At 70.5% G+C, this 56,480-nt stretch carries 52 protein-coding genes (2 of these 52 cut by a window edge); 27 read left to right on the top strand and 25 right to left on the bottom strand.

The features are described 5' to 3' along the window. Both QQ657_RS30145 and QQ657_RS30140 read left to right on the top strand, forming a co-directional pair. On the top strand, positions 1-430 hold the 3' portion of the coding sequence (locus tag QQ657_RS30145; protein WP_284745642.1) for a DinB family protein. 77 nt of this gene lie to the left of the window's left edge; 430 of the gene's 507 nt are visible here — the last part of the coding sequence; the start codon falls outside the window, past its left edge; its stop codon occupies positions 428-430. Beyond that, on the top strand, positions 430-1,356 hold the full coding sequence (locus QQ657_RS30140) for a squalene cyclase (protein ID WP_284745641.1): 927 nt from the start codon (positions 430-432) through the stop codon (positions 1,354-1,356). The genes QQ657_RS30145 and QQ657_RS30140 overlap by 1 nt, the downstream gene beginning before the upstream one ends. Here QQ657_RS30140 and QQ657_RS30135 read toward each other — a convergent pair. After that, entirely contained in the window at positions 1,353-2,513 is a 1,161-nt protein-coding gene (locus QQ657_RS30135; protein ID WP_284745640.1) for a DUF1015 family protein, read from the bottom strand. The two genes, QQ657_RS30140 and QQ657_RS30135, sit on opposite strands and share 4 nt — an antisense overlap. Positions 2,514-2,638: 125 nt before the next feature. Here QQ657_RS30135 and QQ657_RS30130 point away from each other — a divergent pair, with 125 nt between their 5' ends. The 4 genes from QQ657_RS30130 to QQ657_RS30115 all read left to right on the top strand — a co-directional run bounded on the left by QQ657_RS30130 (position 2,639) and on the right by QQ657_RS30115 (position 6,832). Next, positions 2,639-4,153 carry an MDR family MFS transporter gene (locus QQ657_RS30130; RefSeq protein WP_284745639.1) on the top strand — a complete coding sequence of 505 codons (1,515 nt, stop codon included), beginning with the start codon at positions 2,639-2,641 and terminating at the stop codon, positions 4,151-4,153. Positions 4,154-4,302: 149 nt separating this feature from the next. Next, positions 4,303-4,515 (top strand): DUF397 domain-containing protein, encoded by a 213-nt coding sequence (locus QQ657_RS30125; RefSeq protein WP_284745638.1) that lies wholly within the window; start codon positions 4,303-4,305, stop codon positions 4,513-4,515. Between the two features lie 116 nt (positions 4,516-4,631). After that, positions 4,632-5,495: a helix-turn-helix domain-containing protein gene (locus tag QQ657_RS30120; protein WP_284745637.1), complete on the top strand. Its 864-nt coding sequence runs from the start codon at positions 4,632-4,634 to the stop codon at positions 5,493-5,495. Positions 5,496-5,593: 98 nt separating this feature from the next. Continuing rightward, positions 5,594-6,832: a hypothetical protein gene (locus QQ657_RS30115; protein ID WP_284745636.1), complete on the top strand. Its 1,239-nt coding sequence runs from the start codon at positions 5,594-5,596 to the stop codon at positions 6,830-6,832. An 84-nt stretch (positions 6,833-6,916) separates the two neighbouring features. On the opposite strand, the gene QQ657_RS30110 is transcribed toward QQ657_RS30115, so the two are convergent. Then, positions 6,917-7,798 (bottom strand): TIGR03854 family LLM class F420-dependent oxidoreductase, encoded by an 882-nt coding sequence (locus tag QQ657_RS30110; protein WP_284745635.1) that lies wholly within the window; start codon positions 7,796-7,798, stop codon positions 6,917-6,919. A gap of 59 nt (positions 7,799-7,857) precedes the next feature. Beyond that, complete coding sequence (locus tag QQ657_RS30105; RefSeq protein ID WP_284745634.1) at positions 7,858-8,295, bottom strand: MarR family winged helix-turn-helix transcriptional regulator; 438 nt, start codon at positions 8,293-8,295, stop codon at positions 7,858-7,860. Between the two features lie 64 nt (positions 8,296-8,359). Between QQ657_RS30105 and QQ657_RS30100 the strand changes: the two genes are divergently transcribed. After that, positions 8,360-8,752 carry a DUF5313 domain-containing protein gene (locus QQ657_RS30100; RefSeq protein ID WP_284745633.1) on the top strand — a complete coding sequence of 131 codons (393 nt, stop codon included), beginning with the start codon at positions 8,360-8,362 and terminating at the stop codon, positions 8,750-8,752. A 16-nt stretch (positions 8,753-8,768) separates the two neighbouring features. Beyond that, entirely contained in the window at positions 8,769-9,704 is a 936-nt protein-coding gene (locus tag QQ657_RS30095; RefSeq protein WP_284745632.1) for an RluA family pseudouridine synthase, read from the top strand. A 23-nt stretch (positions 9,705-9,727) separates the two neighbouring features. Here the strand turns inward: QQ657_RS30095 and QQ657_RS30090 are convergent, their stop codons facing one another. Then, positions 9,728-10,306, bottom strand: coding sequence for a hypothetical protein (locus QQ657_RS30090; RefSeq protein ID WP_284745706.1), 579 nt, complete (start codon positions 10,304-10,306; stop codon positions 9,728-9,730). A 241-nt stretch (positions 10,307-10,547) separates the two neighbouring features. On the opposite strand from QQ657_RS30090, the gene QQ657_RS30085 reads away from it, so the two are divergent. Together QQ657_RS30085 and QQ657_RS30080 are read left to right on the top strand one after the other, a co-directional pair. Beyond that, positions 10,548-11,123 carry a dihydrofolate reductase family protein gene (locus QQ657_RS30085; protein ID WP_284745631.1) on the top strand — a complete coding sequence of 192 codons (576 nt, stop codon included), beginning with the start codon at positions 10,548-10,550 and terminating at the stop codon, positions 11,121-11,123. A 34-nt stretch (positions 11,124-11,157) separates the two neighbouring features. Then, positions 11,158-11,784, top strand: coding sequence for an alpha-ketoglutarate-dependent dioxygenase AlkB (locus QQ657_RS30080; RefSeq protein WP_284745630.1), 627 nt, complete (start codon positions 11,158-11,160; stop codon positions 11,782-11,784). Between the two features lie 339 nt (positions 11,785-12,123). On the opposite strand, the gene QQ657_RS30075 is transcribed toward QQ657_RS30080, so the two are convergent. Together QQ657_RS30075 and QQ657_RS30070 are read right to left on the bottom strand one after the other, a co-directional pair. Further along, positions 12,124-13,401, bottom strand: coding sequence for a cytochrome P450 (locus tag QQ657_RS30075; protein ID WP_284745629.1), 1,278 nt, complete (start codon positions 13,399-13,401; stop codon positions 12,124-12,126). A gap of 53 nt (positions 13,402-13,454) precedes the next feature. After that, positions 13,455-15,116, bottom strand: coding sequence for a peptide-N4-asparagine amidase (locus QQ657_RS30070; protein WP_284745628.1), 1,662 nt, complete (start codon positions 15,114-15,116; stop codon positions 13,455-13,457). Between the two features lie 111 nt (positions 15,117-15,227). Here QQ657_RS30070 and QQ657_RS30065 point away from each other — a divergent pair, with 111 nt between their 5' ends. Further along, on the top strand, positions 15,228-18,296 hold the full coding sequence (locus tag QQ657_RS30065; protein ID WP_284745627.1) for an AAA family ATPase: 3,069 nt from the start codon (positions 15,228-15,230) through the stop codon (positions 18,294-18,296). Between the two features lie 38 nt (positions 18,297-18,334). Beyond that, on the top strand, positions 18,335-19,042 hold the full coding sequence (locus QQ657_RS30060; protein WP_284745626.1) for an 8-oxoguanine DNA glycosylase OGG fold protein: 708 nt from the start codon (positions 18,335-18,337) through the stop codon (positions 19,040-19,042). Here QQ657_RS30060 and QQ657_RS30055 read toward each other — a convergent pair. Genes QQ657_RS30055 through QQ657_RS30045 form a run of 3 tightly spaced genes read right to left on the bottom strand, consistent with a single transcriptional unit; the run spans position 18,969 to position 21,339 of the window. Further along, positions 18,969-19,814: an ABC transporter permease gene (locus QQ657_RS30055; protein WP_284745625.1), complete on the bottom strand. Its 846-nt coding sequence runs from the start codon at positions 19,812-19,814 to the stop codon at positions 18,969-18,971. The genes QQ657_RS30060 and QQ657_RS30055 overlap by 74 nt on opposite strands. Next, a complete protein-coding gene (locus tag QQ657_RS30050; protein WP_284745624.1) occupies positions 19,811-20,788 on the bottom strand; it encodes an ATP-binding cassette domain-containing protein in 978 nt (325 codons plus the stop codon). Before QQ657_RS30050 ends, QQ657_RS30055 begins: the two co-directional genes overlap by 4 nt. An 11-nt stretch (positions 20,789-20,799) precedes the next feature. After that, entirely contained in the window at positions 20,800-21,339 is a 540-nt protein-coding gene (locus QQ657_RS30045) for an NADPH-dependent FMN reductase (RefSeq protein ID WP_284745623.1), read from the bottom strand. Between the two features lie 113 nt (positions 21,340-21,452). Between QQ657_RS30045 and QQ657_RS30040 the strand changes: the two genes are divergently transcribed. The 3 genes from QQ657_RS30040 (at position 21,453) to QQ657_RS30030 (ending at position 24,096) form a co-directional block, all read left to right on the top strand. Next, on the top strand, positions 21,453-22,448 hold the full coding sequence (locus QQ657_RS30040) for a LacI family DNA-binding transcriptional regulator (protein WP_284745622.1): 996 nt from the start codon (positions 21,453-21,455) through the stop codon (positions 22,446-22,448). A 77-nt stretch (positions 22,449-22,525) separates the two neighbouring features. Then, positions 22,526-23,731 carry an MFS transporter gene (locus QQ657_RS30035; RefSeq protein ID WP_284745621.1) on the top strand — a complete coding sequence of 402 codons (1,206 nt, stop codon included), beginning with the start codon at positions 22,526-22,528 and terminating at the stop codon, positions 23,729-23,731. Positions 23,732-23,733: 2 nt separating this feature from the next. After that, the gene (locus tag QQ657_RS30030; RefSeq protein WP_284745620.1) at positions 23,734-24,096 is read left to right on the top strand and encodes a DUF4279 domain-containing protein; all 363 of its coding nucleotides are present in this window, start codon (positions 23,734-23,736) and stop codon (positions 24,094-24,096) included. A 47-nt stretch (positions 24,097-24,143) separates the two neighbouring features. Here the strand turns inward: QQ657_RS30030 and QQ657_RS30025 are convergent, their stop codons facing one another. From QQ657_RS30025 to QQ657_RS30015, 3 genes are read right to left on the bottom strand one after another with little or no spacing between them, the layout of a single operon-like run. Further along, positions 24,144-25,034, bottom strand: coding sequence for an ROK family protein (locus QQ657_RS30025; protein ID WP_284745619.1), 891 nt, complete (start codon positions 25,032-25,034; stop codon positions 24,144-24,146). After that, positions 25,031-27,895, bottom strand: a complete 2,865-nt coding sequence (locus QQ657_RS30020) for a glycosyl hydrolase 2 galactose-binding domain-containing protein (protein WP_284745618.1) — start codon at positions 27,893-27,895, stop codon at positions 25,031-25,033. Before QQ657_RS30020 ends, QQ657_RS30025 begins: the two co-directional genes overlap by 4 nt. Beyond that, the gene (locus tag QQ657_RS30015; protein ID WP_284745705.1) at positions 27,892-29,262 is read right to left on the bottom strand and encodes an APC family permease; all 1,371 of its coding nucleotides are present in this window, start codon (positions 29,260-29,262) and stop codon (positions 27,892-27,894) included. The genes QQ657_RS30020 and QQ657_RS30015 overlap by 4 nt, the downstream gene beginning before the upstream one ends. Positions 29,263-29,469: 207 nt before the next feature. On the opposite strand from QQ657_RS30015, the gene QQ657_RS30010 reads away from it, so the two are divergent. Next, positions 29,470-30,639 carry an ROK family transcriptional regulator gene (locus QQ657_RS30010; protein WP_284745704.1) on the top strand — a complete coding sequence of 390 codons (1,170 nt, stop codon included), beginning with the start codon at positions 29,470-29,472 and terminating at the stop codon, positions 30,637-30,639. Between the two features lie 533 nt (positions 30,640-31,172). On the opposite strand, the gene QQ657_RS30005 is transcribed toward QQ657_RS30010, so the two are convergent. Next, positions 31,173-31,403, bottom strand: a complete 231-nt coding sequence (locus tag QQ657_RS30005) for a hypothetical protein (protein ID WP_284745617.1) — start codon at positions 31,401-31,403, stop codon at positions 31,173-31,175. A gap of 229 nt (positions 31,404-31,632) precedes the next feature. On the opposite strand from QQ657_RS30005, the gene QQ657_RS30000 reads away from it, so the two are divergent. The 3 genes from QQ657_RS30000 (at position 31,633) to QQ657_RS29990 (ending at position 34,023) form a co-directional block, all read left to right on the top strand. Beyond that, complete coding sequence (locus QQ657_RS30000; protein ID WP_284745616.1) at positions 31,633-31,902, top strand: hypothetical protein; 270 nt, start codon at positions 31,633-31,635, stop codon at positions 31,900-31,902. A gap of 73 nt (positions 31,903-31,975) precedes the next feature. Beyond that, on the top strand, positions 31,976-33,463 hold the full coding sequence (locus QQ657_RS29995) for an MFS transporter (protein ID WP_284745615.1): 1,488 nt from the start codon (positions 31,976-31,978) through the stop codon (positions 33,461-33,463). Positions 33,464-33,465: 2 nt separating this feature from the next. Further along, complete coding sequence (locus tag QQ657_RS29990; protein ID WP_284745614.1) at positions 33,466-34,023, top strand: TetR/AcrR family transcriptional regulator; 558 nt, start codon at positions 33,466-33,468, stop codon at positions 34,021-34,023. A gap of 2 nt (positions 34,024-34,025) precedes the next feature. Here the strand turns inward: QQ657_RS29990 and QQ657_RS29985 are convergent, their stop codons facing one another. After that, complete coding sequence (locus tag QQ657_RS29985) at positions 34,026-34,547, bottom strand: TetR/AcrR family transcriptional regulator (RefSeq protein ID WP_284745613.1); 522 nt, start codon at positions 34,545-34,547, stop codon at positions 34,026-34,028. A 95-nt stretch (positions 34,548-34,642) separates the two neighbouring features. Between QQ657_RS29985 and QQ657_RS29980 the strand changes: the two genes are divergently transcribed. The 3 genes from QQ657_RS29980 to QQ657_RS29970 all read left to right on the top strand — a co-directional run bounded on the left by QQ657_RS29980 (position 34,643) and on the right by QQ657_RS29970 (position 36,110). Then, positions 34,643-35,023: a PPOX class F420-dependent oxidoreductase gene (locus QQ657_RS29980; protein WP_284745612.1), complete on the top strand. Its 381-nt coding sequence runs from the start codon at positions 34,643-34,645 to the stop codon at positions 35,021-35,023. Positions 35,024-35,036: 13 nt separating this feature from the next. Beyond that, positions 35,037-35,435: a hypothetical protein gene (locus QQ657_RS29975; RefSeq protein WP_284745611.1), complete on the top strand. Its 399-nt coding sequence runs from the start codon at positions 35,037-35,039 to the stop codon at positions 35,433-35,435. Positions 35,436-35,549: 114 nt separating this feature from the next. Next, complete coding sequence (locus tag QQ657_RS29970) at positions 35,550-36,110, top strand: snapalysin family zinc-dependent metalloprotease (protein WP_284745610.1); 561 nt, start codon at positions 35,550-35,552, stop codon at positions 36,108-36,110. A gap of 562 nt (positions 36,111-36,672) precedes the next feature. On the opposite strand, the gene QQ657_RS29965 is transcribed toward QQ657_RS29970, so the two are convergent. Together QQ657_RS29965 and QQ657_RS29960 are read right to left on the bottom strand one after the other, a co-directional pair. Next, positions 36,673-38,547 (bottom strand): SIR2 family protein, encoded by a 1,875-nt coding sequence (locus tag QQ657_RS29965; RefSeq protein ID WP_284745609.1) that lies wholly within the window; start codon positions 38,545-38,547, stop codon positions 36,673-36,675. Continuing rightward, positions 38,544-39,920, bottom strand: coding sequence for an APC family permease (locus QQ657_RS29960; RefSeq protein ID WP_284745608.1), 1,377 nt, complete (start codon positions 39,918-39,920; stop codon positions 38,544-38,546). Before QQ657_RS29960 ends, QQ657_RS29965 begins: the two co-directional genes overlap by 4 nt. 120 nt (positions 39,921-40,040) lie before the next feature. On the opposite strand from QQ657_RS29960, the gene QQ657_RS29955 reads away from it, so the two are divergent. From QQ657_RS29955 to QQ657_RS29945, 3 genes are all read left to right on the top strand, one after another. Next, positions 40,041-40,643, top strand: a complete 603-nt coding sequence (locus QQ657_RS29955; RefSeq protein ID WP_284745607.1) for a TetR/AcrR family transcriptional regulator — start codon at positions 40,041-40,043, stop codon at positions 40,641-40,643. Continuing rightward, positions 40,640-41,701, top strand: a complete 1,062-nt coding sequence (locus QQ657_RS29950) for a DmpA family aminopeptidase (protein ID WP_284745606.1) — start codon at positions 40,640-40,642, stop codon at positions 41,699-41,701. Before QQ657_RS29955 ends, QQ657_RS29950 begins: the two co-directional genes overlap by 4 nt. Positions 41,702-41,768: 67 nt before the next feature. Next, positions 41,769-42,863, top strand: a complete 1,095-nt coding sequence (locus QQ657_RS29945) for an alpha/beta hydrolase family protein (protein ID WP_284745605.1) — start codon at positions 41,769-41,771, stop codon at positions 42,861-42,863. Here the strand turns inward: QQ657_RS29945 and QQ657_RS29940 are convergent. The 5 genes from QQ657_RS29940 to QQ657_RS29920 are packed head-to-tail and all read right to left on the bottom strand — an operon-like array spanning position 42,856 to position 49,481. Next, positions 42,856-44,535 carry a carbohydrate-binding protein gene (locus QQ657_RS29940; RefSeq protein WP_284745604.1) on the bottom strand — a complete coding sequence of 560 codons (1,680 nt, stop codon included), beginning with the start codon at positions 44,533-44,535 and terminating at the stop codon, positions 42,856-42,858. The two genes, QQ657_RS29945 and QQ657_RS29940, sit on opposite strands and share 8 nt — an antisense overlap. Positions 44,536-44,563: 28 nt before the next feature. Next, positions 44,564-46,447 carry a glycoside hydrolase family 127 protein gene (locus QQ657_RS29935; RefSeq protein WP_284745603.1) on the bottom strand — a complete coding sequence of 628 codons (1,884 nt, stop codon included), beginning with the start codon at positions 46,445-46,447 and terminating at the stop codon, positions 44,564-44,566. Positions 46,448-46,462: 15 nt separating this feature from the next. Then, complete coding sequence (locus QQ657_RS29930; RefSeq protein ID WP_284745602.1) at positions 46,463-47,260, bottom strand: carbohydrate ABC transporter permease; 798 nt, start codon at positions 47,258-47,260, stop codon at positions 46,463-46,465. Then, positions 47,257-48,180: a carbohydrate ABC transporter permease gene (locus QQ657_RS29925; RefSeq protein WP_284745601.1), complete on the bottom strand. Its 924-nt coding sequence runs from the start codon at positions 48,178-48,180 to the stop codon at positions 47,257-47,259. Before QQ657_RS29925 ends, QQ657_RS29930 begins: the two co-directional genes overlap by 4 nt. Positions 48,181-48,182: 2 nt before the next feature. After that, positions 48,183-49,481, bottom strand: a complete 1,299-nt coding sequence (locus QQ657_RS29920; RefSeq protein ID WP_284745600.1) for an ABC transporter substrate-binding protein — start codon at positions 49,479-49,481, stop codon at positions 48,183-48,185. A gap of 168 nt (positions 49,482-49,649) precedes the next feature. Here QQ657_RS29920 and QQ657_RS29915 point away from each other — a divergent pair, with 168 nt between their 5' ends. Beyond that, positions 49,650-50,681: a LacI family DNA-binding transcriptional regulator gene (locus QQ657_RS29915; protein ID WP_284745599.1), complete on the top strand. Its 1,032-nt coding sequence runs from the start codon at positions 49,650-49,652 to the stop codon at positions 50,679-50,681. A 1-nt stretch (position 50,682) separates the two neighbouring features. Here QQ657_RS29915 and QQ657_RS29910 read toward each other — a convergent pair whose 3' ends face one another. Then, complete coding sequence (locus tag QQ657_RS29910; protein WP_284745598.1) at positions 50,683-52,557, bottom strand: RICIN domain-containing protein; 1,875 nt, start codon at positions 52,555-52,557, stop codon at positions 50,683-50,685. 276 nt (positions 52,558-52,833) lie between these two features. Between QQ657_RS29910 and QQ657_RS29905 the strand changes: the two genes are divergently transcribed. Beyond that, positions 52,834-54,345: an HNH endonuclease signature motif containing protein gene (locus QQ657_RS29905; RefSeq protein WP_284745597.1), complete on the top strand. Its 1,512-nt coding sequence runs from the start codon at positions 52,834-52,836 to the stop codon at positions 54,343-54,345. Positions 54,346-54,817: 472 nt separating this feature from the next. On the opposite strand, the gene QQ657_RS29900 is transcribed toward QQ657_RS29905, so the two are convergent. The 3 genes in view from QQ657_RS29900 to QQ657_RS29890 are tightly spaced (at most 10 nt apart) and all read right to left on the bottom strand, a layout consistent with a single transcriptional unit that may run on beyond the window. Next, positions 54,818-55,276 carry a dihydrofolate reductase gene (locus QQ657_RS29900; protein WP_284745596.1) on the bottom strand — a complete coding sequence of 153 codons (459 nt, stop codon included), beginning with the start codon at positions 55,274-55,276 and terminating at the stop codon, positions 54,818-54,820. Further along, positions 55,273-56,070 carry a thymidylate synthase gene (locus tag QQ657_RS29895; RefSeq protein WP_284745595.1) on the bottom strand — a complete coding sequence of 266 codons (798 nt, stop codon included), beginning with the start codon at positions 56,068-56,070 and terminating at the stop codon, positions 55,273-55,275. Before QQ657_RS29895 ends, QQ657_RS29900 begins: the two co-directional genes overlap by 4 nt. A gap of 10 nt (positions 56,071-56,080) precedes the next feature. Beyond that, positions 56,081-56,480: the 3' portion of a TetR family transcriptional regulator gene (locus QQ657_RS29890; protein ID WP_284745594.1), read on the bottom strand. The gene runs 197 nt beyond the window's last position; 400 of the gene's 597 nt are visible here — the last part of the coding sequence; the start codon falls outside the window, past its right edge; the stop codon is at positions 56,081-56,083.

Genomic DNA, 56,480 nt, shown 5'->3' with positions numbered 1-56,480 from the left:
CGCCACTCTCGCCATGAAGTGCGACGGACTGTCCGACGAGGACCTCCGCCGCGCGTCGAGCCCGCCGTCCACGCTTTCGCTGCTCGGCCTGGTCCGGCACATGGCCGAGGTCGAGCGCACCTGGTTCCGGCGGGTGATCGATGCCGAGGACATCCCGCTGCGGTGGTCGGCCGAGGGCGACTTCCAGGCGGCCTACGACGCGAGCACGTCGACGCGCGCGGAGGCGTTCGAGGCGTGGCAGACCGAGGTCGAGCACTCGCGCAAGATCGAGGAGGCGGCCGAGTCCCTGGACGTCACGGGGCACCAGGCACGCTGGGGCGAGGACGTCTCGCTGCGGCTGGTGATGCTGCACATGATCCACGAGTACGCGCGGCACAACGGCCACGCCGACTTCCTGCGCGAAGCCATCGACGGCGTCACGGGGGCCTGATGGACGTGCTCGCCTGGCTGCGCGACTCCGACCCGGCCCTGCGCTGGCAGGTGGAGCGCGACCTGGCGGGCGAGCCGCCTGACGTCTGGGAGGCGACCCGGGCGCGGGTGGCCACGGAGGGGTTCGGCGCCCGGCTGCTCGCGCTGCAGGACCCCGACGGCCAGTGGGCGGGCGGCGCGTTCTTCCCGGCGGGCTTCCGAGGCGGCGAGGCCCAGCCCTGGACGGCGACGACGTGGACGTTGAACTCGTTGCGCGAGTGGGGCCTGGACGCTTCGGCACTGCGGGGAACGGCCGCGTTGCTGGCCGCGAACAGCCGGTGGGAGTACGAGAACCTGCCCTACTGGGACGGCGAAGTCGACTGCTGCATCAACGCCTGGACGCTGGCCAACGGCGTGTGGCTGGGCGCGGACGTCGCGGGGATCGCCGACTGGTTCGTCTCCCATCGGCTGCCGGACGGCGGCTGGAACTGCGAGTGGGTCGAGGGCGCGACCCGTTCGTCGGTCCACTCGACACTCAACTCCTTGAAGGGCCTGCTCGCGTTCGAGTCCGCGACGGGCGGCACCGACGCGTCGCGCGAGGCCCGCCTCGCCGGCGAGGAGTACCTGCTGGAGCGCGGGCTGTTCCGGCGGCTTTCGACGGATGCGCCGATCGCGCCGTGGGTGGGCGAGTTCGCGTACCCGATCCGCTGGCACTACGACGTGCTCAACGCGACTTCGTACTTCCGCGACGCGGACCGGCCGGACCCGCGCCTGGCGGAGGCGATCGACCTGATCCGCGCGGCGCGGCAGCCGGACGGCACGTGGCTGCAGACCGAGCGGCACACCGGCCGGGTGTGGTTCGCGGTGGACGCCCCGCCGGGCGAGCCGTCGAAGTGGCTGACGCTGCTGGCGACCCGGGTGCTGACCTGGTGGGACGCGGCCCGCTAGAGCTCCGCCAGCACCAGCCCGCTGCGCGGCTTCGGCGTGAAGTAGGTGGCCTTCCGCGGCATCCGGCGCCCGGCCGCGTGCACCGCGAGGACGTCCGCGTACCGCACCGGCGCGAGCAGCACCACCGCGTCCGCGTCGGCCGGCGCGGGGCGGCCCGCGGGCAGCGGCTGCACGCACGGCCCGTCCGGATCCACCCCGAGCGCCTCGGCGAACAGGACCCGCTCGACGATCTCGTGGTCGATCACCGGCGCCGGCTCGGGCAGCTCCGGGAGCGGGACCCGCAGCACCGCCGAGCCGGCGCGGACCACCACCTCGCCCGTGACGGCCACCGCGTGCTCGTCGTACCGGACGTCCAGGCCGGCCGCGCACCACCGCGACACCAGGTCCTCGGGGCCGAGCCCGGTGCCCGTCAGGACCCGGTTGATCGCGCCGATCCGCAGCTGCGGGCCCGCCGTGACCAGGGCCAGCAGCGCATCATGGCCGGCCGCCGATGCCGCGGCCACCCGGTGGTTGCCGTCGGCGACCAGCAGTTCGGCGGCGGCGACCGCGGCCAGCAGCCGGCTCTGCAGCGGGCCCGCCGGCACCACCCACAGCTCGTGCCGCCGCCCGGCCGCGTCCGAAGTGGACAGATCGGGCAGGCCGAGGCCGGCACAGGCCCGTTCGACCTGCTCGGTCAGCAGGTCGCCGCCGGACGCCGGCACGAGCATCGCCGCGCTCGTCGCGCAGCCCAGGCCCGACAATACGGCCGCGCGCTCGGCGACGACCTCGGCGTAGACGTCCTCGGTGTGCCGGACGCGCGCGGCGCCGTCGTCGGTCACCGCCGCCGGGTCGACCAGGCACAGCAAGCCGAGCGCGGCGCCGTCCGGCCCTTCGATCCGGTAGGGCGCGACGAACTCGCGCACCGGCCGGTAGAACCGCTTGCGGAGCCGTTCGAGCACGGCCCGCGCGACCGGGACCGCCGCGGTCAGGTCGAGGCCGCGCGCCAGCGCCGCGGGCGTGCGGGCCGGGTGCTGCACGGCCAGCAGGCTGTCCACGGCACCGGGCGCGGCCAGCGCCGCGACGACGCGGTCGGGTTCGGCGAACTCGTCGACGTCGGGCCCGGGTACCGCGTCGCGGACCACCCACCCCTGGCCGATCGGCCTGATCCAGTCGCTCATCGCACCCATCTTCCGCGCATCGCACTGTGACGGAAATTCACTGGGGTACTCCGCACCCGGATGGAATGCTTAGGATTGCAAAGTAGTTGATCCCCGTCATGACCTCCCCGAGGAGCAGCCCGCCGATGACGATCCCCGCCGCCACCAGCGCGAAAGGGGTCGGTTTCCGGTCGGACCGCGGCCCGGTGCTGATCGCGGTCATGCTGAGCACCGCCCTGGTCGCCCTGGACAGCACGATCATCGCGACCGCCGTCCCGTCGGTGGTTCGCGACCTCGGCGGGTTTTCGCAGTTCCCGTGGCTGTTCTCGGTCTACCTGCTCACCCAGGCGGTCACCGTCCCGCTCTACGGCAAGTTCGCCGACGTGCTCGGCCGCCGCCCGGTGATGTTCTTCGGGATCGCGGCGTTCCTGGTCGGCTCGGTGCTGTGCGGCGCCGCGTGGAGCATGCCGGTGCTGATCGCGGCGCGCGCAGTGCAGGGCATCGGCGCCGGCGCGATCCAGCCGATGTCGATGACGGTGATCGGCGACCTCTACACGGTGGAGGAACGCGCCCGCGTGCAGGGCTACGTCGCGAGCGTGTGGGGCATGGCGTCGGTGGTCGGCCCGACGCTCGGCGGCGTGTTCGCGGAGTACCTGGACTGGCGCTGGATCTTCTTCATCAACCTGCCACTGGGCGCGATCGCCGCCCTGATGCTGTTCCGCAACTTCTCCGAGCGCGTGGAGCGCAAGCCCCACAAGGTCGACTACACGGGCGCGGCACTGCTGACGGTCGGGTGTTCGCTGGTGATCCTGGGCCTGCTCGAAGGCGGCGTGGCGTGGGCGTGGGGGTCGGTGCCGAGCGTGGCGATCTTCGTCGCGGGCGCGGTGCTGCTGGTGGCGTTCGTGCTGGTGGAGAAGCGCGCTGCCGAGCCGGTGCTGCCGCTGTGGGTGTTCACCCGCCGCATCCTGGTGGGCGGCAACCTGCTGGCGGTGGTGGTCGGCGCGATCCTGATGGGGCTGACGTCATACCTGCCGACGTACGCCCAGGGTGTGCTCGGCGCGGGCGCGCTGGTGGCCGGGTTCGCGGTGGCGGCGCTGACGGTCGGCTGGCCGCTGTCGGCGTCCCTGGCGGGCAAGATCTACCTGCGCATCGGCTTCCGCGACACGTCGTTGATCGGCACGGTGTTCGTGGTCGGCGGCGCCGTCCTGGTGGCCCTGCTGGACGCGACGTCGTCGATCTGGTCGGCAGCGCTGGCGGCGTTCGTCCTGGGGTTGGGCCTCGGCCTGACTTCGAGCCCGACGCTGGTGGCGGTCCAGTCGGTGGTGGGCTGGGACCGCCGAGGCGTGGTGACGGCGACGAACCTGTTCAGCAGGTCCTTGGGCAGCGCGGTAGGGGCTGCGGTCTTCGGCGCGATCGCGAACGCGACATTGGCTTCACGGTTCGCTTCACCGCCGGCGGAGGTGGCGGGCAAGTTACCACCGTCCGTGGACGCGACTTCGTTGGTGCTGGGCGGGCATTCGGACTCACCGGTGGCGACGTTCGTCAGGGGCGCCCTGGCGGAGGCTACGCACTACGTGTTCGTCGGATTGCTGGTGGTGGCCGGAGTTTCCGTCGTGGCACTGCTGCTCATGCCACGGAAGGCGGAGCAGCTGGAGTTCTAGCCGGAGGTTTCCGTAAGACGCGCCTCATACTTCTCCCGGCGGTGTCGGACAGTCACATTTCGTCGTTAACCTGCACGGACGCCTAAGCGACGTTCCGGCCTCGATGCCGCCCGGCCGGCACGCGCCCGCAGAGAACCGGGAGACCGCACGTGGCCGATCAGGTCAGGCAGGCTTCAACCGAGACTGAGGAAATCAGTTTGGCCTGGGTGAAGAGTTCCGCAAGCGGCGACGGCGGCAACGACAATTGCACCGAGGTCGCCAGAACGCCCGGCCACGTGCATGTAAGAGACTCGAAGCACCCTGAACCGACGTTGACCTTCAGCCATGAGACCTGGCTGGCGTTCCTCCACATTCATTCCTGACAGAGCCCTGAACGAGCTCGCCCCCGATCCACCCAAACCGGGCTGACCGGGGTTTCTCGACTTCTTCCGTGTGGCAGAACAGAGTTGCCACCACGAGCATCAGGAGCGGAGCGATCATGACCGGTGCGCACCGCCCAGCGGTCAGCCAGCGGAGAGTGCTGGCGGAGATAAGGGAGGCGCGAGAAGCCCTGCATCTCACCCAGAAGGACGTCGCGGAAGCACTGGACTGGTCGGTCTCGAAACTCATCCGCATCGAGGCCGGTACCGTGGGTTTGACGATCACCGATCTGAAGGCTCTCCTGTTGCACTACGGCATCACCGACCGGGACCGCGTCGAGACCTACGTCACGATGACGAAGGCGGGTCGGCAACCAGGCTGGTGGAGCGAGTACAAAAACACCAGCAGCCCGGTTTTCCTCAAATTCCTCGGCCTGGAATCGGCAGCGTTCATCATTCGCCAGTACCAGATGCAGCTCGTCCCGGGCTTGCTCCAGACTCCGGAGTGCACCCGATCTCTGGTGTCGAAAAGCACTGGTGACCCCGAGGTCCAGGCTCGGCGGATCAAGCTCCGCGCCAGTCGGCAAAAATGCCTCATGGACCTCGACAAGGAGCACTTTTTCATCCTCGACGAGTCTGTCCTGCATCGCCGCCTCACCGATGTGAACAGCTGGCGAGCCCAATTACACCGGCTGCGGGAAGTTTCCCGGCAGTCCAACGTGACCGTGCAGATCTTGCCCTTCGAGGCTGGATGGACCGACGGGATGCAGAGCTCTTTCGAGCTGCTCCAGCTGTCCGAGCAGGCCGACGACCTTTTCGTCACCTTGTCACAGCCCAACGGAGACCTGTTCTTCGACGATGTGACCGGTGCCGAGAAGGCCGCCCAGTTCATCCGGATCTTCCACCGCCTGGAAGACGCCGCTCTCACACCCGGGCAGACAGCCGAATTCATCGACAAGATGCTGCTGAAACCGGCGGATTGAGGGGGACACCGATCAGGGAGGCGACAGGCGTCGGCCCACTCGGTCAACGGCCGTGCCGGCGCCCTGCGTGAAGACACCCGCTGCTCAGGGAGGTTCCGATGACCGATGAACCCTGGGTGCGCAGCCCGATCGGAGACCGCGACAAGGACTGGGCGACGCTGATCGGAGACTCCGTCCTCGTCCTCGCGCCGCATATCGCCGCTTTGGCCAGACTCGACGACTTGATCCCGCTCATCGAGGCCGACGATCGGATTCAGCGGGTCTACGCGGTGCCCGAATGTGACACCTGGCCGGACGTCCTCAGTGAGCTCCACGACCGCGGCGAAATCGTCCTTCCCCTGTGGCAAGCCGGCCGGCACGAGCACGGTCTCGTCCTGGCCGGCAGCATTCGCGGCACCGACCAGGTACGCGGACCGGTGATGCTGGTACCCCACGGCGGCGGATTCGGGCAATACCGGTCCTCGCGACCATCGGATCCGGAGGGCCGGGACCCGATCACCGGCTTGCACCCCGACCAGCTGATGCGGGATGGCGAGGTGCGAGCCGAGACGATCGTGCTGACCCACGACCGCGAGCTCGAGCTCCTGACCAGGTTCTGTCCTCAGGCTGTTCCGCACGCCCTCGTCGCCGGCGACATCGCTTTCGACCGGCTCGTCGCGAGCGCACCGTTCCGCGACCACTACCGGAAGGCTCTCGGCGTGCCGGACGACCGCGAAATAGTCCTGGTGACGTCGACGTGGTCACCTCGGTCCGGCTTCGGCAGCAACCCGGACCTCTTCCGGCACATCCTTGACGCACTACCGGGGGACCGCTTCCAGGTGGTCGCCACGTTGCACCCGCAGATCTGGTCACACCACGGCACCGGCCAGGTGCTCGGCTGGCTCTCGGACAGCATCCGCTCGGGGCTCACCGTGCTGGCTCCCCGCACCGACTGGCGCGGCGCGGTCGTCGCCGCCGACTACTTGATGGGCGACTTCACTTCGGTGACCGGATTCGCCGCCGGCCTGGGTACGCCGATCCTGCGGCTCCCTCACGGTCCCCAGCATCTGCTGCCGGGCTCGCCGACCGCGGTTTTGGCCGGACACAGCCCGGGATGGGACCCTGGCCGACCGCTGGTCCCCCAGCTCGGTGCCGCGGTGGAGGCACAGAGCCGCGGACTCCGGGATCGCATCGCCGGCCTGCTGACCTCGTGCCCCGGACAAGCCGGCACGGTCCTGCGAAGCGCCATGTACCGCATGCTGGGTCGGAGTCAACCCGCGCGACGGCAACCGTGGTCGCCCGCACCACTGCCTCGCATCAGCTCCGGACCGCGCTGGTTTCCCCGTGACGAGAGCTGATCACACCTTCGGACCCACACCAGCGTGGCCGGCCGCGGACGGGCGTGGGTGATCGGCGGCGACTGACTGCCGCCGACGATCGGCTCAGTTCTGCAGCGGCACCAGCTCGGCCTGGAACTTCTCCAGGAACCCGTCGAAGTCCCCATGCCCCGGCCGGATCACGAACTTCGACAGCCCCGCCTCGATGTACTGCTCCACCAACCGGCGGGCCTCGGCCCAGCTGGTCGCCACGAGATCCGTCAGCGGGGCGCCGGGACTCCGCCGGGCCGCCATCGCCGCCAGCTCGGCCGGCACACCACGATCCGCCACCAGCAGACTCAACCCGAAGTGGTCCTCCTCGATCTCCCGCCCCGCCTCCGCCGCGGCAGCCTGGATCGCGACAACAGCCTCACGCGCCTGAGCCGGAGTGTGGAAGCTCCCCAGCCACCCATCGGCCAACCGGCCCGTGCGACGCAACGCCGCCGGCGCCGAACCACCAAGCCACACGTCCAAGCGCTTCGCCGGCCGCGGCCCCAGCGACACGTCGGCAACCTGGAAAAAGGAGCCGGAGAACGACACCGAGTCCTCCTCCAGCAGCCGCCGCAACAACACCAGTGACTCGTCGAACACCGCCGCGCGGCGACCGGCCGGCACCGGGAACAGGTCGTGCTCCGTCGCGCGCGCCGGGCGCAGTCCGAACACCGGCAGCACCCGCTTCGGCGCCAGACCCGCCAACGTCAGCAGCTGCTTCGCCACCAGCACCGGATGCCGGCCGGGCAGGATCGCGACGCCCGTGCCGACCTTGAGCTTCGACGTCCTCGCCAGCGCGTGGGCCATGCCGATCATCGGGTCGACCTCGGGCGAGTAGACCAGCTCGGACAGCCACAGCGAGTCGACGCCGGCGCTCTCGAGCCGTTCCGCCAGCCCGGCGAACTCCGCCGGCCCGGTCCCCGCCGCCGGTGCGACGCCCAGCCTGATCTTCAGCACACTGCCCCCTGACGAGTCGGCCCCCGAAGACGACAACGCACCGGGCAAAAGAACATTCCTCAGGCCGTCGCCGCGATGACCCGGGACAGCACGCCGTGGAGCGCCTCCAGTTCGGAGACCTCCATCCCGAGCGTCTCGACGACCTTGTAAGGGATCTTCTCCGCCTCGGCCCGCAACGCCCGCCCCGACTCCGTCAGCTCGACGATCAGCTGACGCTCGTCGGCCCGGCTCCGGCTGCGCGTGACATAACCGAGCGCCTCCAGCCGCTTGAGCAGCGGGGACAGCGTCGCCGGCTCGTGCCTCAGCGACGCGCCCAGGTCCTTCACTGACCGCGGCGACCGCTCCCACAGCGCGAGCATCACCAGGTACTGCGGATGCGTCAGGCCGTACGGCTCCAGCAGCGGCCGGTAGATCGCGATCACGCTGCGCGAAGCCACCGACAGCGCGAAACACACCTGCCGGTCCAGCTTCAGCGGGTCCTCACCCAGGTCGATCATGGCGCGATCCTAACGTGGCCCACGAGACAGTTAGTACACTAACTATTAGTGTACTCTCGACTTCATGGAACGACCTGGTGTCCTTCGCTGGTTCGCCTACTCGGTCGGCGTGCGGCTGCCGGCCCGCTACTCGGACTGGGCCCTGCACGACGCGACGTCCGAACACTGGCGCGCCCGGTACGTGCTGCAGCGCTCGGTCGGCATCGTGCCGCTCTGCGCGGTGTGGCTGCTGCTGCCCGGCTCGATCTGGCTGCGCCTCTCCCTGGTCCTCATGGCGGCGCTCGTCGCGTACTTCTACTCCTGCGCCTACATGGAGGAGAGCATCGAGCACCGGCTCGGCCGGCAGGGCTTCCCGCACGACACCGGCCGCCGCGTCCGCACCGAAGCGGCCGAGGCGAAGAACGCCGAAGCGACGGCCCGCTACATCGCGCGCTACCGGACGCCGTCGGAGGGTTAGCTACAGTCGGGGGACGATGAGACGCAAGCTCCAGCCCCCGATCCCGCCCCGCCACGGGCTGGACCCCGCCCGGCTGAAACTGCCCGACGGCGAGTGGCCGACCCTGCTGGCGCACCTCGTCGAGCGCCTCCCGCGGGTGACGCCGGACCGGATCGAGCAGATGCTGCGCGAGGAGCGCATCCACGGCACCGACGGCCCCCTCGCCGTCGACGAGCCGTACGCGCCCGGGTCGTTCATCTGGTTCCACCGCGACCTGCCGGACGAGGTGCCGGTGCCGTTCGAAATCCGCGTCGTGCACCGCGACGAGCACCTGCTGGTCGTCGACAAGCCGCACTTCCTGGCGACCATCCCGCGCGGGCAGCACATCCTCGAGACGGCGCTCGTGCGGCTGCGCCGCGACCTCGACCTGCCGCACCTCTCCCCCGCGCACCGCCTCGACCGGGTCACCGCCGGGCTGGTGATGTTCGTGATCACGCCGGAGCTGCGCGGGAAGTACCAGACGCTCTTCCGCGACCGGAAGGTCCACAAGGAGTACGAGGCGATCGCGCCGTACGACCCGGCGCTGACGCTGCCGCGGACCGTGCGCAGCCGGATCGTCAAGGAACGCGGGGTGCTGGCCGCGCAGGAGGTCCCGGGCGAGCCGAACGCCGAGACGCACGTCGAGCTGGCCGGGCACCGCGACGGCCTGGGCCGCTACCGGCTGACGCCCTCGACCGGCCGGACGCACCAGCTGCGCGTGCACCTGAGCGGCCTCGGCATCCCGATCCTCGGCGACGACTTCTACCCCGAACTGCGGGAGAAACCGCTCGGCGACTTCACGAAACCCTTGCAGCTGCTGTCCCGGGTCCTTGCCTTCGACGACCCGGTGACCGGGACGCCCCGCCGGTTCACCAGCGGCCTGCGGCTCGCCGCCCGCGACGGCCTCGACGCGTGGGCGGCGCCCCCGGCGTGACACCGGGGACGCCGCCGCCGGCGTCACTGGTGCCAGAACTTGATCCCGCTCCACGTCACCGTGATCGGTCCCGCGCCGCTGGAGGTGCGGTAGCTGCCGAACTTGTCGTAGTAGCTGCCGCTCGGGCTGGAGATGGTCTGCTTCAGCGAACCGTTGATGTACACCTTGTGCGAGCTGCCGACCTGGTTGATCGTGTTGACCCGCACCGACGTGCCGACGGTCGCGCCGCTGCCCAGCGTCGCCCCGCCTTCGACGGCGTACATCCGGCCGCCCTTCTCCACGGCCAGCAGGAAGTACGGCCCGGCGCTCGAACCGTCCCGGAACGTCTGCTTGAGACTGATCCGGGAGCCGGTCATGCTGGTGATCTTGAAGGAGCCCTCGAACTGGTGGGTGCCGCCGGTGTAGGTGACGTACCGGCGTTCCGCCCGCTGTTCACCGCTCGCGGTCGAGCAGGTGAGCTTGAACGTGAGGCCGGAGACGTCGCCGCACCCTTTTTCCTGCGTGTTGAAGCTCGGCGAGTCCGAGATCCAGGACCCGCCGCCGACCTGGGCATCCGCGTTCGGGACCAGGACCGCGAGCCCCGTCACGACCGCCGCGAGCACGCCCGCGCCGCGAAGTCTGCGCACCGTCAACCTCCTGTGTCACTCGAGGCGGCGGTGACCGGAAACAGGTTCAGACCTTTGTCCGGCGTGGGAGTGACTCTACGAGCCCGCGCGACCACGGACAAGACCCACTTCGGCGCCCGGGAGTGTGTCGGAAGTTTTCTCGCGCGGCGCTGTCGAATCCGGCCGTGGCCGTTCGACACACTGGTGAACGCACCCAAGATCGACCTAGGAGCACCGCATGCGCACCCTGATCTCCACCTCGTTCGTCTCCCTCGACGGCGTCGTCGAAGGACCCGGCGGAGAGCCGGGCTACCGGAACTCCGGCTGGACCTTCAAGGACATCGAGTTCGACCCCGCCGCCTACGCCATGAAGGGCACCGAGCAGGAAGAGGCGACGGCACTGCTGCTGGGCCGGGTCAGCTACGAGGCGTTCGCGCCGGTGTGGCCGGGCATGACGGTCGAGTTCGCGGGCTACAACGCGATGCCGAAGTACGTCGTGTCGACCACGCTCCAGGAGTCCGACCTGGTGACGAACTGGGGCGAGACGACCATCCTCCGGTCCCTCGACGACGTCGCCGCGCTCAAGCAGACCGAAGGCGGGCCGATCATCATCAACGGCAGCGCGGCGCTGAACCGAGCGCTCGCCGACGCCGGCCTGGTCGACCGCTACCACCTGCTGGTGTTCCCGGTCCTGCTCGGCGCGGGCAAGCGGCTGTTCGGCGAGACCGACAAGGACAAGCAGGCCCTGAAGCTCGTCGAGAGCGAGTCCTACGGCAACGGGATCCAGAAGCTCGTCTACGACGTGATTCACTAGAACAGGTGTTCGATCTTGGTGTAGGCTGGGGACCATGAACGCGGGTCTCCAGTCTTCCCTGTTCGGCACCGAGGGCGCGATCGCGCTGCGTCCGCTCGCGCCCGAGCGGACCGACCTCGGCTCCGGCGCGTGGGTCGACATCCAGCCGGGCTGGCTCGAAGGCGCCGACGAGCTGTTCGCGGCGCTGGTCGAGGGCGTGCCGTGGCAGGCGGAGAAGCGGAAGATGTACGACCGGGTCGTCGCCGTGCCGCGGCTGCTGAGTTACTACCGCGAGAACGTGCCGCTCCCCCACCCCGCGCTGGTCGCGGCGCGGGACGCGTTGAGCAAGCACTACCTGCGGGAGCTGCGCGAGCCGTTCCGCACGGCGGGCCTGTGTTATTACCGCGACGGCCGCGACAGCGTGGCCTGGCACGGCGACCGCATCGGGCGAGGAGCCCGCGAGGACACGATGATCGCGATCCTCTCGGTCGGCGCGGCGCGCAATTTGGCGTTGCGCCCGCGGGGTGGTGGCGGCAAGACGTTGGCGCGACCGTTGGGCCATGGGGATTTGTTGGTGATGGGTGGGAGCTGCCAGCGGACCTGGGAGCATTCGATCCCGAAGACGGCCAAGCCTGTCGGGCCGCGGATCAGCATCCAGTTCCGGCCCCGCGGAGTGAACTGAGCCCAGCCGCGATTTCCGGCCGGGGGCCGGGGGCCGGGGGCCGGGGGCCGGGGGCCGGGGGCCGGGGGCCGGGGATCAAATCACAGGTCGGGCGCGCCGGCCTAGCGTTGATCGTGCGAGTTCCGGTCTCAATCACGCCAGTCTCAGCCTGTTCGCGCGAGTTCCGCCCCCGATCACGCGAGTTCTGGCCCCAGTCACGCAAGTTCCGCCTTCAAGCACGCGAGCATCGGCCTCAAGCACGCCGATCCCGGCACCGATCCGGCGAGTACCGGCTCTGGCGATCCACGCGCACCACGTCGAGCGGCGGCCGGCCGCGGCGGGTCATCCCGCACTGAGACGTCAGTCCACCAGTACCGGCAGCTCATCCAGACCGTACACAATGGACACCTTGCGGAACGAAAGCTCCTCCGCCGGCACCGCCAGCCGCAAGTTCGGGAAACGCCGGACCAGCGCCGGGTACGCCGTGCGCAGCTCCATCCGGGCCAGCTCCGCGCCGATGCAGCGGTGGATTCCGTAACTGAACGCCAGGTGCGACGTCGGCTCGCGGCCAGCGTCGAACTTCTCCATGTCCGTGCCCAGCTTCGGGTCGCGGTCCGCGGCCGACAGGGACACCAGCACGATGTCGCCCTCGCTGATCCGCACGCCGGCGATCTCCATGTCCTCCTTGGCGAACCGCGGGAACGCCATCTGCACCACCGTCAGGTAGCGCAGCAGCTCCTCGACGAACCGGTGCACGGACTGCTCGTCGCCGCGGACCGCGTCGAACGCCTTCTCGTCGCGCAGCAGCACCAAAGCGCCGAGCGCGAGCATGCTGGCCGTGGTCTCCAAGCCGCCGGTGAGCACGCCGTCGGCGAGGCCGGCCAGCTCGCGGTCGGAGATCTCGTCGCCGTGCTCCTTGATCAGCATGCCGAGCAGGCCGTCGCCGGGCTCCTCGCGCTGCTTCTTCACGATGTCGAGCAGGTAGGTCAGCGACTCCGACATCGCGCCGAGTGACGCGCTCGCGCCGCCGAAGAGGTCGAAGCGCGCGGTGCCCAGCCGCTGGAAGTCCTCGCGGTCCTCGTAGGACACGCCGAGCAGCTCACAGATAGTCAACGACGGGATCGGCAGCGCGAACGCCTGCCACAGGTCAACCGGGCCCTCGGTCTTGGCCATCGCGTCGAGCTGTTCGGTGACGATCTCGTCGATGCGCGGGGTCAGGCGGTTGAGCCGGCGCATCGTGAACTCCGGCGTGAGCAGCTTGCGCAACCGGGTGTGCACGGGCGGGTCCGCGAACCCCAGGCCGCCCGGGTTCTGGTCCTCGGTCACCCCGGCGCTGCCCACCAGGTTGGTGAAGTCGGTGGAGAACTCCGTCACCTTGCCGAGCACGGCCTTCGCCTCGTCGTAACCGGTGACCAGCCAGGCGTTCATCCCGAACGGCAGGTCGAGCTTGCTGATCGGCGCCTCGGCCCGGATCGCGCCGATCTCGGCGACCGGGTCGAGGCTGTCGCGCCTCAGCGGCATCAGCGCCGATTCGGGCAGGAAGGACGACATCTTCTCGAGGTCGAAGCCCTTTTTCGACTGACGCGCGAGATACCGACGCCCGACCCAGCCCAGGACCCGTGAGCGGAGACTCCCCATGTACCCGACAGTACCGCACTAGCCCGATCGGGTGAGGCGCGGCGAGAGCTGTTTCACCTCCGCGGCGGGAGCTCCCGGTTCTCGATGATCAGCCCGTGCTCGCTCGCGACGTAGTGGAAGTACGGCCGGCCGAGGTCGTCGGACCCGGCGAACGACGTACGCGAACGGCCGTCGGCCTCGGTGTTGACGCCGTTCGTGCGGGCCAGCACGCCGGAGGAGCTCAGCCACTCCGTGGACGCGCGGACCGGCCACCAGCGCCGGCCGTCGCCCGTCAGGTCGGCCAAGGTCTGCGTCATCTCGGCCGAGCCGGAGATCCGCAGGTTCTGGTCGTCGGTGATGTTCGCGGTCGCGTCGGTGGTCAGCGGGTAGGACCACGTGTGCCGGGCCGCCGAGCGCACCCGTCCGTCCACAGTGGACGTCGATGTCTGCTGCCCCGAGTCGCCCTGCACGACGTGCTGGGTGAAGCCGCCACCGGTGACGTCGTCGGTGTTGCGGTAGTCGCGGGTGCGCTCGACGCGGGTGTACACGCGCCCCGCCGAGGTGTCGACGTAGCCCGCGGTCACGTCGTGGCGCTTCGCCGTCACCGTCACGTTCACCCCATCGGGGATGTCTTTCACCGTCGTCTGCCGCGTCGGCGCGGCGGCGACGTCGTGCTGGGTCAGGGCGCCGGAAGTCTGCGCGGCTTTTTTGTCGGTGTAGAGCAGTAGCGTCGGCACGACGGTGAACTCACCGCCGATGTCCGGGAAGGAGAAGGAGAGATCATGCGCACCGCCGTCCACGAGCCGGCCCGCGAACGGCGTGATGTCGTAGGTTTCGGAGTGCAGGCTGAAGGTGTCGATCGCGACGATCGGCCGCCACAGCTGCGGCACGATCCCGCCGGAGTAGATGTGCGGGAAGGTGAACGCGCTGCCGGCGGGCGTCCCGTCGAGCGCGAAGTTCGCTTCGCGGTACGGGCCCTTGCCGCAGAGCCCGGCCGCCGGGTACTTCGCCGACACCGCGTCCGGGACGTCGTCGAACCACTGCTCGTCGCAGGCGTGGCCTTCGAGCGTCACCTCGAGGTAGGCGCGGGTGATGTTGCGCGGCAGGTCCTTGGCCGTGAAGTGCACGGTGGGCGCCGCGGGTGTCGCGTCGACGTGCCCGAAGCCGGCGACGTGGTCGGCGGTCTCGGGCGCGGGGTGCTTGCGGTCGGCCTGGTAGTAGGTGAGCGTCACGGTCTGGGCGTAGACACCGGTGTAGACCGGCGAGTTGTAGTTCTCGATGCCGCCGTGGAACGGCTGCGGCGTGCGCAGCAACGCGGCGTACGGCGTCAGGTCCTTGTCGAAGTGGTAGGTGATCGGGCGGTTGCCCTCGCCGCTGGGCTCCTCCGTGGTCCCCCACCAGACCTCGGTCGCGCCGATCCGCAGGTCGCCGATCCGGTCGTACTGGCGGCCGCCGACGGTGACCGTCTGGTCCATCACGACCTTCGCCCACGGCCCGGCGCACGCCTTCGGCGGCGTGAGCGTGCCCTCGTAGAACTGCGGGGTGCCGTCGGCGGCGTTGGAGCGAAAGGCGTCGGCGAGCGTGACGGTGCAGTGCGGGGTGTCCGGCCGCGTGACCGCGGGCGCGGCCGCCACCGGGTCGTCGGTGTCGTGCTCGAGCACGGGATCGGCCGAGGCGACCGCCCCGGCGAACACCCACGTCAGCACCACGGACAGGACGATCGTGAAGATCCGCACCCGGACTCCTCCCAGTGGCAGGCACACCGCTGCGCAGCCTAGTGCGGTAATCGTGCGACGAACGGCGGGAAAGCGTGAGAGGCTCGGCACCCGAATCGGGAGGAACCGGACATGACAGCCGCCGTCATCGGGCGGGCCCACCCCGCCGCCGCGCTGCGGGCCGAGCTCGACCGGGCCGTGGCGAGCCACGGCGGCCTGGTCCTGGTCACCGGCGAGGCCGGAATCGGCAAGACGACGCTCGTCACCGGGCTGGCCGACGACGCGCGTCGGCGCGGTGCACTGGTGCTGACCGGCGCCTGCTGGGACTCCGACAGCGCGCCCGGGTACTGGCCGTGGGTGCAGGTGCTGCGCGCGCTGCGGCGGGAGCTGCCGGCCGAGGAGTGGGCGCGGGCCGACACGGCGACACTGTCGGCGCTGCTCGGCGAGTCGGCGGGCGCCCCGGCCGAGGACGGCTTCCGGCTGCACGACGCGGTCACGACCGCGCTGGCCGCGGCGGCGCACGACCGCCCGGTCGTCGTGGTGCTCGACGACCTGCACTGGGCCGACGCGGCGTCGCTGCGGCTGCTGGAGTTCGCCGCGCGGCACACGTGGTTCGAACGGCTGCTCCTCGTCGGCGCGTACCGCGACGTCGAGGTCGAAGCCCCCGGCCACCCGCTGCGCGAGCTCGTCCTGCCGCTGGTGGCGAAGGCGACCACGGTGACGCTGACCGGGCTCGCGCCGGACGAGGTGGCCGAGCTGATGAGCCGCACCGCCGGCACCGAGCCGGACCCCGCGCTGGCCGCCGAGGTGCACCTGCGGACCGGCGGCAACCCGTTCTTCGTCGAGCAGACCGCGCGGCTCTGGCACAGCGGCAGCCCGGTGTCGGCCGTCGCGCCCGGGGTCCGGGATGCCTTGCAGCGGCGGCTTTCCCTGCTGCCGGCGCCGGTCACCCGGTTGCTGACCGACGCCGCGGTGCTGGGCCGGGAGTTCCACCGCCGGATCCTCGCGGCGCTGGCCGGGGCGCCGGTGCCGGAGATCGACCAGCTGCTGGCCCGCGCGGCCGCGGCGCGGCTGGTCACCGCGCTCGGCGACGGCCGGTTCGCCTTCGCCCACGACCTCGTGCGCGAGTCGCGGTACGCCGAGCTGGACCCGGCCGAGGTCCGGCGAAGACACGCCGCGGTCGTCCGCGCGCTGGACGCGGCACCCGACCTGGTGCCGCTGGTGTTCGCGGCCGACCGAGCCCGGCACGCGTACCTCGCCGGCGACGAGGTCGAGCCGGCTCGCGTGGCCGAGCTGCTGGTGGCCGCGGCGCGGGACGCGAGCGCGCGGCTGGCGAACGACGAGGCAGTCGGCCACTACCGGCGGGCGCTGGACCGGGCGGCCGAACCGCGGCGGCGGGTCGTGATCGCGCTCGACCTCGGCACCATGCTGAGCCGCTGCGGCGACGTCGAAGAGGCGTGGCGCGTCTTCGACGAGGCCGTCGCGCTGGTGCGTGAACTCGACGACGACGCGTTGCTCGTGCGGGCCGCACTCACCCTGTCCCGCACCGCGCCGACCGGGGCCCGCCTCGACCTGACGTCGGATCTGCTGGTGGCGGCGCACGAACGGCTGGCGGGCAAGCCGGCGGAGCCGCTGTCGCTCGACCGCGTCACGCTGGAGCTGACGGCGCGGGCCGCGGTGCTGGCGCGCGACGGTGACGACGACCAGGAGCTGTCGTTCACGCTGTGGGCACGTCACGACCTGATCTGGGGTCCGGGCAGCGCGCGGGAGCGGGAGCGGCTGACCGACGAGCTGGCCGTGCTGGCGCGGCGGACGGGCGATCGCGAGAACGAGTTCTTCGCGTCGTCACTGAAGTGGGTCGCGCTGCTGGAGCAGGGCGATCCGCGCTACCTCGAGCAGTACCGGGCGTTCCAGGGGCTGACGGCCGGCAGCGGCCTGCCCGGCGCCGAGTTCGCGGCTCTGCTGGACCGGAGCATCGTCGGCGCGCTGCGCGGCCGCTTCGCCGAGGCGCACGCGGATCTCGACCGCGTCGAGGCGACGTACGGCCGCGAGTTCGGGTACATGGTGGACCAGGTGCGTTGGAGCTACCTACTGCTGCAGGGCCGGTTCGACGATCTGGCGGCGCACACCGCACGGCTGGCCGCCGGCGACCACCCGCACCCGGACCTGCTGGCGGCACTGGCGGCGGTCCGGCAAGGGGACGCGAGCCGCGAGGTAGCAGGGCCGTTCTCCCGCGAATTCGCCCCGATGTGGCTGCGCTACCAGGCCCAGGCGGCCGCCCTGACCGGTGACCGTGCTCGGTGCGAGGAGGTCCTGGCCGAGCTCACGCCGTATTCCGGCGAGTGGCTGGTGGCGTTGTACGGCTGCGAGATCAGCGGGCCGGTCGACCTCTGGGCCGGGCTCCTCGAAGCCGCCCTCGGCCGCCGGGACGCGGCGATCGAGCGGCTGACCGCCGCTGCGGCGTCGGCGGACCGGATGCGCCTGCGCCCGTGGGCGGCGGAGATCCGCGCCCGCCTCGCGACGGTGCTGTCCGAACGCGACGCCCCCGGCGACGCGGACCGCGCGGCCGCGTTGACGGCGGCGGTCCGCGCGGAGGCGTCGGAGCTGGGCATGACGCACCTCGCCGTCCCGCCGCCGGTCCGGTTGCCGGCTCCGGCCGACGAGTTCCGCCGCACGGACGAGGTGTGGACGTTGCGGTTCGCGGGCCGCGAGGTCCGGGTGCCGGACACGAAAGGCTTACGGGACCTGCACATCCTGCTCAGCTCCCCCGGCGCCGAGATCCCCGCGGTCCGCCTGCTCGCCCCGGAAGCCGGAGAGACGGCAGTGGCGGCGCGGAGTCTGGGCGGTGACCCGGTCCTCGACGAGACGGCGAAGTCGGTGTACCGCCGCCGCCTCGACCACCTCGACGCCGAGATCGACGAAGCCACGGCCCTCGACAACGACAGGCGCGCGGCGGAGCTGGATCGCGAACGCGAGGCGCTGCTGGCGGAGTTGCGCACGGCAGCGGGCCTGGGCGGCCGGACCCGCCGTCTCGGCGACGAGGCGGAGCGAGCCCGCAAAGCGGTGACGGCCCGCATCCGCGACACGCTCCGCAAACTGGCGGACGCGCACCCGGAGCTGGCCGAGCATCTCAACGCGACGGTCACGACCGGTTCGTCGTGCCGCTATGCCCCGGAGCCCGAAATACGCTGGCGCCTGTGAAGCCGTAACAGTTACGCCCCGCGGGCGACCCAGTGGCCATGACGATGACCGACCTGAACCCCTTGGCACTCCCGGAGTGGGCGGTGCCCACGGTGCCCCGCCGGCAGGCGGTCGAGGAGCACCGCATCCGCATCCGGGCGGAGTGGTGGCGCGCGGAACTCGACCGGCGGTGCCTGCCCGGCGATCGTCCGGCCGGACCGTCCTTGACGCGCGCCGACGTGTGGGCACCGGCCGACGACGTGTTCACCTTGCTGTGGCGCACCTTGGCCTGGGGCTCCGGCTCCCACCTGCGGCAGAACGCCCGGCGGCTGGACAGCATCGCAGCCGACATCCCGGCCGCCGAAGCCGTCCTGGCGGAAGCCGCGGAGGCGTCCCGCCAAGACCCGGCGAGCGCCTTCGAACTCCTGCGCCCTGGCGAGCGCAACAGGTTTCTCGCGTTCGGCCCGTCCTTCTTCACGAAGTTCCTGTACTTCGCCGGCGGCGGTGCGCCGGACCACCCGTGCCTCATCCTCGACAGAGTGGTGGCGACCGCGTTGCGCGACCGCTGCGGGTGGGAATCGCTCCACCGCACCGGACCCTGGCCGGCCGTGACCTACGAGCGGTACTGCGCCCTGCTCGGCCGCTGGGCCCGGACCGGCGGCCACGCCCCCGACGAACTCGAGGTCACCCTCTTCACTTCCGGTTATAGAGCCGCATCGTCAACGTCCCGAACACCGCCACCAGCAACGCCGAAGAGCCCAGCGTGATCAGCACCGCCGGCACGTCCCACGCCCCCGCCATCATCGACCGCACGCCCGTCACCAGGTGCGAGATCGGGTTGAGGTCCACGAACACCCGCAGCCACCCCGGCATCGTCTCGGGGCTCACGTAGATGTTCGACAGGAACGTCAGCGGGAAGATCACCATCATGCTGACCCCCATCACCGACTTCTCGCTGCGCAGCAGCAGCCCGAACATCGTCCACACCCACGAGAACGCGAACGAGAACACCAGCAGCAGCGCCACCCCCGCCGCGACGCCCAGGAACCCGCCGCCCGGGCGGAAACCCAGCACCAGGCCCACCAGCATGATCACCACGGAGGCGATCAGGTAGCGCAGCACGTCGCCCAGCAGGTAGCCCACCATCGCCGACGGGCGCCAGATCGGGAGGGTGCGGAAGCGGTCGAACACGCCCTTCTCGATGTCCGTGTTGACCGCGATCCCCGTGTACATCGTGATCATCACGACGCTGCTCGCGAGGATGCCGGGCAGGAAGAACTGCAGGTACTCCCCCGGCGAACCGGCCAGCGCGCCGCCGAAGAGGTACGTGAACATCAGCGTCATCATGATCGGGAACGCCGTCACGTCGAACAGCTGCTCGGGCACGTGCTTGATCTTCAGCACCGCCCGCCAGCCGAACGTGAACGACGTCGAAAGCGCGCCCGGGCGCGGAGGCCGGTGGGTCGCGACGAGCACCGCCGCCAGATCCTCGGGCTTCGGTGCGGCGAGTTCGGTTTCCTTGACTGCGGTGGCGGTCACGCTGCTTCCTCTCCGCTCGCGGTGTGGTCGGTCAGGGCCAGGAACACCTCGTCGAGGCTGGGCTGGCCGAGGGAGAACGTGTCGACGGTGATCCCGGCGGCCGCCAGTTCGGCCAGCGCACGGGCGGACTGTTCCGCGGCCGCTGTGTCGCCGGCCGCGGCGGTGAGCCGCGCGGTCAGCGCCACCGGGTCGGGCTCGCGCTGGACGGCGGCGTCGACCACCCGGCTCAGCACCTCCGAAGCGGCCTCGCGCTGCGCCGCGTCGCGCAGCCGCAGGTGGATCGCACCCGCGCCGACCGACGCCTTCAACTCCCCCTGCGTGCCTTCGGCGATCACGCGGCCGTGGTCGATCACCGCGATCCGCGACGCCAGCTGGTCGGCCTCGTCGAGGTACTGCGTGGTCAGCAGCACGGTCGTCCCCTGCGCGACGATCGCGCGCACGATGTCCCAGACCTGGTTGCGGCTGCGGGGATCCAGCCCGGTCGTCGGCTCGTCGAGGAACAGCAGGTCCGGCGTGTTGAGGATGCTCGCAGTGATGTCGAGCCGCCGTCGCATGCCGCCGGAGTACTGCTTGACCTGCTTGCCGGCGACTTCGGTGAGACCGAACGCCGCCAGCAGCTGCGCGGCCCGGTCGCGCGCCGCCTGCCGGGTGTGGCCGAGCAGACGGCCCAGCAGCACCAGGTTTTCGGCGCCGGTCAGGTCTTCGTCCACTGACGCGTACTGCCCGGTGAGGCTGACCCGGCCGCGGACGGCGTCGGCCTCGCGGACGACGTCACGGCCGAACACGCGCGCTTCGCCGCCGTCCGGGCGGAGCAGGGTGGCGAGCATCCGGACGGTGGTGGTCTTGCCGGCGCCGTTGGGGCCGAGGACGCCGTAGACGGTGCCGGCCGGCACCGCGAGGTCGACGCCGTCGACGGCCCGGGTGTCGCCGAAAACCTTGACGAGCCCGGAGGTTTCGATCGCGGGTGAAGTCATCTGCGGTCCTTTCACGCGCAGTAGGGACGGGCCCGGCGGGCGTCGCGCAGCGCGAGCCCCCACCAGGTGAGTTCGTCGAGCAGGGCCGGCACGCGCTCGTCGTCGAACGACGGCGCGAGCAGGTCGAGGGCGACCGTGTCGCGCATCGTCACGGTGTGCAGCTCCAGGAAGACCTCCCGCAGCTGTTCGACGGCGTGGCGGCCGCGGGCGCGGTAGCCGTAGGAGACGAAGCCGACCGGCTTCGCGCGCCACTCGTCGTAGGCGAAGTCGATCGCCTGCTTGAGCGGCCCGGGAAAGCTGCGGTTGTACTCGGGTGTGACGACGACGTACGCCTCCGCCCGGGCGATGCGCTCCCGGAACCGGGTCAGCCCCGGCGTCGGCTCCGCCGGGTACGCTGCCGGAAGGTCCGCCTCGGCGAGGTCGACGGGGTCGAGGTCGAGCCCCGCCCGCCGGCCCGCCGTCGCCGTGAACCACCCGCCGACGCGCGCGCCGGCCCGGCCTTCGCGGGTGCTGCCGATCAGCACCACGACCCGCAGCGGCCCACCGTCCATTCCGGCCTCCTCTCGCCCGTTACCCCGAAGGCGCGAGACGCCGCGCCAGATCGAATCTGGCTGAAACGTTTCATCCGCGTGGTAGGCTCACGCTTTCTCTACGAGGGGGTGCTTTGGTCGGCATCAAGGACGTCGCCAAGCGGGCCGGCGTCTCGATCGGCACGGTGTCCAATGTGGTCAACCGGCCGCACGTGGTCGCGGTGGCCACCCGGAACCGGGTGCTGTCGGTGATCGAAGAGCTCGGCTACGTCCGCGACGAGTCGGCGCGGCAGCTGCGCGCCGGCCGCAGCCGGATCATGGGGCTGCTCGTGCTCGACCTCGGCAACCCGTTCTTCGTCGACGTCGCCCGCGGCGCCGAGCAAGCCGCGCATGCCGAGGGCCTCAACATCATCACCTGCAACAGCGGCCAGCGGTCCGATCTCGAGGCGTCCTACCTCGCGATGTTCGCCGAGCAGCGGGTCCGCGGAGTGCTGCTGAGCCCGGTCGCGACGTCCGGCGAGGCCCTGCGCGCGTTCCGGCGCAGTGGCACGCCGTACGTGTTCGTCGACCGCAAGGCGCCGACGTCGGAGGCGAGTTCGGTCGCGGTGGACGACATCGCGGGCGGCGCGCTCGCGGCCCGCCACCTCCTGGAGACCGGCCACAGGCACATCGCGTTCGTCAACGGTCCCGCGATCCTCGCCCAGTGCCGCGACCGCGAGCAGGGCGTCCGCACCGCACTGCAAGGGTCGGCGGCGGAGCTGACGGTCCTGGAGGCGATCGGCCTCGACGTCTCTTCCGGGCGCGACGCGGGTGCCCGCCTGCTGGGCACGAGTCCCCGCCCCACGGCGGTGTTCTGCGCGAACGACCTGCTGGCCCTCGGGGTGCTGCAGGCGATGGTCGGCGCGGGCGTCCGCATCCCGGAGGAGATGGCGATCGTGGGTTACGACGACATCGAGTTCGCGGGCGCGGCGGCGGTCCCGCTGACCTCTGTCCGCCAGCCGGCCCAGCGCCTGGGCCGCACGGCCGCGGAACTGCTGCTGACGGAGACGGCGGACACGACGGTGGAGCACCAGGCGGTGGTGTTCACCCCGGAGCTGGTCGTCCGCGAGTCGACCCGAGTACGTCGCTGAGCGTGACCGACCTCGCCGGAAAATAGTTTGGCCTGCTTACGACTTTTCGGCACACTGCCGATCATGGGGCTTCACGCGTGACGAACAGGTGGGTGCGGCTGCAGGCCGTCGCGGTGTCCGGTTCCTCCGCCGAAGGGCTGATGCTCGCCGCGCTTCCGCTGCTCGCCGTTTCCATCACCACCGATCCGCGCGAGATCTCGCTGGTCAACATCGCCGGGCAGGCGCCGTGGCTGTTGCTGTCCCTCTTCGCCGGGGTGCTCATCGATCGCGTGCGGCGGACCGCCGTGCTCGCCTGGGCCTACGCCGTGCAGGTCGGGGCCGCGCTCGTGCTCGCCGCCGTCGCCTCCGCCGGGCTGCTCAGCCTGCCGGTACTGCTCGTCGTCGCCTTCGTCGTTACCTCCGCGCAGGTGCTCGGAGACGGCGCCAGCGGGGCGCTCGTGCCCGAACTCGTCGAGCCCGACCGGCTCGCCCACGCCAACGCGCGCCTCACCGTGATCGACCGGGGTGTCGTGCAGTTCGTCGTCCCGCCGCTGACCGGGTTTCTCGTCGTCGTCAGCGCCGGGGCCCCCGCGTGGCTGGCCGCCGCCTGCGCGTTGCTCGCCCTGCTCCTGACGCGGCGCATCCCGTCGGCGTCGGTGGTGGCCGCGCGCACCCATCCGCTGCGGGACCTGTCGGCCGGGCTCACGCACCTGGTCCGGACGCCGCTGCTGCGCTCGATCACGATCAACGTCGCCCTGGGCTCCTTCGCCGCCAGCGCCGGGAACTCGATGTTCGTCCTGTACGCGACGCAGGTGCTGCACGTGGGCTCGGTCGGCTACGGCCTGCTGCTCGCCTGCCTCGCCGTCGGCTGGGTGGCGTCGTCGTTCGTGGTGCAGAAGATCGTCGACCGGTTCGGGTACTCGTGGTCAATGCGGGGAGCGCAAAGCCTCGGCGCGGTGGCGCCGCTGCTGCTGGCCGTGCTGCCGCCGTGGCCGCCGCTGATCGGCGTGGTGCTGGTCTTCCTGACCTCGACGGTGCTGGTCTGGAACGTCTGCTCGCAGTCCAGCCGCCAGCGCTTCACCCCGGCGCCGCTGCTCGGCCGGGTGCTGACCAGCCACCGCGCGCTGGCCTGGGGCCTGACGCCGCTGGGCGCGCTGACCGGCGGCCTGGTCGCGGCGCACTGGAGCCTGCGGGGCGTCTGGCTGGTGGTCGCGGCGATCCAGGCGGTCAGCGCGGTGCTGGTGTGGTTCCAGCTCTCGCCGGAAGCCTTCCGCCGCACCGAACTCGCGACCGCCGAAGCCTGACCGTGCGCAGCGCGGCGACCTACCGGATCTTCGGCGGACCGGGGCTGACGGCCGCCGAGGTCACCCGCCGGCTCGGCGTCCGCCCGACGACGGCTGCGGAAGCGGGTCGGCGAACGAGCGCGATCCGCGCGGAATCCCTGTGGTGCCTCTCGACGTCCACGGCCGACACCGAATCGGCCGCGCACCTCAGGCAGGTACTGGACGTCCTCGAGCCGCGAAGAGCCGAGTTGTGGGAGCTGGCCGAGGCCGGCTGGTTCTGCCTGGTCGCGTCCCACGCGGTCGAGCTGGATCGCAGACTGCTCGCGCGGCTCCTCTCGCTGCCCGGCGAGCTGCTGCTCGACGTCTGCGGCGACGAGACGGGCTGAAACCGGGTGGCGCGCCGGGTCGGGGCACCGGCACGCCACCCGGAGGCCTACTCCCCCAACGCCAGCGCCACCGCGCCCAGCAGCGCCGCGTCCTGGTCGAAGCGGGCCGACACCAGCTCCGGCGGGAACGGCACCGCGTGCGCCAGCCGGTCCGCCAGCGCCGGCAGCAGCACGTCCGCCGAGCGCACGAGCCCGCCGCCGACCGCGATGCGTTGCGGGTCCAGCATGATCGCCAGGTTCGCCACGTGCATCGACAGCTCGTCGAGCGCCGCCGTCACCAGCTCCTTCGCCTCGACGTTCTCCTTGGCCAAGGCGAACAGTTCCCCCGCGGTGACCGGGCGGCCGAGCAGATCACTCGCCCGGCCGCCCAGCCCACGCCCACCGACGGCTTCTTCAAGCGGCGCCGCTCCGCTTGCGAAACCCTCAGTGTCCTGCGGCGAGAGCAGGTTGTACCCGATCTCGCCCGCAGCTCCGTTGGCGCCGGTCAGCAGCCGGCCGCCGACCAGCACCGCCGCAGCGATGCCGGTGCCCAGCGAGAGGAACACCGCCGGGTCGGCCCCGGCCAGCGCACCCCACCGCCACTCCGCCAGTGCCGCCGCCTTCGCGTCCGTCCCCACCGAAATCGGCACGGCCGGGAACTCGGCCGCCACCAGCTCGGCCAGGTGCAGCTCCTCCCAGCCCGGGACGTTCGGCGCGAGCAGGATCCGGTCCGGCAGCACGATCCCCGGGCTGACGACACCGATCGCGGTGGGGGTGACGCCCGCGTCCGCCAGGAGCGCCTGCGCCCCGGCGAGCGCCCGCACCACCACCTGCTCGGCCCCCGCCTGCGCGTCGGTGTCCAGCCGGCGCGTGGCCAGCAGGTTCCCGTCGTGGTCGGCGAGCCCCAGCGCCACTTTCGTGCCGCCGAAGTCGATCCCGAGAATTGGTTCGACAGTCACTCCCTGATCCCCTCGATCTGCGGCGCCACCGCCGCGTCCCCGTGGTGCCCGTACCCACCGGCCGCCTTCACCACGATCCGGCCCGTGTTGAACCCGTCGACGCTGATCACCGGCACCGCACCCCGCAGGTCGGACACCTGGTAGCTGACTGTCAGCGTCTGCGACTGGCCCGGCCACAGCGTGATGTCGTTGTCGTCCCAGGTCGCGTTCGCGAGCTGGTTGTCGCCCGGTCCCTCGTGCCCGTCCGGCGTGCCGCGGCGGACGTCGGCCCGCAGGAAGAACGCCGCTCCCGGCGTCTTCGACGTGTTGGTCACGGTCACCGTGGTGACGTTCGCGCCACCGGCCGAGCGCGTCGACGCGACCGCGCTGACCTGCGACTTCGGCAGGTTCTGCAGGGCCTGCAGGTTGCTGTACTGGGACAGCGTCGCCTGCGGGTTGCCCAGGGTCTTGCCCCAGTCGACGACGTCCTTCTGCGTCGAGAGCCAGTAGACGTTCCGGTCGACGACCTTCCCGCCCTGCTTCACCTGCAGCTCGACGAAGTAGACCTGCGCGGGCGCCGGCGCCTTCGTCTCGGCCGGCACCTTGGGCTTGAGGACACCGGTGCGCACGCCCTGGCTGCCCAGGGAGATCCCGCCGGCGGTCTGGTCGTCGAGGACCTTGCCCGCCGTGTCGAACACGCGGGCCTGCACCGAAAGCCCGGACTGCGTCGTCGCCCCGAGGTTGTCCAGGGTCACGGAACCGTTGTCGTAGCCGTAGATCGCGTGCAGCGGCTTGTTCGCCTTCTTGGCGCCGAAGAACGCGCCCGCCTGGTCGCCGTCGTCGTTGTAGAGCGACCACAGCAGCGTCGGCCAGCCCTTGTTGAGCTGCCAGTAGACAACGCCGGTCGACGGGTTCGCCTTGTCCGTCGAGTGGTGCAGGAACGCCTCGAACTGCGAGCGCGTGTTCTCGTAGTTCGCGATGTTCGCGAGGTCCACATAGGACTTCAGGGAGTTCCACTTCCCGTACCGCTGTGTGATCGACTGGTCCAGCGTGTACAGCGTGCCGAACGCGTAGCCGCCGTGGTCCGGCTCGAAGTTGGCGTGGTACTGGTTGTACGCCGGGTCCTGCCACAGCTTCGCCTGCTCGGTCGGCGACAGGAACCGCTTGATCGAGTCGAGCGTCGGCACGGTGTGCCCCGCGCTCTGCTCGCTCGCGAAGCCCCACGACCCGCCGGCGTTGGTCCGCGAGGAGTCGTCCGCGTCGAAGTGCGAGGTGTCGTACCAGTAGGACGGCGGGACCCAGTCGTACGGGCCTTCCTTCTCCCCCGACTGCCCGAGCGTCGGCGTGCTCTTGTACTCCGCCGACGCGATCACCGGGACCTGGAAGTCCTCCTGCTCGAACGCGGTCAGGACGGCGTTCTCCTGGTTGGCGAACGGCTCGTTGTCGCTCCAGCCGTAGTTGAACACGCTGGGGTGGTTGCGTTCGCGCTGCGCGATGCTGACCGACGAGTCGTGGATGATCCGCAGGTCCCGCTCGCCGAGCTGCTCGGCGGTGTCCGGCTGCCAGGCGTCACAGCACAGGAACCCGCCGATCACGAGCAGCCCGGCGCGGTCGGCCTGGTCGTAGAAGTCCTGCGGCATGTCGTGGCCCTCGAGCCGGACGCCGGACAGGCCCATGTTCTTGATCAGCGCGATCTGGTGCGCGGTGTCGGCGGAGTCGTAGCGCAGGAAGAGATCCGGCGCGAAGCCGCCACCGCGGAACACGAAGTCCTTGCCGTTGATGGTGAACTGCCGCGCGCCCTCGGGCAGCGGCGCGGACTTCCCGACCAGGCGCGAGGTCACCGTGCGGATGCCGAAGGTGCTCTTGGACGACGTCGAGAGCACGCCGTCCTGCGAGACCGCGGTGCTCAGCGTGTACAGCGGCTGGTCGCCCATCGAGTACGGCCACCAGACCTTCGGCTTGCCGATCTTCACCGGCGGGAAGGTCACGGTCTGCTTGGTGTTCGCCGGGATCGTCACGCGCTGGTGGACGACGATCGGCGCCCCCGACGGCGGCGCGATCGTCGCGGCGACGTCCCCGGTCTGCGGGTTCGCCGCGTCGTTGGTGACGTCGACCTTGACCGTCAGCTTCGAGCTGGACAGGTCGGGGGCGTTGTCCTGCACGACGTGGGCGTTGTCGCCGGTGAGCGCGTCACTCACCTGCAGGGTCGGCGGGAACTGGATGCCGGTGTCGTTGTCCGGCGGGATCTGGCCCCAGTCGACCTGGTCGAGCGTGTACATCTTGAGCGGGTTGTTGGGGTAGACCTTGATCGCCAGGGTGTTCTTGCCCGGCTTGACCAGCTTCGAGACGTCGAACGTGTGCCCGGCGAACGCGCCGCTCACGATGTCCTTCGTGGCGACGAGCTTGCCGTTCACCCAGACGTCGCCCTCGCCGACGATGCCCGGAATGGTCAGCTTCGCGTGCTGGCCCGACTTGAAGTCCGGAGTGAAGTCGGTGCGGTACCACCACGGGTCGGAGAACGGCTTGGTGACGACGGGACCGAGCTTGTCGACGTACCCGAAGCACTTGCGCATGTTGTCGGAGTAGAAGACGTCGGGGCACTTGCCGTTCTGCACCAGGGCGTTGATCTCGGTGCCCGGCGCGCCCGCGTCGTCCGGCTTGACCGGCAGCCAGCCGCGAGTGGCGTACCCGGGCGTCGAGACCTTCTCGCCGCCGTCCTTGACGCTGGCGGTGGTGAGCACCTGCCAGCCCTGCGCGCCGATCGTGCTCAGGCCGTGCGGCCGAGTGGCGGCCTGGGTCTCCTGTGCCGAGGCCGGCGCGGCCACGCTCAGCACCCCCGGCACCAGGAGCAGCGCGGCCAGCGCCGCGAGCTTCTTCGTCATGCCTGAGCCCCTTCGGCTTCGGTGGAGGCGAAGGCCTCCTTGATCTCCTTGGGTCCGAACGGCCAGGTGTTCTCGGCCTTGGCGTAGACCAGGTACGCGATCGCGCCGACGGCGATCCAGCCCAGCGACAGCCCGATCGAGAGCCAGGTCGCGGAGACGTAGATGTAGACCCAGCCGACCACCGCGACGATCGTCGGCACCGGGTAGAGCCACTGCCGATAGGGCCGCTTGAGGTTCGGCTGTCGGCGGCGCAGCGTCACGATCGCGGCGACCTGGGCCAGTGACTGGATGATGACCAGGGTGGCGACGGCCGCGTTGATGACGTCGGTCAGCGTGAACAACGAGCCGATGATCGTGATCGCGCCCATGGTGAGCACGCCGGCGGTCGGCAGGTTCAGCTTCGGGTGCAGCTTGCCGAACATCGACAGGAACACCTTGTCCCGCGCGGCTTCGAACGGCACGCGCGAGCCGCCGAGCAGGCCGGCGAACACCGAGCCGATGGCCGCGACGACGATGAACACGGTGACGATCTTCGCCGTGACGGTGCCCCACGCCTGCTCGAGCACGGTGGAGGCGACCGAAGTGGCGGTCTTCAGCTCCTCCAGGGGAACCGAGCCCAGCACGCCGACCTGCAGCAGGAAGTAGAGGCTCATGATGCCGACGATCGAGAAGAGGATCGACCGCGGGATCGTGCGTCCCGGGTTGCGGACTTCGCCGCCGAGGTAGGCCGTCGTGTTGTAGCCGAGGTAGTCGTAGATCGCGATGATCAGGCCGGCGCCGAGGCCGCCCCAGAACGTGCCTGTGCCGGCCGAGCTGAACGCGCCCGGGGTGAAGGCGAACGCCTGCGCGCCGCTGAAGTGCGAGAACGCCGCGACGATCGTGGTGAGCACCGCGATCAGCATGACCACGAACAGCACGGTCGTGAGCTTGCCGATCTGACCGATCTTGCGGAACAGCGCGGCGACGATGACGAGGGTGATGCCGACGCCGATGATCTTGCCGAGCGGCGTCGTGCCCGCGTCGTCGGTGACGCCGGGGATCAGGTAGCCGAGGTACTGGACGAGGCCGATGATGCCGGTGGACATGATCAGCGGGATGAACAGCACCGCGCTCCAGACGAACAGGAACGGCATCAGCCGCCCGGTGCGGTACTGGAACGCCTCGCGCAGGTACAGGTAGGTGCCGCCGGCGCCCGGCATCGCGGCGCCGAGTTCGGCCCAGATGAGCCCGTCGGCCAGCGCGACGATCGCCCCGATGATCCAGCCGAACATCGCCTGCGGGCCGCCCATCGTGGCGACCATGGCGGGAATCGTGACGAACGGGCCGATACCGCACATCTGAGTCATGTTGATCGCGGTGGCCTGCATCGGGCCGATCTTGCGCTCAAGGGCGGGTTGCGGCTCCCCTGGGCGAGTGGGTGAACTCACGACGTGCCTCCGTCTAGTAGTTAGTAAAGTTTCTTAACATAGAACGTGCGGAGCCGGAAGAGTTCCGCGGATAAACTTGCGGCAACGCGGATCGGAGATGGGGACGTCGTGGGGCGAATCGGGCCGCAGGTGGGAACCCCGGCGAGCATGCGGGCGCTGAACCAGCGTCTGGTGCTGGAGCGGCTGCGCGGGCAGGGCGAAGCGACGCGGCCGCAGATCGCGGCGGCGACGGGTCTGTCGAAACCCACGGTGGGACAGGCGCTCCTCGATCTCGAGCAGCACGGACTGGTCCGGACCACTGGCCGCAGCCTGGCCGGCCCGGGCCGCGCGGCGGTCGTCTACCGGGCGGCGCCAGACGCGGGGCACGTGGTCGGCGTCGACATCGGACGGCGGGCGATCCGGATCGCCGTGGCCGACCTGGAAGGCAGCATCGTCGCGCGGCTCGACGAGCCCAACCGGTGCCGCTCGGCGAGTGCTTTGGTGCGCACGGTAAGCGAATCCGTCGAAAGGGCGGTGGCGTCGGCCGGGCTGGCGCCGCACGACGTCGTCTCGACGGTGGTCGGCACCCCGGGCGTCCCCGACCCGGCGACCGGGACGGTCCACCGCGCGCCGAACCTCCCGGGCTGGGAGCGGCGCGGGCTGCTGCACGAACTCGTCGCGGCGCTGAGCGGCGCGGGTTCGGACGTCGTGGTGGAGAACGACGCGAACCTGTGCGCGGTGGGCGAGCACGCCCTCGGGGCGGCACTGGGGGTGGACGTGCTGGTGTGCCTGACGGTCGGCACGGGGATCGGCATGGGGCTGCTGGTGGAGGGGCGCGTGTTCCGCGGAGCGCACGGCGCGGCGGGCGAGATCGCGGACTTGCCGTTCGGCCCGCTTCCGACGGCGTCGGGGGCGCGACGGCCGGGCCCGATGGAGACGGCGGCCGCGGGGCAGGCGGTGGTCTCGGCGGCCCGTTCGCTGGGATTGGCCGCGCGGTCGGCGAAGGACGTGTTCCGGTTGGCCCGGGGTGGTGATTCTATGGCGCTGCGGGTGGTTGCCGAGGAAGCCGAGAAGCTGGCTTATGTGGTCGCGGCGGTGACCGCGGTGCTCGATCCGCGGTTGATCGTGCTCGGTGGCGGGATCGGAGGTAACGCGGACTTGCTGGCGGCGCCGATGCGGGAGGCGCTGGCCGCGACGGTGCCGGTGGTCCCGGAGATCGTGGCGGGGCAGTTGGGCGAGGACGCGGTTCTGGCGGGCGCCATCGCGACGGCGCTGGGGACGGCCCGGGAGCTGGTCTTCGACCGGCGGGGGTTGCGTCGGGTGGCCGGCGGGGCTTAAGGAGAACGACCGGTCACCCGCCGCCGCAGGCGCCGCCTCCGTTGCACGGTCGGGAGGCAAGGAGAACGACCGGTCGCTCACCTCACACCGCCAGAAGCCGCTGCAGGATGAAAGAACGATCGGTCACTCCAGCACCTACCGCATCGACGCCTTCGGAAGCAGAGGTTTGGGAGAACGACCGGTCACCCCGGCTTCATCGTGCCGCCGCCGGGAGAACGATCGGTCACCCGACCAGCGCCAGCGCCCTGCTCAACAACCGGGGAGAACGACCGGTCGCTCCACCACGCTCGCCGCCACCTCGTAGCCACGGGAAGAACGATCGGTCACCTGGCCAGCGCTAGCGCCCCACGCAACAACCGGCGAGAACGACCGGTCGCCCCACCACCCTCGCCGCCACCTCGTAGCCGCGGGGAGAACGATCGGTCACTCCAGCCCGAGACCGACTGGTCAGCCGACACAAGCCGCGACCTTGTCCGTCCCACAAGAGCCATCGGCGACCACACCCCGGCCCGGCAAAAGCAGTGCCGCGAGAGCTAGTCCGAGGGGCCGCGCAGCGTGAGTACCACCCGCAGCACGTGCTCGACAGCCGCCGGGAACGGCGCCGCACGCAACTCCCCCCGCTCCGCCAAGTTCTCCGAAGCGAACTCCAGCACCCGCTCAGGCCCACCCCGCCGCACCACGAGCGCCGCCAAGTCCTCCAGGTCCAGGTCCGGGTGGTCCAAGCGCGTCAAGGCGAACTCGATCATCAGCTCCTCCGACGTCATGTCCACCTCCTCCCCTCCATCCTAAGCACGTCGGGCTAACACTTGATCGAACAGAGATCGAGCCCCGATGTGGTGATGTCCACGCCGGCCCCGGCCACCCACCGCACGCACGATTGGGCCGTTCGAAGGAGATTTCGGGCGATCGTGTACGGAACGCGAATACCCGGTAACCCGGACGACCCGGTCAGTGCATGATGCAGGACCACCCGATGGCGGATCGGAGGCGACCATGGCCCTGCATCGTCAGCGCACGCGAGCCAGTGTCCGGCGCCCGCGGCACGCCCTCCCCGCCCGCTGGTGGCCGCCCGTTCTCGTGGCCGCCTCAGTCGCCGCCGTGGTTCCCGGGGACACCGTCGGCGGCCTGCTAGTCGGCACCAGTGTGCTCGTGGCCCTCACCGCGCTCGGCGCCGCGAGGCGGGTCCTGGGGCACGCCTCGGTGCACGTCAACCTGATCCTGGCCCAAGAGCTCGCCGGCGGCGAGCGCACCCAGTCCGGCTGATCCACGCCTCACACCGGCGAGTGTGACTCGTCTCGCCGCATTACTGTACCGTCCAGACGGTATAGTAAGAACCATGACGACGACCCTGACCCCCGCCATCGAGCCGTTGAGCCACCGGCGCCGCTGGGCGGCTCTCGGCGTGCTCGTCGGCGCGGTGCTGCTGCTCGCCGTCGACGGGACCGTGCTCTACCTCGCCGTGCCGTCGCTGACCCGGGAGCTCGCGCCGACGGCCACCGAGATCCTCTGGATCGGCGACGTCTACTCGCTCGCGCTGGCCGGCCTGCTGGTCACGGCGGGCAACCTCGCCGACCGCTTCGGCCGCAAGAAGGTCCTGCTGCTCGGCACCGCCGCGTTCGGGCTGGCCTCCGCGCTCGCCGCCTTCTCCCCCACCGCCGACGTGCTCATCCTCGCCCGGCTGCTGCTCGGGATCGCCGCCGCGACGATCATGCCGTCGACGCTCTCGCTCATCCGCGGCCTGTTCACCGACCCCCGCGAGCGCACCCGCGCCATCGCGATCTGGTCGGCGGGCTCCGGAGGTGGCATCGCGCTCGGCCCGCTCGTCGGCGGGGCACTCCTGGAGCACTTCTGGTGGGGGTCGGTGTTCCTCATCAACGTGCCGATCGTCGCCGTCTTCCTGATCGCCGGCGCCGTGCTGCTGCCCGAGTCGAAGAACCCGCACCCGGGCCGCTTCGACCTGCTCTCGGCCGGACTCTCGATGGCCGCGATCGTCCCGCTCGTCTACGCCGTGAAGCACGCCGTCGGCTCGGGAATCGACGGCCAGGTGGCACTCGCGGCCGGGATCGGCCTGGCCGCGGGGACGGCGTTCGTCCGACGGCAGCGGCGAGTGGCCGACCCGCTGATCGACGTCGCCCTGTTCCGCAACCCCGCGTTCAGCGGCGCCGTCCTCGCGAACTTCGTCTCGGTCTTCGCGCTGACCGGGTTGCTGTTCTTCTTTTCCCAGTACCTGCAACTGGTCCGCGGCTTCGGCCCGCTGGAGGCGGGGCTGGCGGAGATGCCCGCGACGCTGGCGTCGATCGTGGTCGTCGCCGCGGTGGGCGTGGTCGTCGCGCGGCTCGGCCGGGGACGCGCGGTCGCGGCGGCCCTCGGCGTCGCCGCACTCGGGCTGGCGCTGGTTGCCGTGGCGGAACGAGCATCGCACTACGGCTGGCTCGCACTGGCCCTGCTGCCGGTCGGGCTCGGCGTCGGCCTGGCGCTGACCCTGACCGTCGACTCGGTGCTGTCCGCCGTGCCGCGGGACAAGGCCGGCTCGGCGTCGGCGATTTCCGAAACCGCGTACGAACTCGGTGCGGCGCTCGGCATCGCGCTCCTCGGCTCGCTGGTCACCGTGGTCTACCGCGCGTTCCTGCCCGCGGACGCCCCCGCGGCGGCGCAGGACTCCCTCGCCGGCGCGGTGGCCGTGCTCGATCCGGCGTCCGGGCCGGCGCAGGCCGCCCGCGAGGCGTTCACCGGCGCGATGCAGGTAACGTCCGTCGCGGCCGCCGTCATCACCGCGATCGCGGCCGTGATCGCCTGGCGCACCATTCCGTCCGGAAAGGACTGAGCATGCCTCGCAAAGCCGGGCGTGGCCCGGAAGAAACGCGCCGGGCGCTGCTCGACGCCGCCGGGTCGGTCATCCGCACCCGCGGGATCTCGGCATCCCTCGACGACATCGCCAAGGCGGCCGGGGTGTCGAAAGGCGGGCTGCTGTACCACTTCCCGGCCAAAGACGCCCTGGTGCGCGCGCTCGCACAGGACATCCTGGACACCTACCGCGCCGAGGTGCAAGCGGCGCTGGACCCCGCGGACACGGCGCCGGGACGGCTGACCCGCGCGTACGTCCGCGCGTCGCTGGACACGTCCTACGACGAGATCGCCATCCGCGAGAACATCGCCCTGGTCGCCCAGCTGATCTCGATCCCCGAGATCGCGGAGCTCGCCCGCGCGGACGCCGAGCAGTGGAACGAGGAGCTGCGCGCGGACGGCCTCCCCGACCACGTGGTCACCCTGGTCATCGCGGCGGCCGACGGGGCGAGCACCGCGCCGTTGTGGGGCGTCGGCCTTGAAGTGACGGCCGCGCGGAAGCTGGAGCAGCAGCTCATCGAGCTGACCCTGAACGCCTGACTTCAGGCGACCAGCCCGGCCAGCAGCACGTCGATCGCCTTGACCTGGGTGGCCGGGTCGCCGGCGGTCAGCGTCATGCGGACGAACCGGGCGATGTCCTCGACGGCGATCCCGGGCCGCAGGCCGCCGGCGTCGCGCAGGCGGGTGGTGGCCGGCCCGACGATCGCGGCGATCAGGGTCTGGGCGTGGGTGTCGGCCCGCGGCCCGGCGGCGGCGAGCCGCGCGAACGTCGCCGTGTCGAGCTCGGTCAGGTCGCAGCTGCGGGTGAACACCGCGCGGAACGCCGTGCGCGGATCCCCGTCGGCCGCCAGCTGCTCCGCTTTCTCGCGCACCGAGCCGACCAGGTCGTCCAGCACCGCCTCGATCAGGTCGTCCTTCCCGGGGAAGTGCCGGTACAGCGTCGTCGGGCCGACGCCCGCCCGGCGCGCGATCTCCTCGAGACTGGCCTCGGGACCGTGCTCACCGAAGGCGTCCCGGGCGGCCGACACCAGCCGTTGCCGGTTCCGCAGCTGGTCCTTGCGCACGTGATCCACCCCTCTCACAAAGTGGTAGCAGGACTACCGTTTCTGGGCTACCTTGAAACGGTAGTACCACCACCATATCGGACGGAGGTCCGGCCATGACCGTGTCGGAGCAGCTGAACCGGAGCCACCACGTGCTCCTCACCACCTACCGCCGGGACGGCCGCCCGGTCGCGACGGTCCTCGGGGTCGCCGTGGACGAGCTCGGCCAGGTCTGCATGCTGACCAAGCCCGCCACCGGCAAGGTCAAGCGGATCCGCGCCGGCTCGCGCGTCACCGTGGTCCCGTGCGACGGCCACGGCCGAGTCGCCGAGGGCGCCACGGGCGTCGACGGCACCGCCCGGCTGCTCGACGACGCCGGGACCCGCCGGGTCCGCCGCCTGATGACACGGAAGTACCTCACCGCCCGGCTGGTGCTGTGGACCGACCGCCTGCGGCCGCGGGACCGGCGCTGGGTCGGCATCTCGGTCACCCTCTGAACGGAGCAGGCCCATGGATTCTCCACAAAGGACTGTCGCGGCCGCCGGCGCGGTCGCGCTCGCGATGGGCGTCGCCGGCGTCCTGGCCCCGGACCGGCAGGTCCGGCTGATGGGGTTCAGCGACTCCCGGGCCGCGCGTCCACTGCTGACGGTCAGTTCGCTCGCCGCCGTGAACACCGGGCTCCTCTATCTGCTCGGCGCCGCGAAGGGGTGGCCGGGCTTCCCCGCGTTCACCGTCCGCGCCCGGGCACTCATGGGCGGCGGCCTGATCGCCCTCGCTGCCTCCGGGCGCGCACCGAAGGCGTTCTTCGGCGGTGGTGCCTGGGAACTCGCCGGGGCGGCGGTCACCGCGGCAGTACTCGGCCGGAAGCGCGCCACCCGGCGTTTGTCAACCCGCAGTCAGTACTGGTAAATCACCACTCGTACCGCCCTACGGAAGTCGGCTCCGGGAATGGGAAACAACCGGTAAATTTTCGACAGCGCGCGCAAATCCGGCAAATCCCCGTCCCCCACGAGGAGTCTTCCGATGTCGAGGAAGTTCGCCCTGGCCGGCGCTGTCGCGCTGGCCCTGGCCGTGACGCCGATCGCCGCGGGCACCGCGTCCGCCGCTCCGGCCGGCACCCAGCAGGAAGCCGCCGTCACGACCGTTTACTACAGCACGGCCAGCGCACCGTCGTTCCGCTCGGTGATCAACGCCGGTGCCGCCAACTGGAACCGCAGCGTGACCAACGTCAGACTGGTCGAGCGCAACTCCGGCGCGAGCCTGCGCTACACCGAGGGCAACGACCCCCGGGGCTCCTACGCCTCGACCAACGGGCACGGCAGCGGCACCATCTTCATCGACTACACCCAGGCCCGCCAGTACAACCCGACCCGCATCGCGGCGCACGAGACCGGGCACGCCCTCGGGCTCCCCGACCACTACTCGGGCCCGTGCTCGGAACTGATGTCGGGCGGCGGCCCCGGCACGTCCTGCACCAACGCGGTGCCGAACTCTGCCGAGCGCAGCCGGGTGAACTCGCTGTGGGCCAACGGTCTCGCGGCGACGAACCAGCAGCAGGTCTTCGAAACGATCTACGGCTTCTGATTCTGATCGAACACGATAGTGGCCCCGGGGGCATCGCCTCGGGGCCACTATCGCGTCCAAATCGGAGAACAATCGGCGTAACAGGCAAGTCCGGAGTCGCGACTCTCCAGTGCTGGCCGTTGTCACAATCGTACTACTGCCAGTAATGCAGACAACGCAGAGTGCTACCGTTTACCTGCCTGCGTACCGGCAATTCAGAAGGTCCGATCGACAGATCCGATGCGGAGGGTGATCGCATGACGACTTCCCTGGATCGGACCTCGGGATCAAGCCCCATTCGGCGTAGGCTGAGCAGCGCAGAGTGTCGTTCAACCGCCCTTCCAGGCCGCTGTGAGATCGTCCGTGCAGAGGTGCCCCGGTATGCGATGCGAAAGGTGCTGACGCCATGACCACAGACGCGGCCGCTCGCGAGAGGGAAGCGACTTCTCCGGATGGTCCCGGAGAGTCGATCATCGACCAGTCCCCCCGCCGGAAAGTCGGGAACTCGGTCTATGTGTCGGTGCCGGGTCCGGTGCCGAAGATCAAGGCCAGGTCGCCCAAGAAGTAGGGGTCGACGTCGGCGCTAACCGAGGTTGATCGCATACTCCGCGGCCAGCTGAAGGCTGATCAGGAGCTGGTTGTTCCGTTCCGAATCCAGCTTGCTGATCAGCGACAGATCCCTGGGCGCGACCTCGTCGCCGTTCGGGTTGATGACGAACGTCGAGTTCAAGGTGATCGCTCCGACCGTCAGGACATCCGCGAGGTCGTCGCCGATGAGCTGATCACTCCCCGTCCCCGACATCAGGATCGGCGCGGCGAGGATCCCCCGCCAGATTTGGGCGATCGGTGACGGTGTCAGGTTCGCGGCTTGCGGAGCACCCGTGAAGATCGCCTGCGCGGCGGCGAAATCCGAGCCGCGGTCGATGGTGACGTGGTGCCGGAGCGACCATTCCTCGCGGTGCGTGTAGACGGACGTGCCGACCAGGTTGATCGTGTAGCGCCGCCGCCCCGTTTCCTGGTCCCGGGTGCGGAGCCACAGGAACAGACCGAAGTTCTCTCCCGTGTTGCCGCCCAGAACGTGATCGTCGTATTCCTGAGCGAATCCTCGGAGGACGTCGAGCGGGCCGCCCTCGATCTCGAGCGCGTCGTGGAGTCTCGTAGTCAGCTCTTCGGCGGCATCCCCGGCCGGGATCTCCGCGTGTGGCTCGCAGCCGGTCGCCGTGTAGCAGTCGTCCAGCGCCCTGGTCAGCCGCCGGCTGTAGACGAGCGAATCAGTGCTCTCCACACCGGGCACGTAGCGCTCCGGCTCCACGACCGCGAGCGCGAGATCGGAGATCGCCTGGTTCAGCTGTGAGTGGGACTTCAGGAAGATGGGTTTCAGTCCCAGCTTCTCCTCGAGGTACCGTGCAGAACTGATGGCGTACCGCGCTGCCTGAGTCGGCGACACGTCGTCCACCGCGGGCGGCACGACCAGGGAGAACCGCGGCGATGTCGCGGGAGCACTCTCGTAGAGAGGTCCGACGAGGTTCGGGTCGGACATGCTCAGTCCGATGAAGATGGTGCAAGCGTCCTCCAGGGACGCCGAAATGATCTCTCGTACCTGCGCGCCGTGCTTCAGGAATTGGGATTCGGTGAGGATGATCGGCTCTTCCGGGCTACGAGCCTGACGGACCAGACCGTGCAGGTGAAGGACACCCATGCGGTCCGGATGCTCGTTCCAGCTCTCCCATTCGTCACTTCCACCGGGCTTCATCGAGAAGGACTTGACGTGCTCCGGAGCGAAGTAGCCGAGTAAGGATTCTTCGAGGATGACGTCGAAATTCGTCGTCAGCAACCGGGTGTCCGCCCTCGTCGCGTAGGTCAGCCTGGCGATCGACTTCGCGAGCTCGCCGGGGACCACCTGCAGATCACGCTGATAGAGAGCGTCCCGGATGATTTCGTGGTCCTGGATGTTCCGGTTCTCGTCCTTGATGAGCTGCAGGACGATCTCGGCCTTCCGCATGAGGTCGACACCATCCCGGCTCGTGATCTTCCGGACTTCGGGATCGGCTATCGTCGCGGTCATCTTGTCGATCAACGAACGCCAGGACGGCAGACTGGAATTCATCGAGACGCCCGCACCCACGACGATGGTCAGCGACAGTTCGCGGGCGCGGACGGTTTCGAACAACTCCTTGAGGTACGGCTGGGCACGGAAGGAAAACGTGTCTCCCTTCTCGAATACGCCGGGGTCGACGATTTTCGAGCGGAAATTTCCGTGCATACCTGACCTCGCCGCGTCCCGCGGTGTCTTGCGAACCCTCGACACCCCACTCCCCGCTAGGTCGTGCACCGTCGAGAGGCCGTTACACCAGCCGGTTTCACCACACGATCGGCGGCCGACCGACAAAGGCACAAGACACGACCGACAATTGTCACGCTTTTGTCCAAGCCACCGGAGGCGGCTGCCGACGATCACGGGCGGGTCGGCTCCTCCGCGACGACGTCCTCGGCCAGCTTCCACCCGCCGCGGCGGCGCAGCACCACCCCGTAGTACCCCGCCGCCAGCACCACGATCCCCGCCGTGACGATCAAACTCGGCCGGCCCACCGCCGAGTCCAGCAAGTTCTGGTACACCACGAACACCAGCACGGCCAACGCCAGCACGGGCGCCACCGGGAACCACGGCATCCGGTACTGCGCGTGCGCCGTCGCTCCCGTGCGGCGGCCGTTGAGCGCTCCCAGGCACAAGGCCGCGTACACCGCCACGATCGATGTGCTCGTCACCACCAGCAGCAGCTTCGGGTCGGCGAAACACAGCAGTGCCGCCACCACTCCCGTCGCGATCGTTGCCACCCATGGCGTCCCGAAGCGGGGGTGGACCGCCGCCACCGCGCGGTTGATCGCGCCCGGCCAGGCTCGGTCGCGGCCGCTGCTGAACACCAGCCGGGAACTGATCAGGACGATCGCCAGCACCGCGTTCACGATCGCCAGCGCGACCGCCACGCTGATCACCGTGTCGAGCGTGCCGCCGCCGCGTGCGGAAATGAACTCCGACACCATGTTCTCCGCGCCGAACAGCCGGCCGAGGTCCGGCGCGCCCAGCAGCACCGCCGTCACCGGGACGAGCTCGGCGACCACCGTGATGCCGAGCGCCAGCAGGATCGCGCGGGCGATGCCGCGCGGGGCGTCCTGGGTCTCCTCGCCGAAGTAGACCGCCGAGCCGTAACCGTTGTAGGCGAACATCGCCACGGCCATCGCGATCGCGATGGCGCCGACCGTCGCCGGACCCCCGTCGGCCGTCACCGGATGGGCGAGCAGGTCGGTGAACGGCCGCGCCGGGTGCAGCAGGCCGAGCGCGCTGACCACGACCAGCGCGAGGATCTCGATCCCCAGGAAGATCCCGGTGACCCACGCGTTCAGCTTGATGTCGAACACACCGACCACGGCGGCCAGCACGCACGTCGCGGCGGCGACCGCCGGACCGGGCAGGCCGGGCCACAGCACACCCAGGTAGGTGCCGACGCCGAGCGCGATCACCGCGACGATCAGCACCTGCGTGATGATCATCAGGCCCAGCACGGCGAACCCGGGTAACCGGCCGAGCGTGCGCGCGACGATCGCGTATTCACCGCCCGCCAGCGGGAACGCCGACGCGAGCTCCGCGTAGACGAACGCCATGAACACGCCGACGACGGCCGCGGCCGCGAAGCTCAGGAACGCGCCGGTGCCGGCACCGGTCAGCACGCCCGGAGCGATGATGAACACCGAGGACGCGGGGCTGATCGCCGACAGTGTGATGAGCAGGGTGCCGAGGGTACGCAGCCCTCGGCGAAGAGCGGGGGTGGTCACGACCGGGCCTCCAGTTCTTCGAAGCTCCTTCGATAAACCAGGTGACCACGGATCAAAGGCGTTCACAGGCAACTAGTCAAGGTCTTGCTTTTTCCGAAGATCCTTCCAAGAATGACCCGCATGGCACGACCGAGCAGAGCCCCCGAACGACGGGCCGAGCTGATCGCGGTGGCGCGGCGCGCCGTCGTCGAACGCGGGGTCCTCAACCTGCGGCTGCGCGACATCGCCGACGGCGCCGGCCTGTCGTCCGGCTCGGTGCTCTACTACTTCCCCACCCTGGCCGACCTGCTGCAGGAGGTGCAGCACGAAGCCGTCGAACGGTTCTGCACCCAGCGCGAACAGGCTTCCGCACCCGGCACCCCGAGCGAACGCCTCCTCGCCACGATCCGCGGCGGCCTGCCGACCGGCCCGGACGACGAACTGTGCGTGCTGCTCTACGAACTCGGCACGATCGCCCGCCGCGACCCGGCGTACGCCGCCCGGCACGTCGCGCTCTACGAGCGGCAGGTGCGGATCTACACCGGCATCCTCGAGGCCGGCGCCGCGACCGGCGAGTTCACCCTGACCGACACCGCGGTGGCGATCGCGCGGAACCTCGTCGCCCTCGAAGACGGCTACGGCCTGCACCTCACGCAGGCCGTGCCGACGCTGGAGCGGGCCACCGCCGAAGCGATGCTCATGTCCTACGCCCGCACCGCCTGCGCCCTGGAGGAACCGTCATGACCCGCGCCCGCGACCTGGGCATCACGCTGCCCGGCCGGCCCGGCACGCACAACGCGCTCACCGACGTCCCCGGCGTCGAAATCGGCTACACGACGCTGGTCGAAGGCGACTCGGTGCGCACCGGCGTCACCGCGGTCCTCCCCCGCGGCCGCGACGGGTTCGCCGTGCCGTGCGCCGCGGGAACGTCCTCGCTCAACGGCAACGGCGAAATGACCGGCACCGCGTGGCTCGCCGAGACCGGTTCGCTCACCCTGCCGGTGCTGATCACCAACACCCACGCCGTCGGCGCGTGCCACCGCGGCGTGATCGACTGGGTGGTGCGCGAGCGCCCCGACGCCGCGGCGGAGTGGCTGCTCCCGGTGGTCGCCGAGACATGGGACGGCTACCTCAACGACATCAACGCCCCGACCGTCCACAGCGGACACGCGGTCGCGGCGATCAACGCGGCCCGCCCCGGCGCGGTCGAGGAGGGCTCGGTCGGCGGCGGCACCGGGATGACCTGCTACGGCTTCAAGGGCGGCACCGGCACGGCGTCCCGGATCGTCGCCCACGGCGCGGACGAGTACACGGTGGGCGCGCTGGTACAGGCCAACTTCGGCAGCCGCCGTGAACTCACCGTCGCCGGCGAGGCGATGGGAACGCGGCTGGCGGCCGACAACCCGATGGAAGCGTGGGCGGCCCCGGCCGGCGCGGGTTCGGTGATCGTCGTGGTGGGGACGGACGCGCCGCTGCTGCCCGGCCAGTGCACGGCGCTCGCCCGGCGCGTCCCGCTCGGGCTGGCCCGCACGGGCACGACGGGCTCGCACTTCTCCGGCGACCTCTTCCTCGCCTTCAGCACGGCCAACCCGGGCGCGCTGACCAGCACGTTCCCGCGAACGGCGGAGGCCGAGTACGAGAGCCTCCGGTTCGTGCCGTGGGGCCGGATCGACCCGTTCTTCGAAGCGGTGGTTCAGGTCGTCGAGGAAGCGGTGCTCAACGCGCTCGTGGCGAACCGGGAGATGACCGGCCACCGCGGCCGCCGGGTGCCCGCCCTGCCGGCAGCGCCCTGGCTCGACTGACCCTGACCGGGACGAAATCGGTGATCATCCCGATGGCGCGGAAGTCTCGCGCCAATACGGTCAAATCATGCGAAAAGCCCTTCTCGCCGGTCTCGCCGGCGCGCTCGTCGTGACCGCCGCTCCGGCCGCCACCGCCACCACGAGGCCCGAACTGCCCGCGCCGACCGGCCCGTACGCCGTCGGCAGCACCGAGTTGCACCTCGTCGACCACGCCCGGCCGGATCCGTGGGTCGCGGGCACGACACGGGAGCTGATGGTGACCGTCCGGTACCCGGCGCGCCCCGGCGGCGGCCCGAAAGCGCCCTACCTGACGCCGGGAGCCGCGGCGATCGTGGCCGACGAGGACGCCCGTCAGCTCGGCATCTCCGCCGACCGGCTCGACTACACGTTTCCCACGCACGCCCGCACCGGTGCTCCCGCCGCCGGCGGACCGCGTCCCGTCGTGCTCTACTCCCCCAGCGCCAAGTACCCGCGTTCGGTCGGCACCGCGCAGCTGGAGCAACTCTCGAGCGAGGGTTACGTGACGGTGGCGATCGACCACACCCACGAAGCGGCGGCGGTCGAGTTCCCCGGCGGCCGCGTCGAACGGCGGGCCCTGCCGCCGGGCACCGACGGCAAGCTGGTGATCGCCACCCGGGTGGCGGACGTCCGGTTCGTCCTCGACGAGCTGGAACTCCTTTCGCGCGAAGGAAACCCCGCCGGCCTTTCCCTCGACCTGACCCGGGTCGGCATGTTCGGCCACTCCGCGGGCGGGTTCACCACCGGCGAGACGATGGTGTCGGACCCGCGCATCGACGCGGGCGCCGACCTCGACGGCAGCATGGCGTACTCCCAGTCGGCCCGTGACTTCGGCCGCGTCGCGAACGAAGGGCTCGACCGGCCGTTCCTGCTGCTGAGCGCGGGTGACCACAGCGCGGCGTCCGACGCTTCGTGGCAGGAGTTCCTGAGCCACCAGCGCGGCCCGGTCCGCCAAGCCCACCTCGCGGACGGCGAGCACTTCAGCTACACGGACTACCAGGCACTCCTCCCCCGGCTCGGCTTGGACCCGGCGTCGATCGCGCCGTTCATCGGCACCATCGACGCCGGGCGGAGCATCGCCACGCAACGCGCGTCGCTGAGCGCCTTCTTCGCTCGATACGTCCCGCGGTGCGACGTCAGGTGAGCTGGAGGTAGTCGAGTTCGGCGTAGCCGGTGCCGCCGGCGAAGAACGGCGCGCCCTTGGCCAGCCGGATCACGTTGTAGCCCGCGTGCAGGCTCACGGACGTCGGAACCGTCCCGAACTGGCCCCAGCCGGCGGTCGGCGGGTAGCTCACCGTCGACCAGCCGCCGCCGTTGTAGGCCAGACCCTGGGTCGACGTCGCTCCGGTGCCGTTCGCGTACCCGATGGTCATCGTGTAGGTGCGAGCACTCGGGACGTTCACCACGAAGTCGACGTAGCTGTCGCTGCGCGGGTCACCGGAGTTGTCGATGCGGCCGACGTAACCGCCGTTGGACGCGCTGCCGCTCGACAGCCGCTGCGCGCGGAACACCGACGCGTTCTCGGCCTCGTACCGCTGCTGGTAGGCGGGCACGCCACTGGTCGGCTCGACGACCAGGTGGTACGCGCTCGTCGCGGACATGTTCGGCACCGGCACGGTGATCTGCCCGCCGGAGACGGTGTAGGTCGACGTCGAGATCGCGGTCGGTGCGGACACCGCAGTGAACCGCCCCGACGACGGCGTCGACTCCAGGGTGACGCGCACGGTGCCGCTGAGCCCGGTCACCCGCACCGAGTTGGTGCCCGACTCGTCACCGAAGACGACGTCGACGCGTTTGCGCGTGGAGTCGTAGGAGGCGAACCCGTCCAGGCCGGTCTGCGCGGGCGGAGTCGTGCTCACCATCGAGCCGGCCATGTCGCCGTACCACTTGTAGAGCCACCACGTCCCGGTCGGCTGGGTGTTGTTGACGACCAGGCCGTTCACGGTCCCGTACTCGTACCAGAACGCCCGGTCGGCGGCCGCCACCCCGGCGCGTTCCAGCTTGGCGACGTAGTTCGCCACCCGCCCGGGGACGTCGACCTCGTCGGTCCACGCGTACTCGTTGATGAAGATCTGCCGCGGGCTGATGCCGAGCGACGACTCCAGCGACCGGTAGGCCGCGACGTCGGCCGCGATCGCCGCACTGCTGTGGTTCAGCTCGTGCCAGACCACCAGGTCCGGCACGGTGTTCGTGCTCTTCGCGGCGGTCAGGAACACCCGCATCCGGGTGGCGTCCCAGCCCGAATACCCGGGGCCGGCGACCGGCGTGAGCGCGTCGCGGGTCCGGATCCGCTGGACCGTCCGCGCCCAGCCGGCGTTGAAGTCGCCCGCCGCCGCGGTGTTCCAGGTCCAGTCGGGCTCGTTCCAGATCTCCCACGCGGTCACGTTGCTCACCGAGGTGGCCGCGAGCCGCTTCGCGACCATGGTGTCCACTTTGGCCAGCCAGTCGTCCCAGCTCACCCACTTGTAGGGGAAGTCCCGGTAGATGTCCGGCATCCGGATCACCTGCGCGGCGCCGGCGCGGTCCGCCTGCGGCGCCACCTTCAGCGCGTCCCCGCCGGCCGGCTGGCCGTTCGGCTTCTGCCCGACGTCCGGCGGCGGCTGGGTGAGGGTGTTCAGTTTGAGGGGCAACAGGGTGGCATCGGCCGGGCGGCTGTTCTCGGCCAGCGCGTAGAGGCCGCCGGCGGCCGCGTGCGTGACCGGCCGGAACGGCGCCGCGGCGTTCACCACGAGGGTGTGCCCGGCGGCTTGGGCCGGAGCCACCACCGTGACGGCGGTGAGAACGGCGGCAGCGAGCGCGAGAGTACGTCGTGACATCGGTTCCTCGATCCTGACGGGGACGGGGTCACTCGGTGGTGGCGACCGGGATCCAGACCCGCATCGGGCCGGGAGTCCGGTTGCCCCACCGGAAATACGGGATCGCGGTCAGCTCGACCGGCTCGGCGGGAGCACTGGCACCGGCGCCGTACAGCTCGTCCGACGCGGGCATCTCGACGGAGCCCCGCGCGGTGAGGGTCACCGGCACGTCCGGCAGCCGTCCCTCGGCGAACCGCGCGTCCGGATCGATCCGGACGTCTTCCAGCGTCACGCCCTCGGGCAGATCGGCCTGCTCCAGGCAGTACACGAGCGGTCCCCGCGTCACGGCGACACAGCCGCGCACGGCGTCGATCCGCGGGTGCGGCCGGACGACGCGGGCGGGCATCGGCAGGTCCAGCGTCACCGTGGCGCCGGCGGTCCAGTCGCGGCGGACCTCGGCGTAGCCGTCGCGGACGTCCGCGGGCTCACCATCGATCAGCGCGCCGGAAGCCCAGCCCGGGATGCGCAGGGCCAGCATGAGCGCGGCGTCCGTCGTCACGGTCAGCTCGATCCGGCCGTCCCACGGGTACTCGGTGCGGGTGACGAGGTGGACGTCGGCACCGTCCACAGTGGTCCGCAGCGTCCCGGCGGTGTACAGGTGCACCTGCAGCCCGCCTTGGTCGGTGGTCGCCACGTACCCGGACAGCGACGCGACCAGCCGGGCGAGGTTGGGCGGGCAGCAGGCGCAGGAGTACCACGGCAGCCGCCGCGAGGGCGCGTCCTCGTGCGAACCGTCGTGACCGGTGCGCAGGTGCAGCGGGTTGGAGTAGAAGAAGTGCGTGCCGTCGAGTGCGGTCGAGCCCGCGATCACGTTGTACAGCGCGCGTTCCATCTCGTCGGCGTACTTGCGCTCGCCGGTCGCCAGCAGCAGCCGCCAGTTCGCCTGGAAGCTCGCGATCGCGGCACACGTTTCGCCGTACGCGCGGTCGGGCGGCAGCTCGTAGGGGTCGCCGAACGCCTCGTCGCGGTGGCGCGAGCCCTGCGCACCGGTCACGTAGGTCTTCGCGCCGAACGCGTCGGCCCAGACGCGGCGGGCAGCGTCCAAGAGCTGCTCGTCACGGGTCTCGACGGCGACGTCCACGACGCCGGCGAGCAAGTAGAGCTGACGCACGACGTGGCCGGCGACCTCGTCCGCGTCCCGCACCGGGACGTGGTCCTGGAGGTACCGCGGGCCGAACCGCTCGCCGTCGATCAGGCCGCGGCCGCGCAGGTCGAGGAACCGCCGCGCCAGGTCCAGGTACGGCCGATGGCCGGTCACCCGATACAGCTCGGCCAGGGCCGTCTCGATCTCCGGGTGCCCGTCGACGTCGTCGACGGTCGAAAACCGCTCCACGATCAGGTCCGCGAAGCGCCGGGCGACCGTGACGAGCTGCGCGCCCACCCCGGCCCGCGCGGCGGCGACGGCGGCCTGGATGAGGTGACCCGCGCAGTACAGCTCGTGGCTCCAGTGCAGTTCCCGCCACCGCAGTTCGGGCTTGTCGACGGCGAAGTACGAGTTCAGGTAGCCGTCCTCGCCCTGCGCCTTCGCCACCAGCGCGGCGGTGGTGTCCAGGAACGCGCGCAGCTCGGCGTCGTCCGGGGTCCGGCCGAGCTGCCAGGCGGCGGCTTCGAGGGTCTTGTATACGTCGGAGTCGGCGAACCACATGTTCCGGCGCGCGACCTCGACCTCGCCGGTGACGCGCCGGAGGTTGTCCAGGGCGCCCGCGGCGTCGAGCTGGTCGACGCAGTGCGGCAGGGTCCGGGTGGCGTTGCGTTCCTGCCAGCCGCCGAGCAGGCTGTCCGGCGCGAACGTGACCGCGCCGAGGAACAATGGCCGCAGGGCGGACGTCGCGGCGGACGTCGGGTGGGCGGGGCCGAGGATGCGTTCGGTCATCGAGTGCTCCTGATCTCAGCCCTTGAGGGCTCCCGAAGTGAAGCCGCGGACGTAGTACCGCTGCAGGACGAGGAAGACCGCCACGCACGGCAGGGCGGAGACCACCACCCCCGCTTGCAGGGCCCCGAAGTCGACCGAGCCGAGGCTGCCGGACTGCAGGTTGAACAGGGCGACCGGCAGCGTGAACTTCTCGCCGTCGGTGAGGAAGATCAGCGGCGCGACGAACTCGTTCCACGCCGCCAGGAACGAGAACAGCGCGATCGTGACGACGCCGGGGAGCACCCCGCGCAGCAGGACCCGGCGCAGCGCACCGCCAACGGAACAGCCGTCGATCAGCGCCGCTTCCTCGAGCTCGATCGGCAGCGCCTCGAAGGAGTTGCGCATCATGAACAGCCCGAACGGCAGCTGGAGCACGGCCATCACCAGGCCCAGCCCGATCAGCGAGTTCTGCAGGCCGAGCCAGCCGAGCAGGATGTAGAGCGGCACCAGGATCGTCGTGTACGGCACCATCAGGATGGCCAGCGTGACCAGGAACAGCAGGTTGCGCCCGGGGAAGGCGAGCCGGGCCATCGCGTAGCCGCCGAGCGTGGTCGTCACGACGGTGACGCTCACCGCGACGAGCGCGACGACGGTCGTGTTGACCAGGTAGGTGCCCAGGCCGGTGCCGTACTCGGCGAGCCGCCGGTAGTTGTCGGTCCCGGAGTCGCCGGCCTCGCGCCCGGTGAGCGACGAGTAGAGCGTCCAGAGCAGCGGCAGCAGGAACAGCACGGCCAACGCCGCGCTCGTGAGGTACCGGCCCGCGCCCCGGATCACCGGCCCTCCCGGCGGATCAGCCGCAGCTGGGCGACGTTGAGGACGATGAGCACGGCGAGCGTCGCGACCGAGATCGCGGCGGCCCGGCCCAGGTCCTGCGACAGGAACGCCTCGCGGTAGATGTCGATGACGACCGTGGCGGTGTCGTGCCGGCCGCCGGTGAGGATGAAGAACTGGTCGAACGCGAGCAGCGAGCCGGTCAGCGACAGCACCGCCGCGAGGGCGAGTGTCGGGCGCAGCAGCGGCAGCGTCACCCGCCAGAGGATCTGCCACCGGGTGGCGCCGTCGATGCGCGCGGCCTCGTAGAGCGCCGGGTCGATGCTCTGCAGGCCGGTCAGCAGGATGAGCATGTAGAACCCGGCGAACCGCCAGGTGATCATCCCGACCGTCGAGCCGAGCGCGCCGCCACCCGAGCCGAGCCAGTCCACCCGGCCGAAGCCGAGGAAGTCCACCAGGTGGTTGAGCGCGGACGAGTCAGTGTTGAACAGCCCGTAGAACAGCAGGCTGGTCGACGCGAGCCCGACCGCGCTGGGCAGGAAGAACACCGTGCGGACCACGCCGGTACCGGGCCGGTCGTGCTGGACGAGCAGCGCCAGCCCGAAGGCGACGACGCCGAGCACCACGGTCGTGACCAGCGTGTACTTCACGGTGAACCAGACCGCGCGCAGGAACAGCGGGTCGCCGAGCGCGTCGTAGTTCTTGACCCCGTTGGGCGCCGAGACGCCGACCAGCGGCCAGTGGTTGACCGACATCCACAGCATCAGCCCGAGCGGGATGACGAAGAAGACGGCGACCAGCACGGCCATCGGGGTGGCGTAGGCGATGCCCAGCCTGCGCCGGCCCCGGGCGATCGAGCGGCGGCGGGGCGCCGGCGCCGGGGTCTCCGGCGCCGACACCCGCGAAGACAACAGCGACACCATCGTCAGCTGCCGGCGAGGGACTCGGTGACGGCCGCGTTGTGCTGCTTCAGGATCGAGCCGACGTCGCCACCGCCGAACACCGCGTCGATCACCGTCGCGGTCCAGGGACCGTTGGTGTCGTTGAACGTCTTGCCGAAGTTGACCGAGATCGGTGTCTGGCCCTGGCCGGCGAGGCGGTTGAACACGCCGAGCCGCGGGTCCTGCTTGGCGTAGGTGTTGTCGGCGAGGTCGGAGCGGACGGTGATGTTCTTGCTCTTCGCCACGACGTCGACCTGGGCCTGATCCGACAGCGTCCAGGCGATGAAGTCCCACGCGGCCGCGGCGTGGGCGCTGTTGCTGCCGATCCCGACGACGTCCCCGCCGACGAACGACGAGCTCCCGCCGGTCAGGCCGGGGATCGGCGCGACGCCGACCTGCAGGCCGGGCCCTTCCTTGATGCCCTGCAACGCGGTCGCGCCCATCGGCTGGATGCCGATCTTGCCGTCGAGGAACGGCTGGGTCCACGTCGGCCCGGACTCGTTCTTCGCCGACTGCGGCACGACGCCGTCCGTGTAGAGCTGCCGCAGCAGCGAGTACACCTGGGCGGCCTGCGGGCTGTCGAGCGTGGCCGCGGTGCCCTGGTCGTTGAGCACCGTGCCGCCGGAGGCCCAGATCATCGGCCAGCTGGTGAACAGCTGGCACCCCGGGCAGGCGCCGCCGAAGAAGTAGCCCTTGACGTCCCCGCCGAGCGCGGCGATCTTGCGCGCGGCCGCGGCCAGTTCGTCCAAAGTGGCCGGTGGCTTCGCGGGGTCGAGGCCGGCGCGGGTGAACAGGACCTTGTTGTAGAAGACCGCGGACAGGTCGATGTCGTGCGGCACCGCGTAGTGCTTGCCATCGAAGGTCGCCGCCTTCATGTGCGCCGGGGCGAGGGCACCCTTGAACGCCAGCTGGTTCACGCGGTCGGTCAGGTCCAGGAACAGGCCCTTGGCCGCGTAGTTCGGCGCGTAGACGACGTCGGCGGCCAGCAGGTCCGGCAGCTGCCGCGCGCCCGCGGCGGTGCCGACCTTCTGCTGGTAGGAGTCGGCGGGGAAGACGGTCAGCTTGACCTTGTTCTTGTGGCTCGCGTTGTAGGCGTCGATCAGCGTCTGGCTGAAGGTGGCCGTCGGCGACCGGGTCCACATGGTGATCGTGGTGCCGTCGTCCACCCCGGCGGTGTCCCCCGCCGCCGGCCCGGACGGCCCGCTCTGGCAGGCCGCGAGGACGAGCACGCCCGCGAGGGCGGCCACGACCCGCCCGGTCCTGGTTCGGATGTGCGAAGTCATCGACTCTCCTAACGGGAGGCCGCCGCCGGTGAACGTCAAGGAGGAAAATTCGGAAACCGGTTGCCGACTCAAGTTAGGCTCCTCCTCACGGGTGCGTCAAGCGCCATTTGCACCACAGTGTCGGCGTTGCTGGTGGTCGTCGACCGAGGCCGGAGGTACTGTGCCACCATGCCCCCGAGGAAACTTTCGGAAACTCCCGGAAACACCGCCAAGCCGGCCACGATCAGCGAGGTCGCGCTGCTGGCCGGCGTCTCGGTCGGCACGGCGTCGAAGGCGCTCAACGGCCGCGGGTCGCTCCGCGCCGAGACCCGGCAGCGCGTGCTGTCCGCCGCCGAACAGCTGGGCTTCCAGGCCAACCGGGCCGCCGTCACGCTCAACTCGGGCCGCACCTACACCGTCGGCATGATCACCACCGACACGATCGGCCGGTTCAGCATCCCGCTGATGATGGGCGCGGAAGACGCGCTGGGCGCCGGCGAGATGTCGGTCTTCCTCTGCGACGCCCGCGACGACCCGATCCGCGAGCAGTACTACCTGCGCACGCTCCTGTCGCGCCGCGTCGACGGCATCATCGTCACCGGCCGCCGCACCCAGGCCCGGCCGCCGATCGGCGAGGCCCTGCCCATCCCCGTGGTGTACGCGTTCATCAGCTCGGCCGACCCGCACGACTGTTCCGTGGTACCGGACGAGGCGGGTGGCGCCCGCAAGGCCGTCGAGCACCTCCTGGCCACCGGACGGCGCCGCATCGCCCACGTCACCGGCCCCGAGCACCACCATTCGGCGACGGTCCGCGCTTCGGCCGCCACCGAGCGGCTGGGGGAAGCCGGGCTCGAGCTCGTCGGCGCGCCGACGTTCGGCGAGTGGAGCGAGGCATGGGGCCGGCAGGCGGTGCGGATGCTGCTCGGCGCGGGCACGGAGTTCGACGCGGTGTTCTGCGGCAGCGACCAGATCGCCCGCGGCGTCGCCGACGCGTTGCAGGCGGCCGGACGGCGCGTGCCCGGCGACGTCGCGCTGGTCGGCTTCGACAACTGGGACGTCATGGCGCTGGCCTGCCAGCCGCCGCTGACGAGCGTCGACATGGAGCTCGAGGCGCTCGGGCGGACCGCCGCGGACCTGTTGCTGGCGGCGATCAACGGCGCACCTTCACCCGGCCGGCACACACGGCCGTGCCGGCTGGTGATCCGGGATTCGACCGCGTAGGTCACCGCCGGGTCCACTGCTGGTTGGCCCCGCCGCCGCAGGTCCAGAGGATAATCTTCGTGGCGTTGGCGGTGCCGGCATCGCTCGCGTCCAGGCACAGCCCGGACAGCGCGTTGGCGATGGTGCCGTTGCTGTTCAGGGTCCACTGCTGGTTGCGCTGGCCGTTGCAGTCCCAGATGACGACCGCGGTGCCGTTGGACGTGCCGTTGTTGTAGGCGTCGAGGCATTTGGTGCCGTTGACGACGAGCTGCCCGCGGGCCGGCGTCCACGTCTGGTTGGGCCCCGCAGCGCAGTCCCACAGCTGGGCCTGGACGCCGTTGGCGATGCTGTTGTCATCGACGTCGAGGCAGCGGCCCGACTGCGCGCCGACCACCTGGACGCCGGCGGTGCCCGGCAGCGGCAGGATCGCGATATCGGTGACCGGCGGTGAGATGCCCGTGAACGTCATGGAGTTCGTCCCTTTGCCCAGCGAGACCAGGGCGGAGACGGTCTTGGCCACTCCCCCGGTCGCCGGGAACGCGACGACGGTCGGCTGCTGACCGTTGACCGCGAGGGTCGGCGTCTGCGTGGTGGTGGAGCTGTAGGTGAAGGTCGCGACGGCCAGACCTGTTGCGGCCGCGGTGAAATTGGGTCCGGAGTGCGTCGACGCGGCGTCGGTTCCTTGCACGGTCAGGAGCACCGAGTCATTGGCCGGGACGCTCACACTGTATCCGGTGGCGAAGCTGCCGTTGTCCTTGGCGGCCCAGAGGTTCCGCACGTTCGCCGGCGCCGCGGTCAGGCCGAGGTCGGCCCAGCGCGCGGTCATCGTGGCCGCCTTGGACGTCCGGTTGAGCAGCAGCACGGCGCGTTTTCCTTCGCCGGCGAGGACTTTGCCGTAGACCTGCAGCCCGGCGGCATCCTCGGCGACCTTCACGCCCTGCAATCCTCGTGGATCCTGGTCGACGGCGACGACTTCCCGGTTCTTCAGGATCGACGCGGTTTCCGCGCTCATCGTCGCGAGGTTGTTGCCTGCCAGCAGAGGCGCGCCGGAGATCGCCCACATGCCCAGTTCGGTCCGGCCCTGGGCGGCGGAGAGTCCGGGCATCCCGACGGTGAGCATGTCCGGGTCGTTGACGTACCCGGTGTGCTGTGACACGGGGTGCTGCGCCTGGTCGAAGTTGGTCAGTGCTTGAGGGAGGGTCGCGGTCTGGCCGTAGTAGATGATGTCCGTGCTGGTGCGCCACATCGGGGCGGTGCCGGCGCCCCAGTTCCACGGGTTCTTCTTGCCCCAGTCGCAGATGGACAGGGTGAGCGTGCGGCCGGTTTGTGTGGTGGCGGCGCGATTGGCGTCGCTGAGGGCCCGGTAGGTGCTCGCCGGGTCGAGGCCCTCGGCGTCGCCGCCGCACCAGTCGACCTTGACGAAGTCGAAGCCCCAGCGTTGGAATTGCAGCATGTCCTGGAGGTAGTGGCCTTCACTGCCGGACCCGGGCGCCGCGGGGCGGCCGGTCGGGAAGTAGTAGCCGCAGCCGTCACGGCCGGCGTCGGTGTAGATGCCGGCTTTCAACCCTTTGGCGTGCAGGTAGTCCGCGATCGCCTTCATCCCGCCGGGCCATTCGGTTTGGTCGACGGTGATGTTTCCAGCGCTGTCGCGGGTGCCCTGCCACCAGCCTTCGTCGATGTTGACGTGGGTGTAGCCGGCGTCCTTCAGGCCGGTCGAGACCAGTGCGTCGGCCTGCGATTTTATGACGTTGTAGTCGATCTTGGCGGCGAAGGAGTTCCAGGAGGCCCAGCCCATGACGGGTGGCGGAACCGCCTGTTCCGCGGCACTCGCATTGCCTGCCGCCAGGAGGGTTCCGGCCAGTAGCAGGAGCGCGGTCAACGTGGTGCGCAGCTTCATTGCTTCGCTCCGGCTTCGTTGTTAGCGTTAACATTCGTTGATACGGGTGAATTGTTGACCTCCGATGGTTGCTGCGTCAAGCGGCAGATGGCGGAAGTCGTGGGCTGGGTTCTCAAGATGCGGCTTCGCCGGGGCGTGGGAAATCGGCGCTTCGTGTTGTTGCTTCCTGCTCGGCGCGGGAGCGCCGATTCCCCACGCAACGGTGCCCCTGCCGCGGTCTCGCTTGATCATCCTTTCGAGTGATGACATGTGTTCGAATGTTGGTAATCTTGGTGTGTGGACAGTGAAGCGGTGTGGAAAGCGGATGCGGTGGCCCTGGCCGACCGCATCTCCGCGCTGCTCACTTCCATGCGCTCCTTGGAAGCCGAGATCGGCTCTCTGCTGGTGGAAATCGAGTCCCGCGGTGTGATGGAACTCTTCGGATACCGTTCTGCCGCAAGGCTCTTCGAGCACCTCGCCGACATTCCCAAGTCCGCTGCCGAGACCGTGGTCAAACGAGCCCGCGCTCTCACCCCCAGCCACACCCTCGACGGCACCCCCATCCCCGCCGTCGCCCCCGCCACCGGTGTCGCCGCTTCCGACGGTCGGCTAAGCACCCCGATGATCGACACGATCGTCGGCGTAATGACCCAGATCCCACCCGAGCACCGCGACGAGGCCGAACAGCACCTGCTCACGTTCGCCTCCGAGGCCGGCCACAAACAGGTCGCCGCGCTGGGCGCCCGCATCCTGGCCCACCTGGACCCCGACGGCACCGAACCCGACGAGACCGAACCGGCCACACCCAGCCGCGAGTTATCGTTGCGGCGCAAGAGAACCGGGTTCTGGGAGCTGAACGGCCGTTTCGACGACGAGACCGGCGCCCGAGCCAGCGCCCTGCTGGACTCCCTGGCCCAACGCCGCACCACCGACGAAGGCCCAGACTTGCGTTCCCCACTGGAACGCTACGGCGACGCCTTCTCGGACGCGATCGATCTGGCGTTCAATTCCCCGGAGTTGCCGCTGCAGGCCGGCGAACGAGCCCACGTGATGATCGCGGTGTCGCTAGCGGACCTGAAGTCCGGCCTCCCCACAACAATCCTCGACGACACCGACACTATGCCCGCTGCCAGTCAGGCCACGTTCGGCGAATCCTGGACCCGGGCCAAGGCCGCCGACGGCCGAGCCACCCTCGGCAACTCCGGCGCCAGGCCCAAGCCCGCTGCCGGTCAGGCCGCCTCGGGCGGCACCGGCGCCAGGCCCAAGCCCGTTGCCGGTCAGGCCGCCTTCAGCAGCACCGGCACCATGCCGACGCACGCTGCCGGCAGAGCCACGCTCGGCAACACCCGCACCACCCCCAAGCCCGGCACCAGCCGAGCCACCCTCGGCGACCTCGGCACCATCTCCGCAGCCGAAGCCCGCATCCACGCCTGCGACTGCATGCTCATCCCCGCAGTCCTCGGTGGCAAGAGCGAACCCCTTGACCTCGGCCGCCAACGCCGCCTCATCTCCACCCCACTCCGCCGAGCCCTGTACCTGCGCGACCGCGGCTGCGCCTTCCCCAGCTGCCATCGCCCACCCCGGCACTGTCAAGGTCACCACGTCCGCCACTGGGCAGATGGCGGCCCGACCGAGCTGGGCAACCTGGTCCTGATGTGCGCTCACCACCACCGGCTACTGCACCGCTCTGGTTGGCAGGTGAGGATCGCCGCCGACGGGTTGCCCGAGTTCCTGCCACCGGTGTACTTGGACAAACGCCGAAGACCCAGGCGCAACAACCTCCACCAACCTCTGCCATTCGCAGCATGAACGGGAAAGGCCCGCAGCCAACCGGCTACGGGCCTACACCCATGCCCAAGACGCAGCACAGCGCCGCCGACGAGCACGCAACATCCCAAGCGCGGTGCCGATCAGGGCCGAAGACACCGACAGGTCCAGGGGATTCAGCGAGCCGAGGCAGGACTTTAGAAGCCCGCGAACGGCAGTGCCCGCCCATGTTCAGCAGCAACGAATCGAGCGAGCCAGCGCCCAGCCATGGCGAGAAATGGCCATCGCGACCCCCCGCAGCTACGGTTCGCCGCACAACCCAGGCCCACCGCCGCGACGGCGCCCAGTCGGTGCAAGCACCAGCGCGACCTAACTTTCCCCAAGGGAAGCCACCAGTCCCCAGCGGCGCCCACTCGTAGCCGGCGCCGCGCGTCCTCGCCCCGCGCGAGGGAAGAAACCCGGCCACAACGGCGCGGCGAAAGCGTCACCAGCCAAGCACGACCACAGTCCCGGCTCAGCCCCAGGTCAAGAACCGATAGTGCAGCCCGGTAGAAGACTCCTGCCACTCCCCCACGGAATCCGGCGCGCGACCCACCTCAGGCGCCCGAGTATCGCCCTCGAAGCTCTCCCGGATCTCCGTCACCACGATCCGATCCGCGAACGGCAACGCCGCCCGATACACCGCCGCACCGCCGATCACCCACCCGTCCCCCGACACCTCCGCGAGCGCCGGTGCCAAGGAGGAGAACGTCTCCACCCCCTCCTGCCGCGCCCGAGACAACACGAGGTTGCGCCGCCCCGGCAATGGCCGGAACCGCGGCGGCAACGACTCCCAAGTACGCCGTCCCATCAGGACAGTCGCGCCCGCTGTCAACGTGCGGAAGTGCTTCAAATCCTCCGGCAGGTGCCACGGCAACGCCCCATCACGGCCGATCACCCCGTTCGCCGACTGGGCCCAGACCAGACCGATCACACCGCCACCGGGGCCTTGATGCCGGGATGCGGGTCGTAACCGTCCAGGGCGATGTGCTCGTACGTGTACTCGAACAGGCTGTCTGCGGGCTTCAAACTCAATGTCGGGAACGGCCGCGCGTCGCGGGCCAGCTGCCTGCGGACCTGGTCCTCGTGGTTGTCGTAAATGTGGCAGTCGCCGCCGGTCCACACGAAGTCGCCGACGCCGAGGCCCACCTGCGCGGCGATCATGTGCGTCAGCAGCGCGTAGCTCGCGATGTTGAACGGCACGCCGAGGAACAGGTCCGCACTGCGCTGGTACAGCTGGCAGGACAGCTCGCCGTCCGCCACATAGAACTGGAAGAACGCGTGGCACGGCGGCAGCGCCATCCGCGGGATGTCCGCGACGTTCCACGCCGACACGATGATCCGGCGCGAGTCCGGGTTCTCGCGCAGCGCGCGCAGCACCTCGGCGATCTGGTCGATGTGCCCGCCGTCCGGGGTCGGCCACGAACGCCACTGGACTCCGTACACCGGGCCGAGGTCGCCGTCCGGTGCGGCCCACTCGTCCCAGATCGTCACGCCGTTCTCCTGGAGCCACTCGACGTTGCCGTCGCCGCGCAGGAACCACAGCAGCTCGTACGCGACCGACCGGAAGTGGACCTTCTTGGTCGTGACCAGCGGGAAGCCGTCGGCCAGGCGGTAGCGCAGCTGGTGTCCGAAGATCGACCGCGTGCCCGTGCCGGTGCGGTCCGCCTTGCGGGCTCCCGTGTCGAGGACATGGCGGAGGAGGTCTTCGTACTGCGTATCGGGCATGCCCGGGAGCCTAGACGAGCCGCTCCAAGTAGGCCCGCAGCATCACCTTGAGGTGGTCGAGGAGTCCCGCGGCGCCGTCGGGATCGGCGCGGAACGCCTCCTGGATGACGGCGTCGGCGGCCAGGAACGCGGTGCGACACGCCGTCGCGGCCTCGGCGTCGTCGCGGAGCACGCGCTGGGCGACGAGCACGCGGTGCACGCCGGTGGCCATCACGCGCTTGTGGGCGACGTCGGCCTCCCGCGTCGCCTCCGTCAGCCCGCGGCCCAGCCAGAGGGCGCGGAACCCGGGTTCGGCTCGGTAGAGCGCGGCGAACGCGTCGACGAGCAGGCCGACGGGGTCGTCCCAGGTCTCCTTCGCCGCCTGGTCGGCGAAGGACGTCATGAGCTCTTCGAGCCGGGCGAGGTAGCCG

The organism is Amycolatopsis ponsaeliensis, assembly GCF_030182635.1.
GTDB classification, from domain to species: domain Bacteria; phylum Actinomycetota; class Actinomycetes; order Mycobacteriales; family Pseudonocardiaceae; genus Amycolatopsis; species Amycolatopsis ponsaeliensis.
This window is presented reverse-complemented; position numbering and strand designations above follow the sequence as displayed.

Coding starts and splice junctions, on each gene's coding strand:
- QQ657_RS30010 (WP_284745704.1), top strand. CDS start 29,470: ATGCGGGCGCTGAACCAGCGTCTGGTGCTGGAGCGGCTGCGCGGGCAG.
- QQ657_RS30080 (WP_284745630.1), top strand. CDS start 11,158: ATGAACGCGGGTCTCCAGTCTTCCCTGTTCGGCACCGAGGGCGCGATC.
- QQ657_RS29940 (WP_284745604.1), bottom strand. CDS start 44,535: ATGTCACGACGTACTCTCGCGCTCGCTGCCGCCGTTCTCACCGCCGTC.
- QQ657_RS30105 (WP_284745634.1), bottom strand. CDS start 8,295: ATGATCGACCTGGGTGAGGACCCGCTGAAGCTGGACCGGCAGGTGTGT.
- QQ657_RS30045 (WP_284745623.1), bottom strand. CDS start 21,339: ATGGACGGTGGGCCGCTGCGGGTCGTGGTGCTGATCGGCAGCACCCGC.
- QQ657_RS30020 (WP_284745618.1), bottom strand. CDS start 27,895: ATGACGAAGAAGCTCGCGGCGCTGGCCGCGCTGCTCCTGGTGCCGGGG.
- QQ657_RS29945 (WP_284745605.1), top strand. CDS start 41,769: ATGCGAAAAGCCCTTCTCGCCGGTCTCGCCGGCGCGCTCGTCGTGACC.
- QQ657_RS29920 (WP_284745600.1), bottom strand. CDS start 49,481: ATGACTTCGCACATCCGAACCAGGACCGGGCGGGTCGTGGCCGCCCTC.
- QQ657_RS30050 (WP_284745624.1), bottom strand. CDS start 20,788: ATGACTTCACCCGCGATCGAAACCTCCGGGCTCGTCAAGGTTTTCGGC.
- QQ657_RS30015 (WP_284745705.1), bottom strand. CDS start 29,262: ATGCAGGCCACCGCGATCAACATGACTCAGATGTGCGGTATCGGCCCG.
- QQ657_RS30100 (WP_284745633.1), top strand. CDS start 8,360: ATGGAACGACCTGGTGTCCTTCGCTGGTTCGCCTACTCGGTCGGCGTG.
- QQ657_RS30095 (WP_284745632.1), top strand. CDS start 8,769: ATGAGACGCAAGCTCCAGCCCCCGATCCCGCCCCGCCACGGGCTGGAC.
- QQ657_RS30140 (WP_284745641.1), top strand. CDS start 430: ATGGACGTGCTCGCCTGGCTGCGCGACTCCGACCCGGCCCTGCGCTGG.
- QQ657_RS29990 (WP_284745614.1), top strand. CDS start 33,466: ATGCCTCGCAAAGCCGGGCGTGGCCCGGAAGAAACGCGCCGGGCGCTG.
- QQ657_RS29950 (WP_284745606.1), top strand. CDS start 40,640: ATGACCCGCGCCCGCGACCTGGGCATCACGCTGCCCGGCCGGCCCGGC.
- QQ657_RS29915 (WP_284745599.1), top strand. CDS start 49,650: ATGCCCCCGAGGAAACTTTCGGAAACTCCCGGAAACACCGCCAAGCCG.
- QQ657_RS30120 (WP_284745637.1), top strand. CDS start 4,632: ATGACCGGTGCGCACCGCCCAGCGGTCAGCCAGCGGAGAGTGCTGGCG.
- QQ657_RS30075 (WP_284745629.1), bottom strand. CDS start 13,401: ATGGGGAGTCTCCGCTCACGGGTCCTGGGCTGGGTCGGGCGTCGGTAT.
- QQ657_RS29910 (WP_284745598.1), bottom strand. CDS start 52,557: ATGAAGCTGCGCACCACGTTGACCGCGCTCCTGCTACTGGCCGGAACC.
- QQ657_RS30060 (WP_284745626.1), top strand. CDS start 18,335: ATGACGATGACCGACCTGAACCCCTTGGCACTCCCGGAGTGGGCGGTG.
- QQ657_RS29935 (WP_284745603.1), bottom strand. CDS start 46,447: ATGACCGAACGCATCCTCGGCCCCGCCCACCCGACGTCCGCCGCGACG.
- QQ657_RS29975 (WP_284745611.1), top strand. CDS start 35,037: ATGGATTCTCCACAAAGGACTGTCGCGGCCGCCGGCGCGGTCGCGCTC.
- QQ657_RS29980 (WP_284745612.1), top strand. CDS start 34,643: ATGACCGTGTCGGAGCAGCTGAACCGGAGCCACCACGTGCTCCTCACC.
- QQ657_RS30130 (WP_284745639.1), top strand. CDS start 2,639: ATGACGATCCCCGCCGCCACCAGCGCGAAAGGGGTCGGTTTCCGGTCG.
- QQ657_RS29895 (WP_284745595.1), bottom strand. CDS start 56,070: ATGCCCGATACGCAGTACGAAGACCTCCTCCGCCATGTCCTCGACACG.
- QQ657_RS30005 (WP_284745617.1), bottom strand. CDS start 31,403: ATGACGTCGGAGGAGCTGATGATCGAGTTCGCCTTGACGCGCTTGGAC.
- QQ657_RS30085 (WP_284745631.1), top strand. CDS start 10,548: ATGCGCACCCTGATCTCCACCTCGTTCGTCTCCCTCGACGGCGTCGTC.
- QQ657_RS30115 (WP_284745636.1), top strand. CDS start 5,594: ATGACCGATGAACCCTGGGTGCGCAGCCCGATCGGAGACCGCGACAAG.
- QQ657_RS30000 (WP_284745616.1), top strand. CDS start 31,633: ATGGCCCTGCATCGTCAGCGCACGCGAGCCAGTGTCCGGCGCCCGCGG.
- QQ657_RS30065 (WP_284745627.1), top strand. CDS start 15,228: ATGACAGCCGCCGTCATCGGGCGGGCCCACCCCGCCGCCGCGCTGCGG.
- QQ657_RS29970 (WP_284745610.1), top strand. CDS start 35,550: ATGTCGAGGAAGTTCGCCCTGGCCGGCGCTGTCGCGCTGGCCCTGGCC.
- QQ657_RS29995 (WP_284745615.1), top strand. CDS start 31,976: ATGACGACGACCCTGACCCCCGCCATCGAGCCGTTGAGCCACCGGCGC.
- QQ657_RS29925 (WP_284745601.1), bottom strand. CDS start 48,180: ATGGTGTCGCTGTTGTCTTCGCGGGTGTCGGCGCCGGAGACCCCGGCG.
- QQ657_RS30135 (WP_284745640.1), bottom strand. CDS start 2,513: ATGAGCGACTGGATCAGGCCGATCGGCCAGGGGTGGGTGGTCCGCGAC.
- QQ657_RS29955 (WP_284745607.1), top strand. CDS start 40,041: ATGGCACGACCGAGCAGAGCCCCCGAACGACGGGCCGAGCTGATCGCG.